The organism is Methylorubrum sp. GM97, from assembly GCF_024347855.1.
Taxonomy (GTDB): domain Bacteria; phylum Pseudomonadota; class Alphaproteobacteria; order Rhizobiales; family Beijerinckiaceae; genus Methylobacterium; species Methylobacterium extorquens.
Map to the genome: position 1 here is coordinate 5333571 of NZ_AP025942.1, position 56913 is coordinate 5390483.

General features: G+C 68.7%; 49 protein-coding genes and 2 pseudogenes (2 of these 51 running past the window's edge). 24 read left to right on the forward strand and 27 right to left on the reverse strand.

The window, feature by feature from the left end:
- Window positions 1-1802, reverse strand: partial view of a bifunctional acetate--CoA ligase family protein/GNAT family N-acetyltransferase gene (locus tag MSPGM_RS24700; RefSeq protein ID WP_015857638.1) — the 5' portion only. 901 nt of this gene lie to the left of the window's left edge; 1802 of the gene's 2703 nt are visible here — the first part of the coding sequence; it begins with the start codon at window positions 1800-1802; its stop codon lies off the left edge, out of view.
- A 343-nt stretch (window positions 1803-2145) separates the two neighbouring features.
- Here MSPGM_RS24700 and MSPGM_RS24705 point away from each other — a divergent pair.
- The 3 genes and pseudogenes from MSPGM_RS24705 (at window position 2146) to MSPGM_RS24715 (ending at window position 4918) form a co-directional block, all read left to right on the forward strand.
- Window positions 2146-2795, forward strand: a pseudogene (locus MSPGM_RS24705) (class II aldolase/adducin family protein).
- 593 nt (window positions 2796-3388) lie between these two features.
- Entirely contained in the window at window positions 3389-3916 is a 528-nt protein-coding gene (locus MSPGM_RS24710) for a MucR family transcriptional regulator (protein WP_003606370.1), read from the forward strand.
- 219 nt (window positions 3917-4135) lie between these two features.
- Window positions 4136-4918 (forward strand): restriction endonuclease, encoded by a 783-nt coding sequence (locus MSPGM_RS24715; protein WP_043767053.1) that lies wholly within the window; start codon window positions 4136-4138, stop codon window positions 4916-4918.
- A 2-nt stretch (window positions 4919-4920) separates the two neighbouring features.
- Here MSPGM_RS24715 and MSPGM_RS24720 read toward each other — a convergent pair whose 3' ends face one another.
- A complete protein-coding gene (locus MSPGM_RS24720; RefSeq protein ID WP_015857640.1) occupies window positions 4921-6222 on the reverse strand; it encodes a PepSY-associated TM helix domain-containing protein in 1302 nt (433 codons plus the stop codon).
- A 478-nt stretch (window positions 6223-6700) separates the two neighbouring features.
- Here MSPGM_RS24720 and MSPGM_RS24725 point away from each other — a divergent pair, with 478 nt between their 5' ends.
- Entirely contained in the window at window positions 6701-8884 is a 2184-nt protein-coding gene (locus tag MSPGM_RS24725; protein ID WP_209688150.1) for a transglycosylase domain-containing protein, read from the forward strand.
- 294 nt (window positions 8885-9178) lie between these two features.
- Entirely contained in the window at window positions 9179-10246 is a 1068-nt protein-coding gene (locus MSPGM_RS24730; protein WP_043767055.1) for an adenylate/guanylate cyclase domain-containing protein, read from the forward strand.
- Between the two features lie 18 nt (window positions 10247-10264).
- On the opposite strand, the gene MSPGM_RS24735 is transcribed toward MSPGM_RS24730, so the two are convergent.
- Window positions 10265-10663 carry an MAPEG family protein gene (locus MSPGM_RS24735; protein ID WP_003603794.1) on the reverse strand — a complete coding sequence of 133 codons (399 nt, stop codon included), beginning with the start codon at window positions 10661-10663 and terminating at the stop codon, window positions 10265-10267.
- Between the two features lie 296 nt (window positions 10664-10959).
- Between MSPGM_RS24735 and MSPGM_RS24740 the strand changes: the two genes are divergently transcribed.
- Window positions 10960-11865: a ParA family protein gene (locus tag MSPGM_RS24740; RefSeq protein WP_015824790.1), complete on the forward strand. Its 906-nt coding sequence runs from the start codon at window positions 10960-10962 to the stop codon at window positions 11863-11865.
- Window positions 11855-12379: a hypothetical protein gene (locus MSPGM_RS24745; RefSeq protein ID WP_003603797.1), complete on the forward strand. Its 525-nt coding sequence runs from the start codon at window positions 11855-11857 to the stop codon at window positions 12377-12379. Before MSPGM_RS24740 ends, MSPGM_RS24745 begins: the two co-directional genes overlap by 11 nt.
- 24 nt (window positions 12380-12403) lie before the next feature.
- Here MSPGM_RS24745 and MSPGM_RS24750 read toward each other — a convergent pair whose 3' ends face one another.
- From MSPGM_RS24750 to groES, 3 genes are all read right to left on the reverse strand, one after another.
- The gene (locus tag MSPGM_RS24750; RefSeq protein ID WP_244426823.1) at window positions 12404-12613 is read right to left on the reverse strand and encodes a hypothetical protein; all 210 of its coding nucleotides are present in this window, start codon (window positions 12611-12613) and stop codon (window positions 12404-12406) included.
- A gap of 271 nt (window positions 12614-12884) precedes the next feature.
- Window positions 12885-14525: a chaperonin GroEL gene (groL, locus tag MSPGM_RS24755; protein WP_003603799.1), complete on the reverse strand. Its 1641-nt coding sequence runs from the start codon at window positions 14523-14525 to the stop codon at window positions 12885-12887.
- 92 nt (window positions 14526-14617) lie between these two features.
- Window positions 14618-14908 (reverse strand): co-chaperone GroES, encoded by a 291-nt coding sequence (groES, locus tag MSPGM_RS24760; protein WP_003603800.1) that lies wholly within the window; start codon window positions 14906-14908, stop codon window positions 14618-14620.
- A gap of 214 nt (window positions 14909-15122) precedes the next feature.
- On the opposite strand from groES, the gene MSPGM_RS24765 reads away from it, so the two are divergent.
- Complete coding sequence (locus tag MSPGM_RS24765; protein WP_003603801.1) at window positions 15123-16127, forward strand: magnesium transporter CorA family protein; 1005 nt, start codon at window positions 15123-15125, stop codon at window positions 16125-16127.
- A gap of 43 nt (window positions 16128-16170) precedes the next feature.
- Here MSPGM_RS24765 and MSPGM_RS24770 read toward each other — a convergent pair whose 3' ends face one another.
- Window positions 16171-16812: a MarC family protein gene (locus tag MSPGM_RS24770; RefSeq protein ID WP_003603802.1), complete on the reverse strand. Its 642-nt coding sequence runs from the start codon at window positions 16810-16812 to the stop codon at window positions 16171-16173.
- A gap of 176 nt (window positions 16813-16988) precedes the next feature.
- Here MSPGM_RS24770 and MSPGM_RS24775 point away from each other — a divergent pair, with 176 nt between their 5' ends.
- Together MSPGM_RS24775 and glcE are read left to right on the forward strand one after the other, a co-directional pair.
- Entirely contained in the window at window positions 16989-18449 is a 1461-nt protein-coding gene (locus tag MSPGM_RS24775; protein WP_003603803.1) for a lipopolysaccharide biosynthesis protein, read from the forward strand.
- Window positions 18450-18580: 131 nt separating this feature from the next.
- Window positions 18581-19771: a glycolate oxidase subunit GlcE gene (glcE, locus tag MSPGM_RS24780; protein WP_015857645.1), complete on the forward strand. Its 1191-nt coding sequence runs from the start codon at window positions 18581-18583 to the stop codon at window positions 19769-19771.
- A 13-nt stretch (window positions 19772-19784) separates the two neighbouring features.
- Here the strand turns inward: glcE and MSPGM_RS24785 are convergent, their stop codons facing one another.
- Window positions 19785-21425 carry an inorganic phosphate transporter gene (locus MSPGM_RS24785; RefSeq protein ID WP_261926039.1) on the reverse strand — a complete coding sequence of 547 codons (1641 nt, stop codon included), beginning with the start codon at window positions 21423-21425 and terminating at the stop codon, window positions 19785-19787.
- Between the two features lie 327 nt (window positions 21426-21752).
- On the opposite strand from MSPGM_RS24785, the gene MSPGM_RS24790 reads away from it, so the two are divergent.
- The 4 genes from MSPGM_RS24790 (at window position 21753) to glpD (ending at window position 24072) form a co-directional block, all read left to right on the forward strand.
- Window positions 21753-21962, forward strand: a complete 210-nt coding sequence (locus MSPGM_RS24790) for a hypothetical protein (protein ID WP_003600907.1) — start codon at window positions 21753-21755, stop codon at window positions 21960-21962.
- 99 nt (window positions 21963-22061) lie between these two features.
- Window positions 22062-22247, forward strand: coding sequence for a hypothetical protein (locus MSPGM_RS24795; protein ID WP_003600908.1), 186 nt, complete (start codon window positions 22062-22064; stop codon window positions 22245-22247).
- 8 nt (window positions 22248-22255) lie between these two features.
- Window positions 22256-22558, forward strand: coding sequence for a hypothetical protein (locus tag MSPGM_RS24800; RefSeq protein WP_003600909.1), 303 nt, complete (start codon window positions 22256-22258; stop codon window positions 22556-22558).
- Window positions 22555-24072 carry a glycerol-3-phosphate dehydrogenase gene (gene glpD, locus MSPGM_RS24805; RefSeq protein ID WP_003600910.1) on the forward strand — a complete coding sequence of 506 codons (1518 nt, stop codon included), beginning with the start codon at window positions 22555-22557 and terminating at the stop codon, window positions 24070-24072. The genes MSPGM_RS24800 and glpD overlap by 4 nt, the downstream gene beginning before the upstream one ends.
- Here glpD and MSPGM_RS24810 read toward each other — a convergent pair.
- The 3 genes from MSPGM_RS24810 to MSPGM_RS24820 form a co-directional block, all read right to left on the reverse strand.
- Window positions 24060-25493, reverse strand: a complete 1434-nt coding sequence (locus MSPGM_RS24810; protein WP_003600911.1) for a mannose-1-phosphate guanylyltransferase/mannose-6-phosphate isomerase — start codon at window positions 25491-25493, stop codon at window positions 24060-24062. The two genes, glpD and MSPGM_RS24810, sit on opposite strands and share 13 nt — an antisense overlap.
- A 193-nt stretch (window positions 25494-25686) precedes the next feature.
- The gene (gene scpA, locus MSPGM_RS24815) at window positions 25687-27852 is read right to left on the reverse strand and encodes a methylmalonyl-CoA mutase (RefSeq protein WP_003600912.1); all 2166 of its coding nucleotides are present in this window, start codon (window positions 27850-27852) and stop codon (window positions 25687-25689) included.
- Between the two features lie 105 nt (window positions 27853-27957).
- The gene (locus MSPGM_RS24820; RefSeq protein ID WP_244426824.1) at window positions 27958-28401 is read right to left on the reverse strand and encodes a hypothetical protein; all 444 of its coding nucleotides are present in this window, start codon (window positions 28399-28401) and stop codon (window positions 27958-27960) included.
- A gap of 172 nt (window positions 28402-28573) precedes the next feature.
- Here MSPGM_RS24820 and MSPGM_RS24825 point away from each other — a divergent pair, with 172 nt between their 5' ends.
- Entirely contained in the window at window positions 28574-29503 is a 930-nt protein-coding gene (locus MSPGM_RS24825; protein WP_015857647.1) for a DUF817 domain-containing protein, read from the forward strand.
- On the opposite strand, the gene MSPGM_RS24830 is transcribed toward MSPGM_RS24825, so the two are convergent.
- Complete coding sequence (locus MSPGM_RS24830) at window positions 29496-29711, reverse strand: hypothetical protein (RefSeq protein ID WP_003600916.1); 216 nt, start codon at window positions 29709-29711, stop codon at window positions 29496-29498. The genes MSPGM_RS24825 and MSPGM_RS24830 overlap by 8 nt on opposite strands.
- Window positions 29712-30226: 515 nt before the next feature.
- Here MSPGM_RS24830 and MSPGM_RS24835 point away from each other — a divergent pair.
- Together MSPGM_RS24835 and MSPGM_RS24840 are read left to right on the forward strand one after the other, a co-directional pair.
- On the forward strand, window positions 30227-31372 hold the full coding sequence (locus tag MSPGM_RS24835; RefSeq protein WP_003600917.1) for a S1C family serine protease: 1146 nt from the start codon (window positions 30227-30229) through the stop codon (window positions 31370-31372).
- 69 nt (window positions 31373-31441) lie between these two features.
- Window positions 31442-32137 (forward strand): J domain-containing protein, encoded by a 696-nt coding sequence (locus MSPGM_RS24840; protein ID WP_003600918.1) that lies wholly within the window; start codon window positions 31442-31444, stop codon window positions 32135-32137.
- A gap of 127 nt (window positions 32138-32264) precedes the next feature.
- On the opposite strand, the gene MSPGM_RS24845 is transcribed toward MSPGM_RS24840, so the two are convergent.
- Complete coding sequence (locus MSPGM_RS24845; protein WP_003600921.1) at window positions 32265-33749, reverse strand: D-alanyl-D-alanine carboxypeptidase; 1485 nt, start codon at window positions 33747-33749, stop codon at window positions 32265-32267.
- Window positions 33750-34182: 433 nt separating this feature from the next.
- On the opposite strand from MSPGM_RS24845, the gene clpS reads away from it, so the two are divergent.
- The 3 genes from clpS (at window position 34183) to MSPGM_RS24860 (ending at window position 37492) form a co-directional block, all read left to right on the forward strand.
- The gene (gene clpS / locus MSPGM_RS24850) at window positions 34183-34578 is read left to right on the forward strand and encodes an ATP-dependent Clp protease adapter ClpS (RefSeq protein WP_261926040.1); all 396 of its coding nucleotides are present in this window, start codon (window positions 34183-34185) and stop codon (window positions 34576-34578) included.
- Window positions 34579-34600: 22 nt separating this feature from the next.
- Window positions 34601-37084, forward strand: coding sequence for an ATP-dependent Clp protease ATP-binding subunit ClpA (gene clpA, locus MSPGM_RS24855; RefSeq protein WP_003600924.1), 2484 nt, complete (start codon window positions 34601-34603; stop codon window positions 37082-37084).
- A 135-nt stretch (window positions 37085-37219) separates the two neighbouring features.
- Window positions 37220-37492, forward strand: coding sequence for a hypothetical protein (locus tag MSPGM_RS24860; protein WP_003600926.1), 273 nt, complete (start codon window positions 37220-37222; stop codon window positions 37490-37492).
- 12 nt (window positions 37493-37504) lie between these two features.
- Here MSPGM_RS24860 and hemA read toward each other — a convergent pair whose 3' ends face one another.
- The 14 genes and pseudogenes from hemA to bchF all read right to left on the reverse strand — a co-directional run bounded on the left by hemA (window position 37505) and on the right by bchF (window position 53147).
- Window positions 37505-38722 (reverse strand): 5-aminolevulinate synthase, encoded by a 1218-nt coding sequence (hemA, locus tag MSPGM_RS24865; protein WP_261926041.1) that lies wholly within the window; start codon window positions 38720-38722, stop codon window positions 37505-37507.
- A 55-nt stretch (window positions 38723-38777) separates the two neighbouring features.
- Window positions 38778-39586, reverse strand: a pseudogene (gene puhE / locus MSPGM_RS24870) (putative photosynthetic complex assembly protein PuhE).
- Between the two features lies 1 nt (window position 39587).
- Window positions 39588-40682: a magnesium-protoporphyrin IX monomethyl ester (oxidative) cyclase gene (acsF, locus tag MSPGM_RS24875; protein ID WP_003600929.1), complete on the reverse strand. Its 1095-nt coding sequence runs from the start codon at window positions 40680-40682 to the stop codon at window positions 39588-39590.
- Entirely contained in the window at window positions 40679-41005 is a 327-nt protein-coding gene (locus tag MSPGM_RS24880; protein WP_261926042.1) for a hypothetical protein, read from the reverse strand. The genes acsF and MSPGM_RS24880 overlap by 4 nt, the downstream gene beginning before the upstream one ends.
- Window positions 41005-41475 carry a photosynthetic complex assembly protein PuhC gene (gene puhC, locus MSPGM_RS24885; protein WP_003600931.1) on the reverse strand — a complete coding sequence of 157 codons (471 nt, stop codon included), beginning with the start codon at window positions 41473-41475 and terminating at the stop codon, window positions 41005-41007. Before puhC ends, MSPGM_RS24880 begins: the two co-directional genes overlap by 1 nt.
- A 15-nt stretch (window positions 41476-41490) precedes the next feature.
- Window positions 41491-42207, reverse strand: a complete 717-nt coding sequence (gene puhB, locus MSPGM_RS24890) for a photosynthetic complex putative assembly protein PuhB (RefSeq protein ID WP_015857648.1) — start codon at window positions 42205-42207, stop codon at window positions 41491-41493.
- A gap of 11 nt (window positions 42208-42218) precedes the next feature.
- Complete coding sequence (puhA, locus tag MSPGM_RS24895) at window positions 42219-42992, reverse strand: photosynthetic reaction center subunit H (RefSeq protein ID WP_003607116.1); 774 nt, start codon at window positions 42990-42992, stop codon at window positions 42219-42221.
- A 14-nt stretch (window positions 42993-43006) separates the two neighbouring features.
- Entirely contained in the window at window positions 43007-44452 is a 1446-nt protein-coding gene (locus MSPGM_RS24900) for a BCD family MFS transporter (protein WP_003607117.1), read from the reverse strand.
- Window positions 44449-45180, reverse strand: coding sequence for a magnesium protoporphyrin IX methyltransferase (gene bchM / locus MSPGM_RS24905; protein WP_015857649.1), 732 nt, complete (start codon window positions 45178-45180; stop codon window positions 44449-44451). The genes MSPGM_RS24900 and bchM overlap by 4 nt, the downstream gene beginning before the upstream one ends.
- A 16-nt stretch (window positions 45181-45196) precedes the next feature.
- Window positions 45197-46090, reverse strand: a complete 894-nt coding sequence (bchL, locus tag MSPGM_RS24910) for a ferredoxin:protochlorophyllide reductase (ATP-dependent) iron-sulfur ATP-binding protein (RefSeq protein WP_209688147.1) — start codon at window positions 46088-46090, stop codon at window positions 45197-45199.
- Window positions 46087-49803, reverse strand: a complete 3717-nt coding sequence (locus MSPGM_RS24915; RefSeq protein WP_015857651.1) for a magnesium chelatase subunit H — start codon at window positions 49801-49803, stop codon at window positions 46087-46089. The genes bchL and MSPGM_RS24915 overlap by 4 nt, the downstream gene beginning before the upstream one ends.
- Window positions 49778-51373, reverse strand: coding sequence for a ferredoxin:protochlorophyllide reductase (ATP-dependent) subunit B (gene bchB, locus MSPGM_RS24920; protein WP_015857652.1), 1596 nt, complete (start codon window positions 51371-51373; stop codon window positions 49778-49780). The genes MSPGM_RS24915 and bchB overlap by 26 nt, the downstream gene beginning before the upstream one ends.
- A 5-nt stretch (window positions 51374-51378) precedes the next feature.
- Window positions 51379-52647, reverse strand: a complete 1269-nt coding sequence (locus MSPGM_RS24925; RefSeq protein ID WP_003603758.1) for a ferredoxin:protochlorophyllide reductase (ATP-dependent) subunit N — start codon at window positions 52645-52647, stop codon at window positions 51379-51381.
- The gene (gene bchF, locus MSPGM_RS24930) at window positions 52644-53147 is read right to left on the reverse strand and encodes a 2-vinyl bacteriochlorophyllide hydratase (protein ID WP_003603760.1); all 504 of its coding nucleotides are present in this window, start codon (window positions 53145-53147) and stop codon (window positions 52644-52646) included. The genes MSPGM_RS24925 and bchF overlap by 4 nt, the downstream gene beginning before the upstream one ends.
- 256 nt (window positions 53148-53403) lie before the next feature.
- Between bchF and MSPGM_RS24935 the strand changes: the two genes are divergently transcribed.
- The 4 genes from MSPGM_RS24935 to MSPGM_RS24950 all read left to right on the forward strand — a co-directional run.
- Entirely contained in the window at window positions 53404-54291 is an 888-nt protein-coding gene (locus MSPGM_RS24935; RefSeq protein ID WP_003603761.1) for a B12-binding domain-containing protein, read from the forward strand.
- A 27-nt stretch (window positions 54292-54318) separates the two neighbouring features.
- The gene (gene ppsR / locus MSPGM_RS24940; RefSeq protein WP_015857653.1) at window positions 54319-55779 is read left to right on the forward strand and encodes a transcriptional regulator PpsR; all 1461 of its coding nucleotides are present in this window, start codon (window positions 54319-54321) and stop codon (window positions 55777-55779) included.
- Between the two features lie 122 nt (window positions 55780-55901).
- On the forward strand, window positions 55902-56789 hold the full coding sequence (gene chlG, locus MSPGM_RS24945) for a chlorophyll synthase ChlG (RefSeq protein ID WP_003603763.1): 888 nt from the start codon (window positions 55902-55904) through the stop codon (window positions 56787-56789).
- Window positions 56786-56913: the 5' portion of a BCD family MFS transporter gene (locus tag MSPGM_RS24950; RefSeq protein WP_015857655.1), read on the forward strand. It continues 1249 nt past the right edge of the window; only the first 128 of its 1377 coding nucleotides appear in the window; it begins with the start codon at window positions 56786-56788; its stop codon lies beyond the right edge, outside the window. Before chlG ends, MSPGM_RS24950 begins: the two co-directional genes overlap by 4 nt.

Sequence of the window (56913 nt, forward strand, 5' to 3'; positions counted from 1 at the left end):
TCGGCGAGGCCCGCGATCAGCTCCCGCCCCTGCGGCCGGCGCAGCATCGGCTGCACGGCAAAGCCCGCCACCCGCGCGTCGGGGCGGAGTTCCCGGACGCGCGCGATCATGGCGTGAGCTGCCTCGCGCACGTCCGCCTCCGAGGTGAGGCCGAGGCGCACCCCGCCGACCTCGGATTTGTGCACCACGTCCGGTGAGACGAGCTTCAGCACCACCGTGCCGCCGCCCGCGATCAGTGGCCACGCCGCCGCCGCGGCCCCATCGGGATCGGGCGCCAAGGTGACGGGCACCGAGACGATCCGGTAGGCGGTCAACAGCTCGGTCACCGCGTAGGGGTCGAGCCAGGTGCGGCCTTCGGCCAGCGCCTCGTCCACGATGCGGCGCGCGGCGGCGACGTCCGGCGTGAACTCGCGCGGCAGGGCATCCGGCGTGCGCATCAGGTCGTTCTGCGCCTCGCGGTAGCGCACGAGGTGCAGGAAGCCCTCCACCGCGTCGGCATCGGTGGCAAAGAGCGGGATCTTGGCGTCGGCATAGATCGCGCGGATCGCCTCGTCCTCGCCGATCGAGACCGCGAAGACCGGTTTGCGGCGTCCCGCCGAACGCGCCTTGGCGACGGCGCCGGCCACGGTCTCGGCGACCTCACGGCTGCCCGCCCGCGCGGTCGGCACATGGATCGAGACGATCGCGTCGCTGTCGCGTCCGGCGAGAAGCGGTTCCAGGGCACCGACGTAATCGCCCGGCACCGCGTCGATGCCGAGATCGAGCGGGTTGGCCTGCCGGCCGTGCCGCACCGGGGCCAGGCAGTCCTGCGTTGCCGGTGCGGGCTCCGCCAGCGTGCCGCCGAGGTCGGCCAGCCGGTCGGCGGCGAGCGCGCCGATGCCGCGCCCGTTGGAGACGATCATCAGCCGGTTGCCGGGGAAGGGCCGCTGGCGCCCCAGGGTCTCGACGGCGGAGAACATGGCATCGAGCCCGTCCACCGCGAGCAGGCCGGCGCGTCGGAAGGCGGCCTCGTAGACGGCGCCGGGCCGGGCGAGCGCGCCGGTATGCGTCTCCGGCCGGCGGCCGGGCGCATCGTGGCGCCCGGTGCGCAGCACCACGACCGGCTTGGCGCGGGCCGCCGCCCGGGCTGCGGTGAGGAATTTCCGCGCATCCGTGATGTGGTGCAGGGACAGGATGATCGCGCGGGTGTGGAAATCCTCGGCGAAGTGGTCGAGGCAGTCGGCGATGTCGATGTCGGCGGAGCGGCCCAGCGTCATCACCGCGGAGAAGCCGACCCCGTGCCGCCATCCCCATTCGGCGATGGCCGAGGCGACGGTGCCGGATTGCGAGATGAGGGCGAGATCGCCGGGCTTCGGCGGACGCGCGAGCAAGCTCGCGTTAAGGCCGCGTGCCGGGACGCTGAGGCCGACGCTGTCGGGCCCGATCAGCCGCAATCCGTGCCGCCGTGCCGCCGCGTGAGCGGCGCCGGCCGGGGCCGCCTCGCCGACGCCGAGATGGGCGGACAGGATCACCGCCGCGGCGGCGCCGATCTGCCCCGCCTCCTCGACGATGCCCGGCACCGCCGCCGGGGGTGTTGCGATCATCACGAGGTCGGGCGCCTGGGGGATGTCGGCAAGGCGCGGGCTGCACGCCAATCCATCGACGCTGGTCTCGCGCGGATGGACCGGGACGATGTCGCCGGTAAATCCGCCTGCGCGCAGGCCGTCGATGATCGCCCGGCCGACGGAGCCGGGTCGGTCGCCCGCTCCGACCACGGCGATGCGGCGCGGGGCGAGCAGAGCCTCGAATCGATAGGTGCTCATGGGCCGCCTATATCATTTCAAGGCCCGAGGCCGAGCGTCAAACCGCCGTCTGATGGAGCAGATCGACCGCAATCGGCGCGACGGAGCCGCATATGAAGCGCGTAGAGCGAGTACACCTCTGTCCAATACGCGTGTTCGGCGAGCGTTCCTGCCGCCTCAGGCGGCGGGCTTCATCAGCCGCCAACCCCGGTCCGGCTCCCCCTGGCGCGGTTTCACCCGGCCGCTCCTGCGGATAGTGTCACGGATCGGTTCCGGCGATTGCCGGTGCAATCGCGCCCGACAAAGCCCGTTCCCTGCGCGTGCCCCGCATCGCAGGATCGATCCGCCCTCAGAGGAGTTGCCCGTGCCGACTTTCGCGACCCGTCAAGCGATGGTCGAGGCGATGCGCAGGATGCTCGATCTCGGCCTCAGCCAGGGAACCTCGGGCAACCTCTCCGTCCGAACCGGAAGCGGCTTCCTCGTGACGCCCTCCGGGATTCCGGCGGAGCAGCTCAGCCCCGATGACCTCGTTCCCATGGATTTCGACGGGCATTGGGACCATCCGCTGGCCCCCTCCTCCGAGTGGCGCTTCCATCGGGACATCCTGGCGGCCCGGCCCGAGATCGGCGCCGTCGTCCACGCCCATCCCCCTACGCGACCGGTTTCGCGATCTGCGGCCGGGAGATCCCGGCGGTGCATTACATGATCGCGATGGCCGGCGGCCCGACCATCCGTTGCGCCCCCTACGCGCCCTACGGCACGCAGCGCCTCTCGGATTTCGCCCTCGACGCCCTCGAAGGCCGCAGCGCCTGCCTGCTTGCCAACCACGGCATGATCGCCACGGGTCCGAACCTGTCGAAGGCGATGTGGCTCGCCGTCGAAGTCGAGGCCCTGTGCCGCCAATATGCGATCGCGCTGCAGGTCGGCGCCCCGGTGGTGCTGTCCGATGCCGAAGTCGCCGAGACGGTCGAGCGATTCAAGTCTTATGGCCCTCGTGAGAAATCTGGGCATTGAGTTTTTGCATACAGCGGTTTCGATTGGCCTCGATGCAGAATGGTTTGAATTTTGTTTGATGAAATGAGGTTTGATTATAATGATGGTATCAAAATAGCCTTCGGTAATACATAGTAAATTTCAATCTGAGATATAATAACTGAAATTTCTACCGAGAAGCGCGGAAATAGAGTATTTTTTGGATTTTCAAACTCGTGTTTTCCTTCATGTTGTCAGATATATATTTCAAATGTCGGTGGTTTGAGCGTTTTTGAGCTTGGCTTTTTGCAATCGCCGCCGAATCTGGCGCGACGCTCCCGAACGGTACTCTCCCACCGGTCTGCGTAATGATCCCGTCTTGCATTTCGGAATTATACCGTATGTCGGGGTTTTCATGGAGTTCGTAATACGACTTTTATCGCAATAGCCGTGTCAAACGGGCGAAAGATCAATTGATTTTTGGAAGACGCTCAAATTCCATCTTGCAGCCGGACCCATCAAAGGTTAAGTCCTGGATCATTCAGCGCAGTCGCACCGTGCTCGGCAATGATGGCGTCTTCGTTATGGCGCTCGTTGCAGTTCGTCGTTTGCAGATATCGGAAGGGATATTGAGGATGTCGCTTGAGGATGGCTCCGCTGGCGATCACGTGGCCTTGGTTGTCGATATCGTGTCGGCCTATGTCGGGAATAACTCCCTGGCGGTCGGGGAACTGCCCGGGCTGATCACGTCGGTTCATGGTGCGCTGGCACACTTATCGAATAAGCCGAGTGAGCCTGAAGAACCGGCCCCGACGCCGGCTGTCTCGATCCGGCGTTCGATCCAGCAGGATTTCCTCATTTGCCTCGAAGACGGCAAAAAGTTCAAATCGCTCAAGCGGCATCTGCGGACGCGCTACAATCTCTCGCCCGACGAGTACCGCGCGCGCTGGAACCTGCCGGACGACTATCCCATGGTCGCACCGAGCTACGCCGCGACCCGGTCGGAACTGGCCCGGACCATGGGCCTCGGCCAGCAGCGCCGCAAATGGCCCTCCAAGGCGGCACCGGAGACAGTCGCCGAACTGGCCGCCGAACCCGCTAATGAGACCAGCGCCTCGGCGCCGCGTCGCCGTGGCCGGGCCCGCTCCGCGGACGCGGTCTGAGCGCATCGCGCCGATCGACCTTGTCGAAAGCCGGGCCGCCAGCGATCGCCCGGCCTCCGAGCCGTGGGTTTGCGCCGGAGCCGCTTATCCACACGCGATGCGGCTACACTCCGCCAGCGAGGCCAGGATCAGGCCTCGGCGTTAGAAGTCGGGCAACCGCTCGGCAGGAACAGTTCCTGTGTAGTCCGGGCATCGTCCCGGTCTCTCGCGGGAGACATGATGTCCGGCCGGTCGACCATCGCCACGCGCCTGTTCTGGACCGTCGTCCTCGGGGGTGGCGCTGCCATCCGTTATGGAGCACCGGCTCTCGCCGCCACGGGAGCGGCCTGCCTCGCGATCCTCCTCCATCGCCTCGATCGGCCGCGCCGCTTCCGCGCGCTCGTGCGTCGCATCTCCCGGCGCCACGCCGCGACACTAGCCCTGCGACGGCGGCAGGAGCGTTTCCTCGACGCCTACGGCAATACGATCGAGGACGGGTGGCTGCGCGAGCGCGAGTATTTCGTCGAGCGCACCGTCCTGCCGCTCGTCGAAGAGCGCGGCTTTTCCGATTACGCCGAGCCGCGCTTCGAAGAGATGGTGGAGATCGTCGAGCGGGTGGCCTGTGCGCACGAACTGCCTGACGAAATGGAGACGCCGGAAGACGGGATCGCCTACGAGCGATACTGCGCCGAGCTTCTGGGCGAGGCGGGCTGGGATGCCCGGCCCACGGGGGCGAGCGGCGACCAGGGTTGCGACGTGATCGCCGAGAAGGCGGGCCTGCGCCTGATCGTACAGTGCAAGCGCTACGGCCGCCCGGTCGGCAATGCAGCGGTGCAGGAGGTTGCGGCCGCGACCCTGCACTGGTCGGGCGACATGGCGGCCGTGGTCTCGAATGCCGGCTTCACGCCCGCCGCCCGCAAGCTCGCCGGCACCACCGGCGTCCTGCTGCTCCACCACGACGATCTCTCGACACTGGCGCCGGCCCGCCGGGCCGGCCGCCGTGTGCTGGCGGCCGGGCGCTGAGCTTACTCCGCCGGCACAGGCCGGCTGACGGGCCGGTCGGGCAGCGCGACGGCCTTGCGCCGAACCGACAGACGCGCCGCGCGCTTGCGCCACCAGATCACCACGCCGGTAACCGACAGCATCGCGACGACGAGCCCCATGAACGAGATCAGGATGCGGCCGGGCAGGCCGAGGATGCGGCCCGAATGCACCGGGAACTGCGCCTGCACGAAGATGTCGGCGGCGGTGCCGACCCAGGGTTGGCGGTCGCCGATCACCCGGCCGTCCCCGCCATCGAAATAAATCGCCGCCGGGCCGACGCCCGCGGCGCCGTGATCGTCGCCGGGCTCGAAGAAGCGGGCGGTGTAGAAGCCCTGCATCGGCGCGTAGGCGAGCGCGCCGACCGGTTCCTTCCAGCCCCGGCGCTGCCCCTCCGCCTGTGCCGCTTCCAGGATGCGGGCATAATCCACCCCCGGCTCGATCGGCTTGAGCGGCGAGACGAAGGGGCGGGTGTTCGACGGGTCCGGCGTCACCTGCGAGACGCTCGACATCAGCGGCAGGAACACCTCGCGGTAGAGGTTGAGCGAGAACGCAGTAAAGGCGAGCACGAACAGCAGCGCGAAGGTCCAGAGGCTGAAGGCACGGTGCAGATCGAAGGTCACGCGGTAGGGGCTGCCGGCGGTCTTCACCTTCCAGGCCGGCTTCCAGCGCGACCACCATCCTCGGCCGAGCTGCCGCTCGACCGCCGCCGGGCGCTCCGGGTTGGCGGGTTTGCGCACCGGCAGCGTCAGGTAGAAGCCGACGAAGGAATCGAGCATCCAGACGACGGCGACGATCCCGAGCAGCCAGATGCCCCAGCGCTCCTCGCCCCACATCTCCGGCAGATGCAGGGAGTAGTGCAGCTTGTACAAGAACGAGATCAGCGTCTCGCGGGTGATCGGCCAGACCTGACCCCATTCCCGCCGGCCGAGTTCGGCCCCGGTGACGGGATCGAGGAAGACCTGATTGTAGCCGAGCTTGTGCAGGCCGCCGGTCGCCGCATCGACCCGCGGCATCACGAACAGGGACAGCGACTCGCCGGCCTCAGCTGCGAGCGGGAGATAGGCGACGCGGGCGCGTGGATCCCGGGCCTCGAATTGCCGCGCGAGGTCGAGGGTGGGGATCGCCGCACCGCGGCTCTCGACCGTGTGCAGATGCGGGTTCAGCCAATCGTCGAGTTCGTGGTCCCAGGAGATCACCGCGCCGGTGAGCCCCGCCACGAGCAGGAAGGCCGCGATCGTCAGACCGGCCCAGCGGTGAAGAAGGACGAAAACGGAGCGCGCCATCAACCCTCGAGCCTCTTTCCGCGACGGAGCGACCGTCGTCGGAGAAGGAAAGGCGATCCGGCCCTCGGACGAACGAGCCCCGGTCCGGTCAGTGCCTTGTGCGGGCCCTCATGCCTGCGCGGTGAGGGCGAACCCGTCGATAACGGTTGCCACCTCGATGCGCCACCCCTTGGGCGCCCCTTGGCCAACCCTTTGGCCGCCCCTTGAATCGTGCGTGACACGATCACGCGTAAAGATCCGGTAAAGGCCAGCCGGGCGTGCTTCGGCTGGTTTAACAACCCTTAAACCCGCCGCATTTACTGTCTCTGACGCAAGGGGGCGACCCGCCGTGCCGCAGGGCCAGCCGGCGCGTCCGAGGGGATCGATTCGGCGGAATACCGACGCGCGGATCCCGAGCAGGGGAGCACGGTCGCGGGAGGCAAGATCCTTCGAGGACAAGACTCCTTCGAGGATCGGCAGCCCCGGACGCATGGAACGCATGGCGCAGTCTCGCGGACGCAAACCACGCAGCGAACCCACCTTCGATATCCCGGAAGGGAGCGAGCCGGGCCGCCTCGACGTGCGCCTGTCGCGCAACGACCGGTCGGCGGGTGGGCAGCGGGCTTCGGCCGGCCGCCCCGCCTCGGCGCCGAAAGCGCGTGCGCGCAAGGCCTCCGGCGGCGGCAGCGGCCGGCGCCCGCCGCGGCGGCGCTCCTGGCTCGGCCGTCTCGTCTATGCCGGTGTCGTCCTGGGCATCTGGGTAGCGATCGGGCTGGCCGGCCTCATCGCCTATCACGCCTCGCAATTGCCGCCGATCGACCAGCTCGCGGTTCCGAAGCGCCCGCCCAACATCGCGATTCTCGCCAGCGACGGCAGCCTGCTCGCCAACCGCGGCGAGACCGGCGGCCGCGTCGTCTCGATCAAGGAATTGCCGCCCTACCTGCCGCGCGCCTTCGTCGCGATCGAGGACCGGCGGTTCTACGACCATTTCGGCATCGATCCCGTGGGCATCGCCCGCGCGATCACGCAGAACCTGACCCGGCGCGGGGTGGCGCAGGGCGGCTCGACGCTGACCCAGCAGCTTGCCAAGAACCTGTTCCTCACCCCGGAGCGGTCGGCTTCGCGAAAAATCCAGGAGGCGATCCTGGCGCTGTGGCTCGAGCACAAATACTCGAAGGACGAGATCCTCGAACTCTACCTCAACCGGGTCTATTTCGGTGCCGGCGCCTACGGCGTCGAGGCGGCGGCGCAGCGCTATTTCGGAAAGCCCGCCAAGAACGTGACCCTGGCGGAAGCCGCCATGCTCGGCGGCCTCGTGCAGGCGCCCTCGCGGCTTGCCCCCAACCGCAACCTGAAGGCGGCGCAGGCTCGCGCGGCTCAGGTGCTCGCGGCGATGGATGAGCTGGGCTTTGCCAAGAGCGCCGACGCGAAGGTCGCGCTGGCCCAGCCGGCCCGGCCCGCCTCGACCCGCGGCGGCGGCTCGCCGAACTACGTCGCCGACCTCGTGATGGACGTGCTCGACGACTTCCTGCCGAAGTTCGACGAAGACATCGTCGTCGCCACCACCGTCGATGCGAGCATGCAGACGGCCGGCGAGAAGGCGCTCACCGACGAACTCAACGCCAAGGGTGGCCGCTACAACGTCGCCCAGGGCGCTCTCGTCTCGATGCGGCCGGACGGGGCGATCCGCGCCCTCGTCGGCGGGCGCGACTACGCGCAGAGCCAGTTCAACCGCGCCACCACCGCCAAGCGCCAGCCGGGCTCGGCCTTCAAGCCCTTCGTCTACCTCGCGGCGGTCGAGCGCGGCCTGACCCCCGACACGATGCGCGAGGACGCGCCCGTGCGGATCGGCAACTGGGCGCCGGAGAACTACTCGCACAATTATCGCGGCGCGGTTTCCTTACGCGAGGCTCTGGCGCTCTCGCTCAACACCGTGGCGGTGAAGCTCGGCCAGGAGGTCGGCCCGAAGGCGGTGGTGCAGACCGCCCAGCGGCTCGGCATCTCGTCCTCGCTCCAGGCCAACGGTTCGATCGCGCTCGGCACCTCGGAGGTGACGCCGCTCGAACTGGTGGGCGCCTATTGCGCCTTCGCCAATGGCGGCACCGGCGTGATTCCCTACGTCATCGCCTCCATCAAGAGCGCCACCGGCAAGGTGCTTTACAAGCGCGGCGAGGGCGGGCTCGGCCGCGTCATCGACCCCAACGCCGTCGGCATGATGAACGCCATGATGCACGACGTCTTCACCATGGGCACGGCGAAGAAGGCCGAGATCCCCGGCTGGGAGCTGGCCGGCAAGACCGGCACCAGCCAGGAGTTCCGCGACGCATGGTTCGTCGGCTACTCCGCCACGCTGGTGACCGGGGTCTGGCTCGGCAACGACGACGGCGAGCCGACCAAGCGCGCCTCGGGCGGCAGCCTGCCGGTGGAGATCTGGAAGGCCTACATGACCACGGCGCTCAAGGGCGAGAAGCCGGTGGGCCTGCCGGGCATGAACCGCTGGCGGGCGCCGCGGCCCGAGGCGCAGCCTGAGCGGGATTCCGGCCCCGGCGGCCTGATCGGCGCGCTGCTCGGCGAGCCTGAGCAGACGGCCTCCGCCCTGCCCCCACGCTCGGTTCCGCGGGGGCGCGGTCCGAGTCGGGACGATCGCAACTTCCTCGAGAAGCTGTTCGGGGTCGGCGAGTAGCCGCTGCCTGATTCACCCGATGGGAGCGGGTAATCCCTCCCGTCGGGCGGCGGCTGACGAAAAATCGGGTGCGGCCTGACCCGAGCATGCGGCCGTGCGCCACATTCGCGCCACGTTGCAGGCATGACCCTCCGACAGTCGGGAGAGGACCGCGGCCTTCGCCCGCACCTCCTGATTGCCGACGGAAGGAGCCTCCGTGTCGACCCGCCTGCCCGACCGTTGCCCGCATGGCCCTATGGCCTCCGCGAACGGGCCGGGCGCATCATTCTCCGCCGGCCGCCGGAGCCCGATCTGATGCTGCCGCACCATCGCTGGTTCTGGCTTCTCATCCTGCTCGCCGCGGGCGGCGCCGGGCTGCTCTACAACGTCATTTTCGCCGGTGGTGCGAGCCCGGCGGCCGGCTTCACCTACGGCCTGTGTGTCGGTGTCTCGGCGCTGGCCTTCGACCGGGGCGTGCTGCTGGCGGGCGTTCAATCGCGCATCCGGCGCCTGCCCGCCGGGCTCTACGTCGTCGCTGCGGAACTCTCCTACGTGGCGATGATCGTCGTCGGCAACGCGCTCGGCGGCTTCGTCGTCTGGCTGCTCGGCCTGACCGGCGACAGCCTGGAGGAGGCGGTGCGCACCACGCCGCGGGTGCTCGCCTACGCGCTGGCCGTCTCGGCCCTGCTCGTCTTCGTGATCCGCATGCGCGACCTGATCGGCGGCGAGGTCTTCATCAACTTCCTCGTCGGGCGCTACCATCGCCCGGTGGAGGAGGAGCGCATCTTCCTGTTCCTCGACGTGGTCGGATCGACCGCCTTCGCCGAGACCCACGGCGACCTGCGGGCGCAGGAATATCTCAGCGCCGTCTTCGCGACCCTCGCCGAGCCGGTGCGCCGGTTCTACGGCTCGACCGACGATTATATCGGCGATCTGGCCATGATCACTTGGCCGATGGAGCGCGGCCTGAAGGATGCGCGCTGCGTCGAGTGCCTGTTCGCGGTGCGCGAGCGCATCGAGGCGGAGGCGGAGGGCTGGGAAGCGCGCTTCGGCACCGTGCCGCGCCTGCGGGCGGGCCTGCATGGCGGCCCGGTGGTGACGGCCGAAGTCGGCGTCGACCGGCACAAGATCGCCTATTTCGGCGACGCCGTGAATGTCGTCGCCCGCGTCGAGGCTTTGTGCCGCCCGCTCGGCGTCGATACCTTGATCTCCGAGGATCTGCTGAAGCGGCTGCCGCGGCTGCCCGAGGGTGTCGTGGTGAGACCGCTCGGCACCCACGCCCTGCGCGGGCGCGGGCAGCCCCTCGCCGTCGCGACCCTCGAACGCAACGGAACCGCCGCATTGGCCGAGGAGACGGCGCCGCGGATCGCCGCTGCGCCGTAGGACGGGCGAACCCGCCGGTCAGCCGACCTGCAGCAGCAGCAGGATCGACGCGATCGTCATGACCGCGAACGTCGCGAGAATGCCGCCGCCCCGGCAGGCGAACTGGCGCGGCGAGTTCGTAGGGGCGAACATCCCGATCGGATGCAGGATGCGCGCGATCACCAGCACGATCAGCAGGCCCTGAACCCAGCCATGGGAGCCGCCGCCCGCCTCGTAGAGCGCGATCAGCAGCAGGGTCAGCGGCACGTATTCCTGGAAGTTGCCGTGCGAGCGGATGCGCCGCTGGAGCGCGTCCTGCCCGCCATCGCCGAACAGGACGTTGCCGGTGACCCGGCCGCCGATCACCCATCCGGTCAGTCCGGCATAGATCAGGCCCAGAATCGCGGCGTAGAAGGCCGTGGTGGTCGGAAAAATCACAGGGAAAAACCTCGGATCGGAGGGCGACCCGCCATGGGGCGGATGTCGTTGGCGCTTCGCAAGATAGGATTATCAGCGCCGTGTTCCGCCCATACGGGCGATCACGAAGGCGTATGCCCGGCGCGGCACTCGCCGACGGGCTCTGCACGCTACTCGGCGCTGCGGGCGATGGGATGACATTAAGCATTCTACCGAAAGGTGTCGTCGGCCTTCTGCGAGAGGTGATGCACTAGGGTAGCGCCAGGCGACTCGGCCGGTCCGCGGAGCAGTGCCGGGCGAGAGGGCCGTTCAGGAGGATGTCGGTGGGCGGCAAGCTGATCGCGGTGGCGAACATGAAGGGCGGGGTCGGCAAGACCACCACCGTGGTCATGCTCGCCGAGGCGCTGGCCGCCGACGGGGCGCGGGTGCTCGTGGTCGATCTCGACCCGCAGGCGAGCGTGTCAGTCTGCCTCGCGGGCGATACGTTGCTCGGCGAGATGATCGTCCGCGGGCGCACGCTGGAGGCCTATCTCGCCCTCAAGCTCATCACCCGCCACAAGCCCGACCTCTCCGCCCGCATCCAGCCCGGCGTGAGCCTGACCACCCACAAGAATGCGCCGCTCGCGCTCTCGCTGCTGCCGTCCGGCCCGCATCTGCGGCTCGTGGAGCGTGAGATCCTCTACGAGCTGACCGAGCGGAAATTCTCGATGCACGCCATCGACGAGAAGCTGTGGAAGGTCTTTCACGACGACTTCGTGCCGCTGGCGCGGCATTACGACTACGTCTTCTTCGATTGCGCGCCGGGTATCTCGCCGATCACAGAGGTGGCGGTGCGCGCGGCCGATCTCGTGCTCGTCACCTCGATCCCGGACTTTCTCTCGACCTACGGGCTCAACGCCTTCGTCGAGACGATCTGGCGGCGCTCCAGCCGGCAGGCGAGCCATATCGCCCCGAAGAGCGCACCCTACGTCCTCGTCACCCGCTTCCAGGCCCAGGTGCGCCAGCATCAGCGAACCCTGGCCCGACTCCAGGCGGAGGCACGGGCCGAGGATGCCGGCTTCCATTTGCTCGAAACCCGCATTCCTCAGGCGGCGGCGCTCGCCGACGCGCTGGTCCCGGCCGACGGGGCTCCGCCGACCTTCTCCGCCAAGTACGGCGCCCATGTCCCCAACGTGCTGATCCCGCTGGTCGCGGAAGTGAAGGAAATCCTCCATGGCCCTTGATGTCGATGGCTATGCCGTGTTGCAGGCGATGGCCTCCGCGCCGGAAGCGTTTCCCGACATCCGCACCGAGATTCCCAAAGCCGCCCGTGCCCTCGTCGTGAAGCAGCTCAAGGCCCGGGCCTTGCGCGTGGCGTCGCTGCGCCTGATTCGCGAGGTGCTGGGCAGCGAGAGCTTCGCCCTGATCGCCGACGGGATGTCCGAGGCCGAGGTGAAGGGGGTGGTGACCCGCCTCGACCCGCACCACCCCTCGCTGAAGACCGCAACGCCGGGCTGGCACCGCCACCGCTTCAGCGCTCTGGCGGCCGGCGACGCGCCGTTCCGCAAGGGCGAGACCCGCGCCGAAGACAGTCCGGCGAAGCTGCGTTCAGGTGAGACGCCCCCGGAGCGCGCCCTTGCCAGTCGTCCCTTCTCCGCGGTGTGGGACGGCAAGGACCACGACGCGCCGCCCGCGAAGGAAGGCCGGGAGAAGAAAGACAAGGAGAAGGATCGGAAGGGCAAGAAGAAGAAGGGCTGAAGCCCTTCCGCTCAAAACGGCTGCCTATATATCCGGAAACAGCACCGCGTACCGCGCTTCGACGGCGGCGAGCCGGCCCTGCCCTTCCAGGACCGCGACCCGGTGCTGCCGCGTGACGTCGAGCAGCCCGTCGGCCATCTCGGCCTCACCGCAGAGCCGGGCGCGCTCGGAGATCTGAGAAAGCTGATCGGCCATCAGGCTATCGATCCGTATTCCCTCGACCAGCGCCTGCATCAGACTCAGCATCGTCTCGCGGGCATGGACATCAGGGGGCGATGGGGCGGGTATACGGTCCGTCACGGTACTCGCAAACGTCAGGTCGACAACGCTCCGACGCTGCCCGAGGCTCGGCGCCTCCGGCCACTGCATAGGATAAACCCTGGGCGCTTTTCACGGGGAAGCATCCGCGCACGTCCGCTCATCGCCGGGGAACCGCGGTGCCAGCGACGAAAAAGGGGCCGCCTTTCGGCGACCCCTCTTCCGTTCTTCGACCGGGTGCGTGGACTTAGAAGTCCATGCCGCCCATGCCGCCGCCGCCCGGCATCGCCGGGGCGCCGCTGTCCTTCTTCGGCGCGTCGGCGACCATGGCTTCCGTGGTCACCAGCAGGCCGGCGACCGAGGCCGCGTCCTGAAGGGCGGTGCGCACGACCTTGGCCGGGTCGACGATGCCGGCCTGGATCATGTCGACATACTCTTCGGTCTGGGCGTTGAAGCCGAAGGTCTCGCCGCCGTTGTCGGTGATCTTGCCGACAACGATGGAGCCCTCGACACCCGCGTTGCTGGCGATCTGACGGATCGGAGCTTCGAGCGCCTTGAGGACGATCTTGATGCCGGCCTGGACGTCCGGGATGTCGGACTTCAGCTCGGCGACCGCCTTCTTGGCCAGGAGCAGCGCGACGCCGCCGCCGGGGACGATGCCCTCTTCCACCGCAGCGCGGGTGGCGTTGAGCGCGTCGTCCACGCGATCCTTCTTCTCCTTGACCTCGACCTCGGTCGCGCCGCCGACGCGGATCACCGCGACGCCGCCCGCGAGCTTGGCCAGACGCTCCTGGAGCTTCTCACGGTCGTAGTCCGAGGTGGTCTCCTCGATCTGCGCCTTGATCTGGCCGACGCGGGCCTCGATGTCGGCCTTCTCGCCGAGACCGTCGATGATCGTGGTGGTCTCCTTCTCGATGCGGACGCGCTTGGCGCGGCCGAGCATCGGCAGGGCGACGTTCTCGAGCTTGATGCCGAGATCCTCGGAGATGGTCTGGCCCTTGGTGAGGATCGCGATGTCCTCGAGCATCGCCTTGCGGCGATCACCGAAGCCCGGAGCCTTCACGGCCGCGACCTTGAGGCCGCCGCGCAGCTTGTTCACGACGAGCGTGGCGAGCGCCTCACCCTCGATGTCCTCGGCGATGATGACGAGCGGCTTGCCGGTCTGCACCACGGCCTCGAGCACCGGCAGCATCGGCTGCAGCGAGGAGAGCTTCTTCTCGTGGATGAGGATGTAGGGATCCTCGAGCTCGGCGACCATCTTCTCGGCGTTGGTCACGAAGTACGGCGAGAGGTAGCCGCGGTCGAACTGCATGCCCTCGACGACGTCGAGTTCGGTCTCGGCGGTCTTGGCCTCCTCGACGGTGATGACGCCCTCGTTGCCCACCTTCTGCATGGCGTGGGCGATCATCTCGCCGATCTCCTTGTCGCCATTGGCGGAGATCGTGCCGACCTGGGCGACCTCTTCGGAGGAGGCGACCTTCTTGGCGCGGGCGGTGATGTCCTTCACCGCGGCGGCCGTGGCGAGGTCGATGCCGCGTTTCAGGTCCATCGGGTTGATGCCGGCGGCGACGTACTTGGCGCCTTCGCGGACGATCGCCTGGGCCAGCACGGTCGCGGTGGTCGTGCCGTCACCGGCGATATCGTTGGTCTTCGAGGCCACTTCGCGCACCATCTGTGCGCCCATGTTCTCGAAGCGGTCGGCGAGCTCGATCTCCTTGGCGACGGTGACGCCGTCCTTGGTGATGCGCGGGGCGCCGAAGCTCTTCTCGATCACGACGTTGCGGCCCTTGGGGCCCAGCGTCACCTTGACGGCATCCGCGAGGATGTCGACGCCGCGCAGCATCTTGTCGCGAGCATCGGCGGAGAAACGTACGTCTTTCGCTGCCATGTGAGTTTACCTCGAATGATGGAAGGGGCCCTGAAGCCGGCCGAGGGCAAAAGCCCTGGCGGCCTCGAAGGGCGGTGGAGGGGTTGCGCGCCTTAGAGGGCGACGACGCCCATGATGTCGGATTCCTTCATGATGAGGAGATCCTGGCCGTCGATCTTGACCTCGGTGCCGGACCACTTGCCGAACAGCACGCGGTCACCGACCTTCACGTCGAGGGCGTTGACGCGGCCCTGCTCGTCGCGAGCGCCAGGGCCGACGGCGACGATCTCGCCCTCTTGCGGCTTCTCCTTGGCGGTATCCGGGATGATGATGCCGCCTTTCGTCTTCTCTTCGCTCTCGATGCGACGGACGACGACGCGGTCGTGCAGCGGACGGAACTTCATGAGCTGCCCTCTTGCTTCGGAATGGCGGTTGGTCTTCATGCGGCCGGGACGACCGCGCTCCACCTGATTGTTAGCACTCCAAGCAAGTGAGTGCTAACGACGCTGGCGAGATAGGCGCGTGGCGTTTTTGAGTCAAGGCGCAGCTTCTTCCCGGCTGCGGCGGTTTCACGCGAATTTCTCGCGCGCCTGGGACGGACGGGGACACATTCTCCCGATGATGAGCCTTCATGGGGCCAACGGCGCGGTCGAGCACGGCGGCGCGGGAGGCGGCGCGAGCCTGCCCGATCACGCGGTCTGGATCGATCTGAACGATCCGACGGCCGAGGAGGCCGCGCAGGTCGAACGGAAGACGGGCATCCGCGTGCCTTCGCGTGCGGCGCTGAGCGAGGTCGAGTCGTCGAGCCGCCTGCGCCGCAACCGCGACGGCCTCTCCCTCTCGACGCCGATGGTGACCTTCGACCGCTCCGATTTCAGCCTGAAGCCGCTGGGCTTCCTGCTCAACGCGGACCACCTCGTCACCGTGCGCTTCCACGACATGCGCGCCATTGCGGCGGTCCGGAAGCGTGTGGACGAGCGTGACGGCGACGGCAGCACCAGCACGGGCATGTTCCTGCTCGTGGTCGAGGAACTGGTCGACAACCTCGCCGACCTTCTGGAGGAGATGTCGGGTGATCTCGACGCGCTCTCCACCCGCATCTTCGATTTCGATTCCGGCGCCCGGCCCGGCGCCCGCAAGGGTGACACGACCGCGCCGAAGCGGCGCGACCTTGCCCTGCGCCGCCTGCTCCGTTCGGTCGGGCGCCACGGCAAGTCGCTGTCGAAGGTCCGCGCCAGCCTGCTCGGGCTCGGGCGCATCATCGCCTTCGCCAAGAGCGAGTGCGGCCAGACCCTCAAGGAGGGCGACGCGCCACGCTTCGACACGCTGGCACAGGACATCGCCTCGCTGGACGAGTTCGAGACGCGGCTGTCCGAGACCGTCCAGTTCCTGCTCGACGCGACGCTCGGGCTTATCAATATCGAGCAGAACAACGCCTTCCGGGTTCTCACCGTCGTATCCGTGGTCGGCGTGCCGCCGACCCTGGTGGCCTCGCTCTACGGCATGAACTTCAAGCACATGCCCGAACTCGACTGGGCCTACGGCTACCCCTACGGCCTCGCCCTGATCGCGATCTCGGCGATCGTGCCGCTGCTCTATTTCAAGGCGAAGGGCTGGCTGTAACGCGGCGTCGAGAAGCGCCGCCGTCTGGAGCGCTCTCTGCGGCTCAATGGCTGAGGCCGGGGAACAGGTTGCGCAGGCTCGTCACGATCATCTCCATCGCAACCGCGGCCAGGATCATGCCCATCAGGCGGCGCGTGATCGCAGTGGCCGTGGCGGACAGACGGTGGCCGAGCCAGGGGGCGGAGAGCAGCGCGACCGTCAGAAGCGTGAGAAAGGCGCCGACACCGAGCGCGAGTTCCGGCCATTTGGCCTGCGCCTTGGCGGTTTGGCCGAACACGATGAGCGTCGCGATCGTCCCCGGACCGACGAGCAGGGGGATGGTCAGTGGGTAGATGGCGACGCTGTCCGCATCGATCTGGTCTTCCTTCTCCTTGGGGCTACGGCCATGCGTCTGGCTCGACGAGCCCTGAAGCATGGAGAGCGCGATCGTCAGGACGATGAGCCCGCCCGCCAGACGGAAGTCGTCGACGCTGAGTCCGAAGGCATCCAGGATGGCCTGCCCGGCCACGATCGAGACGAGGCAGCCGATCGTGGTCCCGACAGCGGCCTTGACCGCAACGTGCCGCCGCACGGCGTCGGACGCGCCATCGGTGAGGGAAAGGAACACCGGCACATTCGCGATCGGGTTCATGATGGCGAACAAAGCGGCGAAGACCTTCGTGACGAAGGACAGATCGACAGACATCGCGAATCCCGGTTTCGAGTCTCGGACCCATAGCATGGCTTCGGCTTCGGCCCGGCGCCGGGCCCGCAGGCAGCGAAGGGCGGTCATGCCGGCGCCCCACAATTCAGGCTTTGTTGGCGGCTAGCTGCGAGTCTCGTCCTCAGGCTCCAGGCTGAGCGAGCAGCGCACCCCGTCCCATGGCCGTCATCGCCGCCTTCGTCCTCAATGCCGGGCTGAACTTCATCCTCGGCATCGCCATCGCCCGAATGCTGGGGCCGGCCGATTTCGGCCGGTTCGCCCTGGCGACGGCCGGCGCGGTCGTGCTCAACACGATCCTGTTCGAGTGGCTGCGGCTCTCGGCGACGCGGTTCTACTCGGCGCGGGTGCGCGAGGCCGAGCCGTGGATCCGCCAGGGGCTCGACCGGGCTTACTGGGTCATCGCGCTGGCGCTGTTTGCCACGGCCGCCCTCTGCGCCGGACTCGGGATCGCGGTCAATCCGACCCCCGAGGGACGTCTGGTCATGACCGCCGGCACGATGGTCGCGGCGATCGGCATCGGGCTGTTCGACTATCATGCGGCGCTCGCCCGCGCCCGCTTCATCGGCAGCGCCTATCTCCGGCTCGTGGTGTGGAAGAACGTCCTGGCCTTCGTGCTGATGGCTGGCACGGCATGGCTGTTTCCGCAGCCGGTCTGGGTGCTGATCGCAGGGGGCTTGAGCCAGTTCCTGGCGGTGCTGCCGATGCGCAAGATCCTGGGCGACGGCCTCTTGGGGCACGCGCCCGCCCTGCCCCATGGCCGAGCCTGCGAAACTCTGCGCCTGTTCGCGGCCTACGGGCTGCCCTTGATCGCGGCCAACGCCGTCTATCAGATCATGCCCTTCCTCAACCGCGCCGCCATCGCCGGCACCGCCGGCTTTGCCGAGGCCGGCTATTTCGCGCTCGCCGCCGATCTCGGCTCGCGGGCCTTCTCGACGCTCGGGGCCGCGCTCGATCTACTGCTGTTCCAGATCGCCGTGCAGGCCGAGGAGCATCATGGCCGCGAGGCCGCCGAGACGCAGGTCGCGCGCAACATCGCCATCGTGGTGGCGCTGCTCCTGCCCTGCGCCGCCGGCTACTGGGCCGTGACGCCGGCCCTCCAGGCGCTGATCGTGCCGGAGGAGTTTCGCGGGCCATTCGCGGACTATACCGACCTCCTGATCCCGGGCCTGTTCTGCCTCTCGATCATGAACTTCGCCCTCAATCCCATCTTCCAGATCCGACGCCGGACGAGCCCGGTGGTCGCCGCCGCGCTCATCGGGCTGACCGTCAACGCCGTCGGCCTCCTCCTGCTGCCGCGGATGATGGGACCGCAGGGCGTTGCCGTCGCGCAGACCCTCGGCCTCGTCGCGGCGGTCGCCGTGCTCGGCCTGCGGGCGCTGACGGGGATCGAGCGCCTGCGCCTGCCGGGCCGCGACCTCGCCCTCACCGCCGCCGCCTGTCTCGCCATGGTTCTGGCCGTGCTGCCGTTCCGCGGCCTGGAGCCGGCACTCGCCCTGCCGGCCTGCATCGCGGCCGGAATGCTCGTCTACGGGGCCCTTGTCTGGTTTCTCGACATCGCCGGCCTGCGCAGCGCCGTGCGCCAGCGTTTCCCGAAGCGGCTGCCGGCCGCCGCGCGGTAGGCGCGGGCTTGGCCCAAGGTCGGCTTGGCCCAAGGTCAGTTAGCGCAGTCTCGGCTTGCCACCTCCGGCCAAACGGGGTTTGAGTCCGGGAGCTTCTCAAAGCTCCAGAAAAATCCCACGGGACGGAAACGATGACCTCATACGCGCCGGCGAGCGAGCAGGAGGCGGCTGCCATCGTGGCGCAGGCCGCCGGCCGATCGGAACCGCTGCGTCTCGTCGGCGGCGGCACCAAGGCGGCGCTCGGCCGCCCACCGCAGGATGAGGCGACGCTCGCCGCCACGGGGCTCACCGGCATCACCCTCTACGAGCCGGCCGAGATGGTGGTCGCCGCGCGGGCCGGCACGCCGCTCGCCGAAGTCGAGGCGCTGCTGGCCGGCCGCGGGCAGATGCTGCCGTTCGAGCCGATGGATCACCGCCCGCTCCTCGGCTCCACCGGCGAGCCGACCTTCGGCGCGGTGGCGGCGGCCAACAATTCCGGCCCCCGCCGCATCAATGCGGGCGCGGCCCGCGACAGCCTGATCGGCGTGCGCTTCGTCAACGGACGCGGCCAGCCGATCAAGTCCGGCGGGCGGGTGATGAAGAACGTCACCGGCCTCGACCTCGTGAAGCTGATGGCCGGCTCCTGGGGCACGCTCGGCCTGCTGACGGAGGTCACCTTCAAGGTGCTGCCGGTGCAAGAGCAGGTCGCGACCCTCGTGCTGCCGGGCCTTTCCGACGCTGCCGCGGTCGAGGCGCTCGCCACCGCGCTCGGCTCGCCGTTCGAGCTGACGGGAGCCGCCCACTGGCCTGCCGGTGTCGGCGGCCCGGAGCCGCGCACGCTGATGCGCGTCGAAGGCTTTGCCAAATCGGTCGATTACCGCCTCGGCGAGCTGCGCCGCCTGCTGCGCCGCTACGGCGCGGCGCAAGTCGTCGAGGGTGACGAGAGCGCCGCGCTCTGGCGCGCCGTGCGCGACGCGACCCCGCTCGCCGAGCCGCGCGAGGCCGCGATCTGGCGCATCTCCACCGCTCCGACCCGCGGGCCGGCGGTCACCGCGGCGATCGCGGCCGAGTGTGCCGCGCGCTGGTTCTACGATTGGGGCGGCGGCCTGATCTGGCTCGCCACCGATGCGTCCGACGATGCCGGAGCCGCGGTGATCCGCGCTGCGGTGAAAGCCGCCGGCAGCGGGCACGCGACCCTGGTGCGCGCGCCCGAGACCCTGCGCGCCGCCGTCCCCGTCTTCGAGCCGCTGCCCGAGCCGCTGGTGCGCATCACCGCCGGCATCAAGGCCGCGCATGATCCGGCCGGCATCTTCAACCCCGGCCGGATGTACGCAGGCGTTTGACCCTCGTTTCGCCTCAGAACACGAACCGCAGGCCGGCATAGAGCAGCCCGGCCAGGGTGATCGCCGCCGGCAGGGTCAGCAGCCACGCGGCGGCGAGGTTGCGCACGGTGGCCCATTGCAGGCCTGAGCCGTTGGCGGCCATGGTGCCGGCGACGCCGCTCGACAGGATGTGAGTGGTCGAAACCGGCAGGCCGTAGGCCTCCGCGAGGCCGATCGTCCCCGCGGCCGTGATCTCGGCGGACGCCCCTTGCGCGTAGGTCAGGTGCTTCTTGCCGATGCGGCTGCCGACCGTGACGACGATGCGTTTCCAGCCCACCATCGTGCCGAGGCCGAGGGCCAGGGCGACCGAGACCTTCACCCAGGTCGGGATGTAGCGGGTGCCGTCGTTCAGGCTCGTCTCGTAAGCCTTCAACGTCTCGGCCTCCTCGCCGACGAAGAGCCCCTCGTGCTTCTTCAGGCTGTGGATCGCGTCCGAGGCGAGGTACATGTCGTTGCGCAGGTTCGGCGTCGCCTCTGCCGGAACGTGGCGGATCGCGCCGTACTCCTTCACCTTCGTGGCGATGTCGTCCGAGAGGGCGGCCAGCGCCGCATAGGTCTCCGGCCGGTCGAGGTCCTTCTTCCCCAGCGCCTCGGTGATCTGCACGCGCCCCTCGGCCGGGCTCGGCATCGGGGCTTGGTCCGCCCGGCTCTGGAACACCGTCCGGGCGCGCTCCGAGACTTGCACGAAATGCGGTGTTGCCAATTCCGACATCGTCCGGTTGAGCGCGTAGGCGGTGGGCGCGGCGCCGATCAGGATCAGCATGATCAGGCCCATGCCCTTCTGCCCGTCATTGCCGCCATGGGCGAAGGAGACGCCGCCGCAGGTCAGAATCAGCAGGGCGCGGATCCAGAGCGGGGGCGGCGTGTCACCCTCCGGCTCCTGGTAGAGGGTGCGGTTGCGGATCACGAACCGCATCGTCAGCAGCAGCAGGGCCGCCATGACGAAGCCGACGAGGGGGCTGAATAGCAGGGCCCGCAGCACGCTCCACGCCTGATTCCACTGGACACCGGAGGTGCCTGAGCCTTCGGCGGCAAGGAGCTGGTTGGCAAGGCCCACGCCGAGAACCGATCCGATCAGCGCGTGCGAGGACGAGTTCGGCAGGCCGAGCGCCCATGTCCCCAGGTTCCAGATGATCGCGGCGATGAGCAGCGCGAAGATCATCGCGTAGCCGGCGGACGAACCGGACTTCAGCACCAGTTCCACGGGCAGCAAGGTGACGACGCTGTAGGCGACGGCACCGGTCGAGACGAGGACGCCGAGAAAGTTGAAGACGCCGGAATAGACCACGGCGACGACCGGAGGCAGGCTGTGGGTGTAGATCACCGTCGCGACGGCGTTGGCGGTGTCGTGGAAGCCGTTCACGAACTCGAAGCCGAGAGCGATGAGCAGCGCGAGGCCGAGCAGCGCGAAGGCGCCGATCGCCAGCGGCGGCTGGCCGGCGGCCTGCATATCCGTGATCAGGTTGAAGAGCGCGTAGCCAAGCCCTCCCACCAGGACGAGCAGGAAGAGGCCGGTTCCGGCCGGATGCATCCGGCCGTCGAGATTGGGGCCCCGTGGCGAGCGGGCTTCGGTCGGTGCCGAACCCCCGTCCTGCAGGCTGAGCGCGTCTGACATTGAACCTCGAAGGAATCGACTGCGGACTTCGCTGATGCCGGGCGCGGGGCCGTACGGTCTCGGACCTTGCTGCGGCGGGTTGCGCAGCGGCGTCCCACCCATCGACCGACCCAACGCCAGGCTTACAAATGCTGCTCAGTGGAGAGGTTCAGTGAAGTTTCGATGACATGAGGAAAAAGCAGATTTGGTCCGCGTCTCATCCGATCATCCATGTCTCTGCACTTTGATGGTCGGGTCTGGACTGTTGACAGGCGCTGCCCATGGCGAGTTTCCCGGTCGCATCAAGCTAGGGGACGCCGGGGTTCGGATCGTCGTAGAAGGACGCTCATGCTGACGCTCGCGCTCTCGCTCGCCCTCCTCGTCGTGGTGATCCTCATCATCGTCCGGCGGCGCCACCTCACCCTTCTCATGGGGCTGGGCAGCCTGATCGCGGCCCTGCTCGCCATGCTCTGGCTTCAGGATCTCGGGCTCCTGCCCGGCTCACAGGGGCCGTTGACTCACACCCGGCCTCTGACGCTGGATGACAGCCATCGATGACGGCGCTGCGGAGGGCGGCCAGGGAACTCTCCCGGCCTTCGCGCGTCTGCCGCGATGAACCGGCCTCCGCTCCGAGGTCCGTCGGATTGGAGACGTCCCGTGCGTAACCTTCTCCTGCTTCTGATCGTGCTCGCAGGCGGCTTCGTGCTGACGGCCATGTATGTCGCGCCGAACCAGCCCGAATTGCGGGGCTGGTACCAGACCAATGCCTGCCCGCATCTCGACCGGATCAGCCCGAAGATCTGCGCGCCGATCCGGGCCGCCCGAGGCACGAGCGCGATCTGAGGCCCCGCTTGCGCCGGGTCTTCGACTGGTTCTTCCGCGACCGGCGCAGCGGCGCCGTCGTGATCGGCCAATGGCCGAACCTACCGCTCTGGATCTTCGCCGCGGCCTCGGCCTTGGAATGGCTGCTCGAGGCGGCGACGCCCGGCCTGCCGGCTCCGGTCTTCGCGGGCCTTCGCGTCGTTGCACTTCTGAGCCTCACCGTCTGGGCGCTCGATGAGATCATCCGCGGGGTCAATCCGTGGCGCCGCTGCCTCGGGGCCATCGTGCTGATCGGGATCGTCGTCAGTGTCAGCGGACTGGTCCGCCTGTGAGCGACCCGTTCGACCTCCTCGTCATCGGCGGCGGCATCAACGGCGCCGGCATCGCCCGTGATGCGGCCGGCCGAGGGTTGCGCGTCCTGCTGTGCGAGCGCGGCGATCTGGCCGAACACACTTCGTCGGCCTCGACCAAACTGATCCATGGCGGCCTGCGCTACCTCGAACAGTACGAGTTCCGGCTCGTGCGCGAGGCGCTGGCCGAGCGTGAGCGGCTGATGCGGTTGGCACCCCACATCGTCTGGCCCCTGCGCTTCGTCCTGCCGTACGATGCAGGGCTACGGCCGGCCTGGATGCTGCGGCTCGGGCTCTTCCTCTACGATCATCTCACGCGCCTCAAGACGCTGCCGGGTTCGACATCGCTGCGCCTCGATCGCGATGCGGCCGGTGCGCCGCTTCAGAAGCGGCTGACGCGGGGCTTCGCCTATTCCGATTGCTGGGTCGAGGACAGCCGCCTCGTCGTGCTGAACGCGCTCGACGCCGCCGAGCGCGGTGCGCAGATCCGCACCCGGACCACCGTGGAATCCGCCCGTCGCGACGAAGGCGCCTGGACCGTCACCCTCTACGATTCCGACAAACGGCGGCGGGAGAGCGTGCGGGCGCGGGTCGTCGTCAACGCCGCCGGACCGTGGGTCGGCGAGACCTTGTTGCGAACACTCTCCGTCGAAGCCCGGCCGAAGGTGCGCCTCGTCAAGGGGAGCCACATCGTCGTTCGGCGGCTCTACGAGGGCGATCAGGCCTACATCCTGCAGCAGCCCGACCGGCGCATCGTCTTCGCCATCCCCTACGAGCGCGACTTCACCCTGATCGGCACCACCGATGTGGCGCATGAGGGCGGCCCTGGCCCGGTCGTCATCTCGGCCCAGGAGACACGCTATCTCTGCGCCTGCATCAACCGCTCGTTCGAGCGGCAGATCGGCCCGGACGACGTGGTCTGGAGCTTTTCGGGGCTGAGACCGCTCTACGATGACGACGCGGCGGCGAACGCCTCGGCGGTCACCCGCGATTACGTGCTCGAACTCGACACCGACGGTCCTCCGGTCCTCTCCGTGTTCGGGGGCAAGATCACGACCTATCGCCGGCTCGCCGAGCACGCCCTCGACCGGCTGGGACCGCACCTGCCCGGCCTGAAACCGGCCTGGACCGGAACCGCCCCCCTGCCTGGCGGCGACATGGACGGAGCGGATTTCGAGAGGTTCCTGGCGAGGCTCGTAGCCGAGCGTCCCTTCCTCCCGGCGGCGACCGCCCGGCGGCTCGCCCGCGCCTACGGCACCCGCTTGGAGCATCTGCTCGGCGATGCGCGGGCGCTGTCCGATCTCGGCGAGACCTTCGGCGGCGATCTCAGCGCGCGCGAGGTCGATTACCTCGTGCGGCACGAATGGGCGCGCACCCCCGACGACATCCTGTGGCGGCGCTCGAAGCTCGGGCTCAGGAGCGGCCGGGCGGATGTCGCGCGGCTCGGGCGTGCCCTCGCCAACCCATCGGCCGATCCCGGCGCTCAGCGCCCGTAGACGTCCTCGACCCGGATGATATCGTCCTCGCCGGTATAGGAGCCGACCTGCACCTCGATCAGTTCGAGCGGGATCTTCCCGGGATTGGTCAGCCGGTGCATCGAGCCGATTGGCAGGTAGACCGCCTCGTTCTCGTGCACGAGCACGATCGAATCGTTCAGCGTCACCTCGGCTGTACCCTTCACCACCACCCAGTGTTCGGCCCGGTGGAAATGCTTCTGCAGCGAGAGCCGCCCGCCCGGCGTCACCATGATCCGCTTCACCTGGAAGCGCTCGCCGATATCAATGCGCTGATACCAGCCCCAGGGGCGGTACATCCGGCGGTGGGCATCCGCCTCCGGATGCGCCTTCTCGCGTAGGACGGTCACGAGATCCTTGACCTTGCCCGACTTCGCCTTGGAGGCGACCAGCACCGCGTCGGGGGTCGCGACCACCACGACGTCGTCGAGTCCGACCACCGTGGTGAGCCCGTCGCCCTCGCTATGGACGAGGCTGCCCGTGGTCTCCACCAGTTCGACGCGGCCGCGCACGGCGTTGCCCTGGGCGTCGCGCTCCAGCACCTGCCACACCGCGTCCCAGGTGCCGACATCCGACCACGCGAAGGAGACGGCGAGCACACCGGCCCGCGTCGTACGCTCCATCACCGCGTAATCGATCGAGGTTTTCGGCGCCCGCGCGAAGGCTTCGGCCTGGAGCCGGACGAAGTCGAGATCGGTGGCAGCGTTCGCGAGCGCGCCGCGGGCGGCTTCCAGCACGTCGGGTGCGTGCGCTTCCAGCTCGGTGATCATCACGTCGGCGCGGAACAGGAAGTAGCCCGAGTTCCACAGGGCGCCCTCCCCGATCAGGCGCTCGGCGCCGGCCGCGTCCGGCTTCTCGACGAAGCGCTCGACCCGGTGCAGGCCCGGCGCGTCGGGGAGTGCGCCGCCGGTGCGGATATAGCCGTACTCGGTCGCGGGCCGGGTCGGGGTGATGCCCAGTGTCATGATCTGGCCGAGCCGGGCGCCCAAGGCTGCCTCCTGCGCGGCGCGCGCGAAGGCGGTAGCGTCCTCAATCACGTGGTCGGCGGCCATCACCAGCACCACCGTCTCCGGCCCGCGCCGTGCGCCGTGGAGCGCGGCCACCGCGACGGCGGCGGCGGAGTCGCGCCGCTCGGGTTCGAGCAGGATGTCGGCAGCGATGCCCGCCTGCGCGAGCTGCTCGGCGACGATGAAGCGGGACTCGGCCGAGGCGATGACCGTCGGCCTCGCGAACACGGCCTCGTCGGCGACGCGGCGGACGGTGGCTTGGAAGCTCGAGGTCGCGGGATCGACCAGCGGCGTGAACTGCTTCGGCATGCTCTCGCGCGAAGCCGGCCACAGCCGCGTGCCCGAGCCGCCGCACAAGATCACGGGCAGGATCTTTTCGTGGTCTGCCTCGGCCATTGCCCAGTCCGTCGCGTATCGGGAGGCGCCAGCCGGTTGGCCACGGATGCGGGAGCGGCGGGCGCGAAAAATGACCCTGCCGTCTTAGCCGATCCCATGAGGCGGCACCACGCGAGGCATGGTGCCGCCTGGAATCCCGGTAAACTCAAATGAAAGGCGGGGGCATGGCCCCCGCCGAGACTGGAAAAGCGGACTACTCGGCCGCCTGCCGTTCGCCGTAGCCCAGGCGCGTGTTGAGTTCGCCCAGAAGCTTCACGGCCGCTTCCGCGATCACGGTGCCCGGCGGGAAGATCGCCGAGGCGCCCGCGGCGTAGAGCGCGTCGTAGTCGCCCGGCGGGATCACGCCGCCGACCACGATCATCACGTCGTCGCGGCCCTCCTGCTTCAGCGCGGCCTTGAGTTCCGGCACCAGCGTCAGGTGGCCCGCGGCCAGCGAGGAGACGCCGACGATGTGCACGTCGTTCTCCACCGCCTGCCGCGCGGCCTCGTCCGGCGTGGCGAAGAGCGGCCCGATATCCACGTCGAAGCCGAGATCGGCGAACGCCGAGGCGATCACCTTCTGGCCGCGGTCGTGCCCGTCCTGGCCCATCTTGGCGACCAGGATGCGCGGGCGGCGCCCGTCATTCTCCTCGAAGGCCTCGACGAGGCCGCGGACCTTCTCCACCACCGGCGACATACCGCCCACCTCCCGCTTGTAGACGCCCGAGATCGAGCGGATCTGGGCGCGGTGACGGCCCCAGGCCTTCTCCAGCGCCTCCGAGATCTCGCCGACCGTGGCTTTGGCCCGCGCCGCGTTCACCGCCAGTTCGAGCAGGTTGCCCTCGCCATCCGCAGCCTTCGTCAGCGCGGCCAGAGCCGCATCGACGTCGGCCTGGTTGCGCTCGGCGCGCAGGCGCTTGAGCTTGTCGATCTGCTTGGCGCGCACGTCGGCGTTGTCGACGCGCAGCAGGTCGATCTTCATCTCGTCGTCGGGCTTGTACTTGTTGATGCCGACGATGGTCTGGCGCCCGGAATCGATCCGCGCCTGGGCGCGGGCCGCCGCCTCCTCGATGCGCAGCTTCGGGATGCCGGCCTCGATGGCCTTGGCCATGCCGCCGAGCGCCTCGACCTCGCGGATATGCTCCCAGGCGCGGGCGGCGATGTCCCGGGTCAGCCGCTCGACATAGTAGGAGCCGCCCCACGGATCGATGATCCGCGTGGTGCCGCTCTCCTGCTGCAGGAAGAGCTGGGTGTTGCGGGCGATGCGGGCCGAGAAGTCGGTCGGCAGCGCCAAAGCCTCGTCGAGCGCGTTGGTGTGGAGCGACTGGGTGCCGCCCTGCGTCGCCGCCATCGCCTCGATGCAGGTGCGGGTGACGTTGTTGAACACGTCCTGCGCGGTCAGCGACCAGCCGGACGTCTGGGAATGGGTGCGCAGCGGCAGCGACTTGTCGCTCTTCGGCTCGAACTCTTTGACGAGCTTGGCCCAGATCAGGCGTGCGGCCCGCATCTTGGCGATCTCCATGAAGAAGTTCATCCCGATCGCCCAGAAGAACGACAGGCGCGGCGCGAACTGGTCGATGGTGAGGCCCGCCGCGAGGCCTGCCTTGATGTACTCGACGCCGTCCGCGAGGGTGTAGGCGAGCTCCAGATCCTGCGTCGCCCCGGCCTCCTGCATGTGGTAGCCGGAGATCGAGATCGAGTTGAACTTCGGCATGTTCTTCGAGGTGTAGCCGAAGATGTCCGAGATGATCCGCATCGATCCCTTGGGGGGATAGATGTAGGTGTTGCGGACCATGAACTCCTTGAGGATGTCGTTCTGGATCGTGCCGGCGAGCTTTTCGGGCGGCACGCCCTGCTCCTCGGCCGCGACGATGTAGAGCGCGAGCACCGGCAGCACCGCGCCGTTCATCGTCATCGACACCGTCATCTCATCGAGCGGAATGCCGGAGAACAGCGTGCGCATGTCGTAGATCGAGTCGATCGCGACACCCGCCATGCCGACATCACCCGAGACGCGCGGGTGGTCCGAATCGTAGCCGCGGTGGGTCGCGAGATCGAAGGCGACCGAGAGGCCTTTCTGGCCCGCGGCGAGGTTGCGCCGATAGAAGGCGTTCGAATCCTCGGCCGTCGAGAAGCCGGCATATTGCCGGATCGTCCAGGGCTGGGTGACGTACATCGCCGGATAGGGGCCGCGCAGGTAGGGCGGCAGGCCGGGGAACGAGTCGATCCCCTCGCAGCCCTCGCGGTCCTCGGGGCCGTAGAAGCCCTTCACCGGAATGCCCTCGGGCGTCATCCACGGCTCCCCGGCCGGCGGGGGCGGCGCCTTGAAGCCGTCGGCCGCGTAGGCGACGGAGGCGAAATCGGGGATGCGGGAGCTCATCGTGCGTCTGTTCCTGGCGTCAGTCTCGGCATCGGCGGAGACGATGATTTTTTTTGAGCATTATAGGCAAGCCACCAAACGCGGCTACTGTCCATAAGGCCGGACTCACCGGCCGCGCTTGCGCTGGCTGCCTGTCAGGTGACGGCGCCCGCGCGCATCCCACCGCACGCTCGGCGCCGGCCCCGACGGCGCAGCGAGCCACGCCCGGCGTTGCGCGATCAGCGCCTTGAGCCGTTCGGCCCGCTTCTCCTTGCCTGCGCAGTCGGAGGTGCAACCGACGTCGAAGCCGTGGGGGCCGCCTTCGCCGGAAAACAGGCTGACCACCGCCAACACGATCCCAACGACGCCGATCACGCCGATCACCAAGGCTGGCCACGCGAAGCCGAGGCCGACGAGGACGGCGATGGCGGCCTTGCCGGCCAACGTTCCGACCACCTTCACTTTCAGGAGAGCGCCGAAGGTTGCCGCGGCGCCGGCCGAGCCGCGCAGCGCCCTCAGGCTCCGCCTGCGGAAACGCTTGCGCGCAACGAGCGCTTCGAGCCGGCGCAATTCGCGCTCCGTCCGCCGCCGGGCGTGAGCCCGATCCTCCACCGCGTTCGCCCGCACGCCCCCTCCCCGCTGTGCTTGCCGCGCCGAATGTGCGGCGAGGCGAGCGTGACCGTCAAACCGCCGCTTTCCGCGGCTCGGGTCGTGCGGAGCGCGGGGCGGAAGGTTGGACGGAATGGCGACAGGGCGGGGGACGCCGAGTGCGGCGCGGAACTGGCCGTTCCTGGCGGGCTTCGTCGCGGTTGAGCGCCGGCTCGGCGAGCGCGCCCAGGCCGCGGGCCGGCTGCCGGCCTTCGCCTACGAGTTTCTGAGGTTCGGGGTGAAGCAGGGCTGGGCCTGCCTGTTCGGCGGCCTCATCTGCGCGCTGCTCATCGGCACGCACCTGTTCTACCCGGCCGACGCGCCGCTCTCGCGCTACGATTTTCTGACGCTCGCCGCGATCCTGATCCAGGTCGCGCTGCTGGCTTTGGGCATGGAGACCTGGGAGGAGGCCAAGGTCATCGCGCTCTATCACGTCGTCGGGACGGCGATGGAGATCTTCAAGACCGGCGTCGGCTCGTGGATCTACCCGGAGGCGAGCCTGCTGCGGATCATGGGCGTGCCGCTGTTCACCGGCTTTATGTATGCCAGCATCGGCTCCTACATCGCCCGCGTCTGGCGCCTGTTCGACTTCCGCTTCACCCGACATCCGCCGCTGATGTTCACGCTCCCGCTGGCGGGTGCGATCTACCTCAACTTCTTCAGCCACCATTACGTGGCCGACATGCGGGCGATGCTGTTTATCGCGACCGGCGTGCTGTTCGGCGGCACGGTCGTGCACTTCAAGGTCTGGCACGTGTACCGGCAGATGCCGCTGCTGCTCGGCTTCGTCCTCGTAGCCGGGTTCATCTGGCTGGCCGAGAACATCGGCACGGCGAGCCGGGTCTGGCTCTACCCGAACCAGGCGGCCGGCTGGTCGCCGGTCTCGGCGGCCAAGCTCGGCTCGTGGTTCCTGCTGATGATCGTGTCCTACGTGCTCGTCACGCTGGTGAGCCGGCCGGAGCCATGCCCCGAGGCGGTACCCACGCGGCCTGCCGATCCGGGCGCTGAGGCCGCGATCAGTTGACGTAGGTGCGGATCCAGTTCGGGGAGAGGATTTCGCCCTCCTCGGTGATGATCCAGGGCTGCTTCGAGGGGTCGCCGAGGGCGCCCTTGGCGGCAAGCAGCGCCTCGCGCAGGGTGTCGTAGCGCTCCGGCTGGGCCAGGGGAGACGAGGCCGGCAGGGTGCGCCAGATCGTCAGGTCGGCAGGACGTTCGAGAGCTTCCGTTTCCATCTCATGCGCTTCCTGTTCGAACCGGGCCCGTTCGCGAATGGATCGCGGCGACGACTGACGTCGCTGGGCCGGTATGTACAAAGTTCTAGGGCGATCGAAGCATCTCTGGGGCGGCTTTGCGATCAATTCGAGTGCTCGATAGCCGTTCGATCACCGTTTCGTCGCAGTTCCTCGCCCGAACCTTGCCTTGGTTTCGCCAAGAATTGGTCCGGACCCACCCACCGATGCCTTTTCATCTGTAGGACGACACTGCGTATGAAACAGTATGCAATTGGTTACTCTTCGTAGGGGCATCCCTCGGTGCGGTGCCGCACCCAGCTTCCCTGTGTAGGAAAGCGGGGATTTGTTGACTGGACGCCACACCGGACACAGCTAAGTCTCAATTGCCGGACGCGCGCTTTACGGCGCGACGGACCTGACTCTCAGGAGTTTGGTGGAGAGAACCTGAACGTAGCCCGTACCGCCGACGCGGCGCGGGTCGCGCGGTTCATGGCTGGGCAGGGCTGAGGTTGTCGGTGCCGGATCGCTTCGTGCGCGTCGCCTTGGGCGTGACGCTGGGCCTGCTGATTGCCTTCGTGGCGCAGCCCTACATCCTCGCCTTCCTCTACTCGGCGAACGCGCCCCGCTCGGTCGCGGCGCGCGGCGATCTCTCGGCGGCGGAGAAGACCACCGTCGATCTGTTCGCCAGCGCCTCGCCCTCCGTTGTCCACGTCTTCGCCCAGGCGGCGGCGCAAGGGCGCGCGCTGATGGAGCCGGACGACGAGTTCGGCCAGGGAGAACAGCAGCAGGGCTCCGGCACGCAGACCGGCACCGGTTTCGTCTGGGACGCGGCGGGCCACGTCGTCACCAACAACCACGTCGTCGAGGCCGCGACGAAGGGTGGCGGCTCGATCTCCGTGCGGCTCGCCTCGGGCGAAGTGATCGGCGCGCGGGTCGTCGGCACGGCGCCGAGCTACGATCTCGCCGTGCTCCAGCTCGGCCGCGTGGCCAAGATGCCCCCTCCTCTAGCTGTGGGGACCTCGGCCGACCTCAAGGTCGGGCAGTCGGCGTTTGCCATCGGCAACCCGTTCGGCCTCGATCACACCCTGACGACCGGAGTCATCAGCGCACTCCAGCGCCGCCTGCCGACGCAGGAGGGCCGGGAGCTGTCGGGCGTCATCCAGACCGATGCGGCGATCAATCCGGGTAATTCGGGCGGGCCCCTGCTCGATTCCGCCGGGCGCCTGATCGGCGTCAACACCGCGATCTTCTCGCCTTCGGGCGCCAGCGCCGGCATCGGCTTTGCGGTGCCGGTCGATGTCGTGAACCGGGTGGTGCCGGACCTCATCAAGAACGGGCGCGTGCGCAATCCCGGCATCGGCATCATCGCCGGCCAGGAGGCGACCGCCGCCCGGCTCGGCATCGACGGTGTCGTGGTGCTGCGGGTGCTGCCCGGTTCGCCAGCGGCGCAGGCCGGTTTGCGTGGCGTCGATCCCCGCACCGGCACGATCGGCGACGTCATCGTCGGCGCCAATGGCCGCCCGGTTCACCGCCTGTCGGACCTGACCGCCGCGGTCGAGGAAGCGGGGCTCGACCGCCCGGTGAGCCTGCTGGTGGAGCGCGACGGCCGGGTGCGGACGGTGCGGGTGAATACCGCCGACGTGGCGCAGACGCGGTTGTAATCCCGCTCCCCGTGGGCGTGCACCGGATGAGCGCTTTACCCGCGCACCGAACCGGCCGATGACCGCGGGATGCTCATCGCCCTCGGCCTTCTGGCGCTCATCGGATTCTGGTGGCTCGGCCGCCGCAACGGGCGCCTGCCCTTCGGCCTGACGCCGCGCCTGCTCGCCGGCTACGTCCTTATGGCGACGGCCTTCGTGCTGTCGCTGCGCGGCAGCTTCCTCCTGGCCCTTCTGCTCGGCGCAGGAGGCGTCTGGCTCTCGGAGGGCGAGGCGGGCGTGATCCGGCGGGTCCGCGCATGGCGCGGATACCGGGAGCCCCGGCAAGTGCGGACGGCCGCCCTCGAATTCGACCTCGGCACCGACGGGGAGCCGATGGACGGGACCGTGCTCGTCGGGCCCTTCGCCGGCCGCCGCCTCTCGGCGGTGCCGTCGGAGGCGCTCATCGAGCTGGCCGCCCTGCTGAGCGCCAACGATCCCGAGGGCGCCCGCGGGCTAGAGGCGTATCTCGACCGCCGGCAGCCCGGCTGGCGTGTAGACGCTGATGTCGACGGAGACCCGCGGACGGGCGGACCGGCGAAGCCAGGGTCGATGACGGAGCAGGAGGCCTATCAGGTCCTGGGGCTTGAGCGCGGGGCGTCCCTGGAGGACGTCCGCGCGGCTCATCGGACGCTGATGAAGCGGCTGCATCCCGACCAGGGCGGCAGCGTCGAGGGAGCGGCGCGCGTGAACGCGGCGCGTGACAGACTGGTGAACCGACATCGCTAGAACTCCACGCGCGTTGTCAGGGTCGATATGTCGAAGGTCGTCGAAGCCGCTTGATGCGGCTCCTGTCATCGGGCGGTCGCCGGCCGAACGCGCCGGCAGCCGCACCGAGGATGGCTGTTGGAGGCGATCAGCTCCGGGTCGCGAAGCAGTTGAAGCCGTTCTTCTTCAGCGCGGCGCAGGCATCCTGCGCGGTGCTCTGTTCGGCAAATCCCGAGAAGCGGGCGCGGAACAGCGTGGTGCCGCCATGGGTCACGCGCACCGTGTAGGGCGCGGCCTTGGACAGCATGCCGGTGCGGCTGCGGGCGTCGGCGAGGATCGACTTCGCCTTGTCCTCGTCGTCCATGGCGCCGAGCTGGATCACCCAGGGGCTCGGCGTGACGGGCTTGGCGCTGTCGCCGCGGGCATCCTTCGGCGGGCCCTCGGCCCGGGAGGCGACGCCCTCGACGGCGGGCAGGCGGGCGGTCGACTTGCCGGCCGTGCCGGGGAAAGGCGCCTGACCCGCCGAGCCTGCATAGGCCTGGGCAGCCCCCGGCAGCGCCTGGAGGGTGGTGCGGCGCGATCCCGGCGTGGTGGTGGCCGGCCGGATGTCGAGCGGAGCGTTGCTGGTGGAGCTCGTCGTCTCGATGTCTTCGTCGTCCGCCGAGGCGAGAACCGTCCGGGTGCGGGAATCGGCCTCGGCGACGACTGCCGGGCGACCGCGCTCGGCCACCTCGACCACAGGCGCCGTTTGACGGCTGCCTGCAAAGGCGCGGGGCAGATTGGCGCGGACGAGGTCGGCCATGATCCGGTCGCGGCTCGCGCCCGATTTGCCGCCGAGCACGATCGCCACGATCTGCCGGTCGCCGAGCTTGGCTGCGGTCATCAGGTTGAAGCCGGAATCGCGGGTGTAGCCGGTCTTGATGCCGTCCACGCCCTCCACATTGCCGAGCAGGCGGTTGTGGTTGCCGATGGTCCGGCCGCGGAAGGCGAAGGAGCGGGTCTGGAAGTAGCGGTAGTAGCGCGGGAAGCGATCCTGGATCGCACGGGCCAGCAGAGTGAGGTCGTGGGCCGTGGTGATCTGGTCGGGGTCGGGCAGGCCCGAAGCGTTGGCGTAGTGGGTGCGGCTCATGCCGAGCGCCTTGGCCTTGCGCGTCATCATCTCGGCGAAGCGCGGCTCGGAGCCGGCGATGTTCTCGCCGATGGCGCAGGCCACGTCGTTGGCCGACTTGGTGACGAGCGCCTTGATCGCCTCCTCGACCGTGACGGTCGAGCCGGGGCGCAACCCCAGCTTCGACGGCGCCTGGGCGGCGGCGTTGGCCGAGATCGAGAGCGGCGAGTCGAGGTCGTAGCGGCCCTTCTCCAGCTGCTCGAAGAGCATGTAGAGGGTCATGACCTTGGTGATCGAGGCCGGGTGGCGTAGCGCGTCCTCGTTGACCGCGTGCAGCGTGCGGCCCGATTTCACGTCCACGACCATGGCGGCGTAGGGCGGGTTGTACCCGCTCACCGCCTTGCGGGCGTGGCCTCGGCGTTTTGCCTCGGCCGGGTCGGCCACTGCGACGAGAAAACTCGTCGCCAGGAGCAGCACGGCGACAGCGCGGGACCCCGTGGTGGGCCGGCCTTCTACGCGACGCATCTCGAAACCTTCGCCTCGACAGTCGGACGTTCAAGCCCGGCTGGCACCCTTCACGAACGCCGCCATCGGGTCCGCAATCTCTGTCGAAGACGGTAGGATGAACGCGGTTACGCGGCCGTTAATGCCGGACGATGCGGGTGCGAGATCGTCCTTTCGCCACAGGGGTTAAGCCGATCTTGACGAGACCCGCTTGGGAAGGCCGGCGTTGCCCGCGTCGGGTCCGCCGTGCGGCGTTTCGTCATCGGATCCAAAGACGGCCGCGCCGCATTTCGCGCGTGGGCGCAGGGCTGGCCGCGCGTTCATTCAGTACGGACAGTTTCACGCACCTCACTGGCGCAGGCGCCGATCGGCCTATAGATTGCCTGTTGAGCGCCGCGCCCCTCACCGGGACGCTGGCGCCGAAGGCTGCCAGACCAAGGTCGCTTCGATTCAGATGTCTTCCAACCTCATTCAGGACAACGTGCAGGAGGCGGGTCGGGGACGAGTTCCGGTGCGTGCGGCCTCAACCCCGCGCAGCCCCGGCGACGACGACCGTTCGGGCACCGCGATCATCACCCGCACCAAGCCGCGGGCGAAGCGACCGAGCCTGTACCGCGTGCTGCTGCTCAACGACGATTACACGCCGATGGAATTCGTCGTGCATGTCGTGGAGCGGTTCTTCAACAAGAGCCACGACGACGCCTACCAGATCATGATGCACGTCCACCACAATGGTGTGGGGGAGTGTGGCGTGTTCACCTACGAGGTCGCGGAAACGAAAGTGACGCAGGTGATGGATTTCGCCCGCAAGCACCAACATCCGCTTCAGTGCGTTATGGAAAAGAAATAGGCATCCAGCGAAGGCCAGAGCATTGCCCAGCTTCTCACGTAGCCTCGAGCAAGCCCTCCACCGCGCCCTGGCCTTGGCCGGAGAGCGCCGCCACGAATACGCGACCCTCGAACACCTCCTGCTCGCTCTCGTCGATGATCAGGATGCTGCCGCGGTGATGCGAGCCTGTAACGTCGAGACCGACGTACTGCGCCGCAATCTCGTCGAATACGTCGACACCGAACTCTCGAATCTGACGGGCGATGGGCGTCAGGACGCCAAGCCGACCGCCGGCTTCCAGCGCGTGATCCAGCGTGCGGTGATCCATGTCCAGTCCTCGGGCCGCGAGGAGGTGACCGGGGCCAACGTGCTCGTCGCGATCTTCGCCGAGCGCGAGAGCCACGCCGCCTACTTCCTGCAAGAGCAGGACATGACCCGCTACGATGCGGTGAACTACATCAGCCACGGCATCGCCAAGCGGCCCGGCGCGTCCGAGGCCAAGCCTGTGCGCGGCGCCGAGGAGGAGGCCGCGTCCGAGCGTCCCGGCAGCGAAGAGACCGAGGCGCGGCCCAAGAAGAAGGGCGATGCGCTCGACGCCTACTGCGTCAACCTCAACAAGAAGGCGCGCGACGGTAAGATCGACCCGCTGATCGGCCGCCATTCCGAGGTCGAGCGCACGATTCAGGTGCTCTGCCGCCGCCAGAAGAACAATCCGCTGCTGGTGGGCGACCCCGGCGTCGGCAAGACGGCGATCGCCGAAGGGCTCGCGCGTAAGATCATCCAGCACGAGGTGCCGGAAGTTCTTGCCGACGCGACGGTGTTCTCCCTCGACATGGGCACGCTGCTGGCCGGCACCCGCTACCGCGGCGACTTCGAGGAGCGCCTCAAGCAGGTGATGAAGGAGATCGAGGCGCACCCCAACGCCATCATGTTCATCGACGAGATTCACACCGTGATCGGTGCGGGTGCGACCTCGGGCGGTGCGATGGACGCCTCGAACCTCTTGAAGCCCGCTCTGGCCTCGGGTGCCCTGCGCTGCATCGGCTCGACCACCTACAAGGAGTACCGCCAGTACTTCGAGAAGGATCGCGCCCTGGTGCGCCGCTTCCAGAAGATCGACGTCAACGAGCCGTCGATCCCGGACACGATCGAGATCCTCAAGGGGCTGAAGCCGTATTTCGAGGAGTTCCACAAGCTCAAATACACCACCGAGGCGGTGAAGGCGGCGGTGGAGCTGTCGGCGCGCTACATCAACGACCGCAAGCTGCCCGACAAGGCGATCGACGTGATCGACGAGACCGGCGCCTCGCAGATGCTGGTGCCGGAGGCGCGCCGCAAGCGCACCATCGGCGTCAAGGAGATCGAGACCACCATCGCGACGATGGCGCGCATCCCGCCGAAAACCGTGTCGAAGGACGACGCGGTGGTTCTCAAGAACCTCACCGAGAACCTGAAGCGGGTCGTCTATGGCCAGACCAACGCCATCGAGGCGCTGACCTCGGCGATCAAGCTCGCCCGTGCGGGCCTGCGCGATCCCGACAAGCCGATCGGCTCCTACCTGTTCGCCGGCCCGACCGGCGTCGGCAAAACCGAAGCGGCCAAGCAACTCGCGGCCTCGCTCGGCGTCGAGATGCTGCGGTTCGACATGTCGGAATACATGGAGCGCCACACGGTCTCGCGGCTGATCGGTGCCCCGCCCGGCTATGTCGGCTTCGATCAGGGCGGACTGCTCACCGACGGGATCGACCAGCACCCGCACTGCGTGCTCCTGCTCGACGAGATTGAGAAGGCGCATCCGGACCTGTTCAACATCCTGTTGCAGGTCATGGATCACGGCAAGCTGACCGACCACAACGGCAAGCAGGTCGATTTCCGCAACGTCATCATCATCATGACGTCGAATGCGGGCGCCTCGGATCTGGCGAAGTCGGCCTACGGCTTCACGCAGTCGAAGCGCACGGGCGACGACGTCGAGGCGATCAACCGGCTGTTCGCGCCGGAATTCCGCAACCGCCTCGACGCGATCATCTCGTTCGGCCACTTGCCGAAGGAGGTCGTGGCCAAGGTCGTCGACAAGTTCGTGCTCCAGCTCGAAGCGCAGCTCGCCGACCGCAACGTCACGATCGAGCTGTCGGACGAGGCCCGCGAATGGCTCGTGGAGAACGGCTACGACGACGCGATGGGCGCGCGCCCCATGGCCCGTCTGATCCAATCCACGATCAAGACGCCGCTCGCCGACGAGGTGCTGTTCGGCCGCCTCAAGGACGGCGGGGCCGTCAAGGTGGTGCTGAAGAAGCCGGAGGCCGAGGACGGCAAGGGCAAGGCGGAACTCGGTTTCGAATTCCCCGCCGGACCGGTGACCCCGAAGCCGGAGACGGACGTCGCCAACGCGGCCAAGCGCAAGCGCTCGAAGCCACGTTCGGCGCCGCGCAAGAAGGCGGCCAAGCGTGATGGTGGTCCGTCCGGCGGTGGATCCTCCGGTGGCGGCTCCGTCCGCACCGTGCCGAAGGTGCCGCTGAAAGTCTGAGAGTGCGTGGTCGCTCATTCGCAAGAGTGAGCGGCCTTCGAGGCCGTCGCGGGTTGCGTTCCTGCGCCGGCTCCCGGATATGGGCGGCGCCGCGCTCTGCCAGAGGGGCCGGCATCGGCCAGCAATGGGGGTAGCATGACGAGCGACGCGCAGGAGGAGCCCCTGACGCCTGTCGCGCCACAGCCGGCTCCGGCGCGGCCGAAGCCGCTAACGTCCCGCGAGAGACGCCGTCGCCGCCGCAAGTCGCGTCATCGCGGCGAGGAGATTCTCGGCTGGATCCTGGTGCCGGTGATCTTGTTCGGCCTCTTCTGGGGCGTGAACGCGGTCCTCGAGGCGATGGGCACGAGCCCCGGCGTGGTGTGGGATCAGCTCCTGCAGGTGAAGGCCGCGCTTGAGAAGAAGATGTAGGGCGCGGACGCCCTACTCCGCCGCCGCCTTGCTCAGCCCGATCCGCCGCCAGATCGTGCTCAGCGCGTCCACCAAATGGTCGATGTCGGCATTCGAATGCAGCGGCGAGGGCGTGATCCGTAGGCGCTCCGTCCCACGCGGGACGGTCGGGTAGTTGATCGGCTGCACGTAGATGCCGAACTCGTCGAGCAGGGTATCGCTGATCGCCTTGCACAGCACGGGGTCGCAAACCATCACTGGCACGATGTGGCTGCGGTTGGCCAAAGTCGGGATGCCCGCCGCATCCAGTGCCTGCCGGACCCGCGCCACCCGCTCCTGATGCCGCGCCCGCTCGACACTGCTCGCCTTGAGGTGGCGGATGCTGGCCGCGGCGCCGGCCGCGACCGCCGGCGGCAGCGAGGTCGTGAAGATGAAGCCCGAGGCGAAGCTACGCACGAAGTCGCAGAGCTGCGTCGAACCGGTGATGTAGCCGCCATGGACGGCAAACGCCTTGCCGAGCGTTCCTTCGATCACGTCGAGCCGGTGGGCGAGCCCCATCCGCTCCGAGATGCCGCCGCCCCGCGCGCCGTAGAGGCCGACCGCGTGCACCTCGTCGAGATAGGTGAGCGCCCCGTGCGCCTCGGCCACGTCGCAGATCTCGTCGATCGGGGCGATGTCGCCATCCATCGAATAGACCGACTCGAATGCGACGAGCTTGGCCCGGCCGGGCTCGATCAGCCCGAGCTTGCGATCCAGATCCTCTGGATCGTTGTGGCGGAAGATCTGGCGTTCGGCCCGGCTCGAACGGATGCCCTCGATCATTGAGGCGTGGTTGCCCTCGTCGGAGAAGACGACGCAGCCCGGAAGCTTCGAGGCGAGCGTGCCGAGCGCCGCCCAGTTCGAGACGTAGCCGGAGGAGAAGATCAGCGCCGCTTCCTTTCCGTGGAGGTCGGCGAGTTCCTGCTCCAAGAGCACGTGATAATGGTTGGTGCCGGAGATGTTGCGGGTGCCGCCCGCGCCGGCTCCGCATCGGTCGGTCGCCTCGTGCATCGCTTGCAGCACCGACGGGTGCTGGCCCATGCCGAGATAGTCGTTGGAGCACCAGACGGTGACCTCGCGCTCACCGCCGGGGCTGTGATGCGTGGCGTAGGGAAACCGCCCCGCCTGCCGCTCCAGATCGGTGAAGACGCGGTAGCGCCCCTCCCGGTGGAGGCCGGTGATCGCATTGCCGAAGAACGCTTCGTAATCCATGCCGTCCTCCCCGAAGAAGATGATGCCGGTGGGCAGATCTTGCGTCTGCCTCGCTTCATTCGCGGTGCACTGCCCGGGTTTCGGGCATCTCGGCCGCTCTGGGTGCGGCGCGGCCCGGAAGGCTCCAGTTCCACAGCGCCGCCGAGGGCAGCGGCAGCATCAGGAACCAATGCTCCAGGGTGGCAAGCGCGGCGAGCGTCGCGAGCAGGGCAAAGCCCGTTACCGTCTGCGGCGCGGCGGCATCCCCGAGCGCGCCGCGGGCGAGCAGGACCGATGCGGCGGTGCCCAGCGTCACCGAGAGCGGAAACAGCGGGTTCATCGGCCGCCGGCTGAGGTAGCAGGCGAGATAGCCGAGATGCGGCGGCAGGAACTCGGCGTGAAGGTTGCGCACGCCGAGGAACAGGTTGAGCCGCGCTGAGGCGTTCATCAGTGTGAGCAGGCCGTAGGTCCAGAGCGCGACTCGGTTCCCCTCCCCCAAGTCAGGCAGAGGATGGCGAGCCCTCCGATCAAGATCGCGAATTCGTGCCACAGGCTGGTGGCGAGCGCCGCGAAGAAGCGGTCGAACCCGCGCAGGTTCGGCGCGCAGGCGGCGGGCTTCGGGCCGGAGATGAAGCCCATATAGTAGCTCATCTCCTGCCAGCCCCAGACGATGATCGCGGCGGTGAAGCCGAGATAGGCGCCGGTCTCCGTGTCGTCGTCCGCGACCGCGCGGATGGTCCAGAGCGCGCCGGCCAGGACGGCGCTCGCCGCGACCATGCTGCGGGCATGCGTCCGCCGCGGCAGGTGCTGGAGCACCAGCACCAGTCCGGTGGCCGACCACCACAGCAGGACGGCGTAGAGCGCCGGAACGGCGTAGACGCCCATGCTACCAGACCGGATCGAGGCGGATGTCGGCCGGCATCGCGTTCTGCTTGACCGGGAGAAGGTAGAGCCGCGCGAAGGTCGCCGCCGCGACCAGGGTCTGGGCGCCGTGCTTGAGCTTGCCCGACAGGCCGCCTTCCGCCTTGGCGGCGGCGATCTTGTCGGCGCAGACCAGCAGCCGGTCGAGCCCCGCCTTGAAGCGCGGATCGTCGAGATCGAGGGTGATCGGGAAGGTCTGTTTCGAGATCTCGGAGGTGATCCGGAAGACCTTGAAATCGTAATCGGTCGGATCGACCCCGAGCGCCTTGTGGAAGGCCGGGCGGCAATGGTCGCGGACATACATCGTCGCGAACACCGCCAGCAGGAAGAAGCGGATCCAGTAGCGGTTGACCCCCGTCGTCAGCTTTGGGTTGGCCCGCATGAGCAGCGCGAACGCCTCGCCGTGGCGGAACTCGTCGTTGCACCACTTCTCGAACCACTTGAAGATCGGGTGGATGCGCCGCTCCGGATGCCGCTCCAACTCGCGGTAGATCGTGATGTAGCGGGCGTAGCCGATCTTCTCCGATAGGTAGGTCGCGTAGAAGATGAACTTCGGCTTGAAGAACGTGTACTTCTTCGCCTTGGTCAGGAAGCCGAGATCGACGCCGACGCCGAAGTCCTTCAGCGTGTCGTTGATGAAGCCGGCATGGCGCGCCTCGTCGCGGCTCATGAAGCCGAACAGCTCCTTGATGTCCTTGTTCTTGGCGCGCTTGCGCATTTCCGCGTAGAGCACGCAGCCCGAGAACTCGGCGGTGATCGAGGAGACGAGGAAGTCGAGGAATTCCTTGCGCAGCTCCGGGTCCATCTCGGCGAGGTCGCAGTCGAACTCCTCGTTGCGCACGAAGTGGCGCTTGTTCGGGTCCGAGCGCAGCTCCTCGATCAGGATGTCCCATTCGCGGCGCACGGGCTCGACATCGGTGCGGTCGAGTTCGTCGAAATCGGTGGTGTAGAAGCGCGGGCTCAGAAACGTCGTCTGCTGCGCGCTCTTGGTCGAGTCGTTGAGCGGCTGGCGCGGGAACGGAACTCCCGTCGCCGGTTGGGGCTGGACGTTGGCGTTCACAGCTTCCTCCGTTCGGAAAAGCTCACCTCGTAGAGCTCGGTCAGCTCGAGATGGGCGATCAGCTTGGTCCAGGCCCGCTCCAGCCGGCCTGCGCGGGTGACGGTGGCGGTGCGGCGTACGGTGAGGCGCTCGCCGTAGGGCACCTCGGTCGGCGCATCGTGGACCTGGACCTCGTCGCCGGGCTCGATCTCGAACCCGCCGTCGAGCGTCACATGCGCGTGCAGGCTCTCCGGCGTCTGCTCGATCTCGACGGTGCAGGGCACCTCGACGACCGTCTTGCCGATCCAGGCAATGTCCGCCCCCCTTCTATCTGCTGCGGCCATCACCGCAGCTCCGTGCCGGGCAACAGGCGGGCGAAGGCCTTCGCGTTCGAAGGGCCGAAGGCCAGCAGCGGCACGTTCCGCCCGGTGGCGCCATCCTCCAACGACAACGTGCCGTTGTCGAATCGCGTGAGGGTGAACGGAGGCTCGCGGCTCAGGCCTTCCCGCTGCCGAGCCTGGGCGAGCCCGCGCAGCGTGCCGCGGATGAAGCCGTCCTGTCCCGGCTCGATCCGGGCGACCAGTTTCCCGTCGCTGGCCTCGCGCAGGTCGATGGCGCCGTCCGGCTGGTCTTCGGCGTGGAACGCCAGCGTCTGAACCGGGTGGGCGACCGGTATCTGCTGCTCCGTCTCCTGGCCGCGGCCGACGGCGACGGCAACAATCGCTACCGCGAGCAGGGCCGCGACGGCCAGAAGCGCCGGCCGCTGGGATTGCGGCTTCTGCGGCGGGCGGCGGAAGTTCAGCTCGACAGGCATGGATCTCACCCTCCGCTATCGGGCCCCGGCGGTCGCGAGGTGGCCGGGGGCAGCGCTCGCACGCCCGGTCACGGCGGGTTCCACGGCGCGCGCCGGACCTTTGGCAAGATCTTTGGCAGGTCCTTCAGCGATCCCCTCGGCCGAACCTTCGGCCTGCGCCGCGAGCGCCGGGGCGAGCAGGGCCACCACGCTCCGGGCCTCGGGCACCGAGCGCAGCATCGGCTCCGGCCGGCTCACCCGCCAGGGCCGGGCATGCGGCCAGAGATGCAGGTAGGCGACCCGCTCGCCCGGCGGCAGGCGCAGGGGGATGTCGCCGGTGCCGTCGGAAAACAGGCGCAGGTCCGCCGACTCGATCCGGGTGAGTGGCAGGTTGAGGGTGATCGGCAGGGCGATGCCGACATGCAGCACCATGCGCCGGTCGGTGAGCGTGTAGACGGTGGTGCGGTGGACGAGCCAGGCGAGGAAGCTCAGCAGTCCAAGCGCCGCGAGGCCGATCAGCAAGGTCGGGCCCGCGACGGCGAGCGCCCGCGCCGGCCCCCCGCTCGCGGCGGCGCCGATCGCCAGCACCGTGGCGGTGCCGGCGAACCACACCATGACGAGCCGGGCGTGGAAGGCGCGCAGCAACACGCCGGACAGGCTCGGGGCGCCGCGCCACAGGATGCGCTCGCCCGGCGGCAACGGGCCGGGCAGCCCCCGCAGCGTCCCTTCGGGTAGGAAGTCGGAATCGCTCATAGGATCGCCCCTCAGAGAATGGGTTCTTGACGGGCCGGCGAGGCGTAGAGGGTGCCGGCGCCGAAATACGCCATGATCCGCTCCTCCTCCCGCAGGGTGACGGAATCCGGATCCTTGATGCCGGGGATGTCGGCGAACTGCTCGGCCAGCAGCGCCTCGGTCTTCACCGTGCGGGAGAAGCGGCCGGTGGTGCAGAAGGTCACTGGCATCAGCACCCGGCGCCCGCCCGCACCGAGTTCGACCTCGTAGTAGCGCACGAAGGATTCGCCGCGATCGAGCCAGAGATCGACGACGGTGCCGGCGACCTGCCGGTCGGCGCCGAAGACCGCCATGCCGATCGGGTTCGGTCCGTCCTCGTGGACCACGAACGCGTCGGCGACGCGTAAGGGGACGATCCGGTACTCGTTGTCCCAGGTCCGGTCGTGCTCGTCGTGGCGCGGAACCCAGGAGCCGGGGCCAACGCCGGCCTGCAGCGACGTGTCGGTACGGAAGTAGGGCGCGCCGGGGAAGACCTCGCGGCGGGCGCTCGGCACATGGGTGTCGTAGGCGATGTTCGTCTGCGGCGCGTACATCGTGTGGCCGCTCGACAGGTGGAAGGCCTTCGGCGTCGGGATGAGAATCGGGTCGGGGCTCTTCAGCCGGCCGGCCGCCTCGTTCTCCAGCGGATAGCCCTCGCGGCGATCTTCCCGGCGCAGGTAGAAGACCAGGCCTGCGAAGAAGATCCAGAACGCGTAGAGCGTGACCTGCGCGACATCGATGTAACCGGTGATCTCGCCTCTGGGCATGGCAGGCCTCCCGATCAGGTGGGACGATTGACGAGGGGGTCGAACGGACCGGAACGCCGCTCGTCCGGACGGATGGAACCGGCGGCGTCCGCGCGCACGAGCGGGCCGAGCGCGACCAGCGTGGCGAACAGCAGCGCAATCTCGACGTGGTAGACGATGAGGTAGCCGATGGCCGGCTCGTTCATGCCCTCGCCGAGCGCCCCCGATTGCGCCACGGCGGCGCCGAGATCGCGCAGGATGCCGCTGGCGGCGATGGCGAGCCCGGCGGCGGTGGCCTGCGCCGCGCCCCAGGCGCCCAGCGCAAGGCCGGTATCCTCGGGCCCGGCCTTGGCCATGGAGGCGGTGAGCGTGCCGTGGGCGAACAAGCCGCCGCCGATGCCGATCAGCGTGACGCCCGCCGCAAACAGCCGGGCCGAGGCGAGCGGTGCAGCGAAGATCACCGCCGAGAAGGCGGCGATGCCGATCACCGCGCCCGTTGCCGCCACACGGTAGGGGTCGCCGCCGCGGTTGAGCCAGCGCGCCGCCGCGATCAGCCCGAGACCGCCGCCGGCGGCGAGCATCGCGGTCAGCGCCGTGGTCTGCGCCACCGTGAGGCCGAGGATCTGGCCGCCATAGGGTTCGAGCAGGATGTCCTGCATCGAGAACGCCGCGGTGCCGAGCGCGATCGCCGCGAGCCGCCGCCGTGCGGTGCCCTCCCCGGCATAGCCGCGCCAGGATTGGGAAAAGCTCGGCCGCGGCGCCGCCCGGTCGGTGCGGTGCGGATCGCGCGGTTCCTGCTTCCACAGGGCGACGCCGTTGAGCACGATCGTGATCAGCGCCGCGCCCTGGATCACCTGGATCAGGCGGACCGCCGAGAAATTCGCCAATGCCAGCCCGAACAGAACGGCGCTGCCCATCATGCCGGCCAGCAGCATGGCGCAGAGGAGCGCCACCACCTTCGGGCGGGCATGCGCAGGGGCGAGATCGGTGGCCAGCGCCAGCCCGACGGTCTGCGTGGTGTGGAGCCCCGCGCCGACGAGCAGGAAGGCGAGCGCGGCCGCGACATGGCCGACCCAGAGCGGGCCGGTGGTGTCGCCCGACAGGATCAGCAGGGCGAACGGCATGATCGCCAGCCCGCCGAATTGCAGCAGCGTGCCGAACCAGATGTAGGGCACCCGCCGCCAGCCGAGCACCGAGCGGTGCGTGTCCGAGCGGAAGCCGACCAGCGCCCGCAAGGGGGCGAACAGGAGCGGCAGCGACAGCATCACCGCCACGATCCAGGCCGGCACCGACAGCTCGACGATCATCACCCGGTTGAGCGTGCCGATCAGCAGCACGGCGGCCATGCCGACAGTGACCTGGAACAGCGCGAGCCGCATCAGGCGCCCGAGCGGCAGCTCCTTTGTCGCCGCATCGGCGAACGGAAGGATCGCCGGGCCGAGGCGGAGCAGCGCCTGGGTGATGGCGAGGCCGGATTTCATCGAGCGGCCCCGGTCTCGATCGCGGGCGATGCCGTCTTGCGCAGCTCGATCGCGTTCGAGAGGTAGAACCCGCTGTTCACCCGCTGCGTCCGCGCGACGGCGAAACGTGCCAGTGCCCGCTCCCCGGCGATGCGCCGCCGCAGGCCGCTCTCCGTGATCGGCACGATGGCCGGAGCCCGGTCGCCCTTCGGGAACAGCTTGCCGGCCGCGTGCATCAGCGTCAGCAGCGCGGTGCGCGGGGCGACGGTGAACAGCAGGCTTCCATCGGTGCGCAGCGAGAGTTCGGCGAGCGCACGGACGATGTCCGGCGCCTGATAATGGATCAGTGAATCCATCGCGACGACATGGTCGAAGCGGCCGAGCCAGGGGTCGAGCATGTCGCCGACCCGGAACTCGACCGAGCCGGGGCCGGGGATCGCGGGCAGGCGCTCGCGGGCGAGCCCGATCAGCGTCGGCGAGACGTCGATCGCCACCACCGCCGCACCCCGGCGCGCGGCCTCGACCGCGAGCGCCCCGGTGCCGCAGCCGGCATCCAGCAGGCGCAGGCCGGTCAGATCCGCCGGGAGCCAGCCGAGCAGGTTCGCGCGCATGGTGTCACGCCCGGCCCGCACCGTGGCGCGGATCTTCGAGACCGGCGCGTCGGAGGTGAGGCGCGACCACGCCTCGACCGCGGTGCGGTCGAAGTAGGTCTCCAACTGGGAGCGGCGGGTGAGATAGGGCGTGCTCATCAATCGCGTCCCGAGATCAATCGAAGCCGAGGAATTCGAACAGGTCGCGGTCCTTCATCGGCACCGCCTCGCAGGGGTCGGCGCCGGCCCAGAGCGTCTCGGCGAGTTGCATGTACTCGTCGGTGACGGCCTTCAGCTCCGGCGTCGGCTCCATCTCGAACAGCGTCGATTTCTTCAGGCGCGAGCGCCGCACCACGTCGAGATCGGGGAAATGCGCGAGGCGGCGCAGGCCCACCGCCGCGTTGAAGCGGTCGATCTCGTCGGTCCCCGCCGAGCGGTTGGCGATGACGCCGCCGAGCCGCACGCCGTAATTCTTCGACTTGGTGTGAATGGCCGCGACGATGCGGTTCATCGCGAAGATTGAGTCGAAGTCGTTGGCGGTGACGATCAGCGCCCGGTCGGCGTGCTGGAGCGGCGAGGCGAAGCCGCCGCAGACCACGTCGCCCAGCACGTCGAACACGACGACGTCGGTATCCTCCAGAAGGTGATGCTCCTTGAGGAGCTTGACCGTCTGCCCGACGACGTAGCCGCCGCAGCCGGTGCCGGCGGGCGGTCCGCCGGCCTCGACGCATTTCACGCCGTTATAGCCCTCGACCACGAAATCCTCGGCCCGCAGCTCCTCGGAGTGGAAGTTCACGGCCTCCAAGGCGTCGATGACGGTCGGCGCAAGACGCTTGGTCAGCGTGAAGGTCGAGTCGTGCTTCGGATCACAACCGATCTGGAGGACGCGCTTGCCCAGCTTCGAGAAGGCGACCGAGAGGTTCGAGGAGGTGGTCGACTTGCCGATGCCGCCCTTTCCGTAGACGGCGAAGACCTTGGCGGTCTCGATCCGGTCGTTCGGGTCGAGCCCGACCTGAAGACTGCCCTCCTCGCGGCGGACGGGGACCGGATTTCGGATGGCGATGTTCATGCCGCGACTCCTGCGATGATGCCGGGTGTCACGCCCTCCAGCCGGTCCTCCAGTTCCTCCTCGGCACGGTCGAGCGCGTCGCGCATCGCCGGGTCGGGAGTCCAGAAGCCGCGGCGGTGAGCCTCGATCAGGCGGCTGGCGACCTTGGCGCAGGCCGTGGGGTTGAGCGTCGCCATCCGGTCGCGCATGGCGTCGTCGAGCACGAAGGTCTCGGTGATGCGCTCGTAGATCCAGGGCTGCACCGCGCCGGCGGTGGCGGACCAGCCGACGGTGTTGGTCAGGGTCGCCTCGATCTGGCGCACGCCCTCATAGCCGTGGCCGAGCAGGCCCTCGTACCATTTCGGGTTGAGCATGCGGGTGCGGGTTTCCAGCGCCACCTGCTCGTCGAGCGAGCGCACGCGCCCCTCTCCGCGGGTCTGGTCGCTGATGTAGATCGGCACCGCCTCGCCGCGGGCGCGGGCCACCGCCCGGCCCATGCCGCCGAGCCCGTCGAAGTAGTGGTCAACGCTCGTGACACCGAGTTCGACCGAATCGAGGTTCTGGTAGGCGAGATCGACCCGGGCCAGCACCGCCTTCATCAGGTCGCGCTGCGGCGCGGGGCGACCGGTGCGGCCGTAGGCGAAGCTCTTCCGACGCGAAAAGGTCTCGCAGAGTTCGTCCTCGTCGTCCCAGCGGCCGGACTCGACGAGGTGGTTGACGTTGGCGCCGTAGGCCCCCTCCGCATTGGAGAAGACCCGCAGGGCCGCCGTCTCGAAATCGCAGCCCTGCTCGGCCTGGATTGCCAGGGCATGCTTGCGCACGAAGTTCCGCTCGATCGGCTCCTCGGCGCTGGCAGCGAGAAAGCTCGCTTCCGCGAGCAGCTTGGTCTGCAACGGCAGAAGATCGCGAAAAATGCCGGAGAGCGTGACCACCGCGTCGATGCGCGGGCGGCCGAGTTGTTCGAGCGGGATCAGCTCGGCCCCGGCGAGGCGACCGTAGCCGTCGAAGCGGGGCGCCGCACCGATCAGCGCCAGCGCCTGAGCGATGGGGCCGCCCTCGCTCTTCAGGTTGTCAGTGCCCCATAGGACGAGCGCGACGCTCTCCGGCAGGGCCCGGCCTTCCTCAAGGTAACGCTTGAGCACTCGCGCCACTTGGCGGGTGCCGTCGGCCAGAGCGAAGGCCGTGGGCAGGCGGTAGGGATCGAAGCCGTGCAGGTTGCGCCCCGTGGGCAGGATACCGGGATTGCGCAGCAGGTCGCCGCCCGCGACCGGGGCCACGAAGCGCCCGTCGAGGGCCCGCATCAGCGCGGGCAGCTCGCTGTCGCGGGCGAGGTCGGCATCGATCCGGGCGAGGTCGGCGAAGGCGGCCCGGTGGGTCTCGTCGGCGGGCAGACCCGCGGCGGCGAGCGCCTCGTTGAGGGATGCGCCCTCGATCAGGAGCTCGATCCCGGTGCGGGCGGGCTTCAGCCCGTGCGAGGCCTCCGCCAGGGCGAGCAGCAGATCGACACGTTCCTCGCAGACCATTCCCTCGCCGATCACGTGCAGGCCGTGCGGGATCAGCGTCTGCTCGAGTTCGAACAAAGCGGCGGCGAGTGCGGCGATGTGCGGGGCGGGATTGCCCTCCCAGGCGGGCTCGGCCGGGACCAGATCGACGGCTGCGCCCTGCGCCTGGATGACCACGGCGAGCGCCGTCCGCTCGGCCGTCGCTTCCGGTTCCAGACCGCGCCAGCGCTCGACCGAGGCCTTGAGGTCGCTCAGGCCGCGGTAGAGCCCGGCGGCGGCGAGGCTCGGCGTGAGGTAGCTCACGAGCGTCGCGGCGGAGCGGCGCTTGGCCAGCGTGCCCTCGGACGGGTTGTTGGCGGCGTAGAGGTAGATGTTGGGCAGCGCACCGATCAGCCGCTCGGGCCAGCAGGCTTCCGACAATCCGGCCTGCTTGCCGGGCATGAATTCGAGCGCGCCGTGGGTGCCGAAATGCAGCACGGCGTCGGCCGAGAAATCTTCGCGCAGCCAGCGGTAGAAGGCGCTGAAGGCGTGGGTCGGCGCGAAGCCCTGCTCGAACAGCAGCCGCATCGGGTCGCCCTCGTAGCCGAAGGCGGGCTGCACCCCGACGAAGACGTTGCCGAACTGCGCGCCGAGCACGAGGATGTCGGCCCCGTTGCTCTGGTGGCGGCCCGGCGCCGGGCCCCACTGCGCCTCGATCTCGGGCAAGTAAGTTTCGCGACGGACGTGATCCTCGGCCGAAACGCGGGCGTGGACATTGGCCGGCGTGCCGTAGCGGGTGGCGTTGCCGCCGAGAATCTTCTCGCGCAACGCATCGACGCTGTCGGGCACGGCGACGTCGTAGCCCTCGGCCTTGAGGCCGCGCAGGGTGTTCAGCAGCGAGGCGTAGACCGAGAGGAAGGCGGCCGTGCCGGTGGCGCCGGCATTGGGCGGGAAGTTGAACAGAATGACGGCCAAGCGCCGCTCCCGCTTCGGCCGACGACGCAGGGCAACGAGCCGTTCGATCCGGGCGGCGAGCCGCTCGGCGCGCTCGGGATGCACGCGCATGTCGCGGGCGTTGCCGGGGCCGGATGCCGAGGAACGGCCGCCGAACACCATCGGTGCGGTGGCGCCATCGAGTTCGGGGATCGCGACCATCATGGTCGCCTCGACCGGCGACAGGCCGCGGCTGCCCGCCTCCCATTGCTCGATCGTCTGGAATTCCAGCGCGTGGGCGGCGAGATAAGGCACGTCGAGCCGCGCCAGCGTCGCCTCGGCCGCCGCCGCGTCGTTGTAGGCCGGCCCACCGACCAGCGAGAACCCGGTGAGCGAGACCAGAGCGTCGATCGCCGGCCGGCCGTTCACCGTGAAATAGGCGTCCACCGCGGGGCGGTTGTCGAGCCCGGCGGCGAAGGCCGGCACCACGCAGAGGCCCTTTGCCTCCAGGGCGGCGATGACGCCATCGTAATGCGCCGTGTTGCCGGCCAGAACGTAGGAGCGCATCAGCAGCAGACCGACGCGGCCGCGGGCGCCCGGCACGGTCGGCAGGGCGGACAGGCTCTCGCCGACGCGGTCGGCCATGCGCGGATGGTAGAGGCCGGTCTCGGGATAATGCTGGGGTGCAGGTGCCGCGGCGATCTCACGCCACACGGTGCGGGGCCCGGCGGCGTAGCGCTGCACGAGGAAGCGCACGAGGCTCGCCACGTTCTCGTCCGAGCCCGCGAGCCAGTATTGCAGGGTGAGGAAATAGGCGCGCACGTCCTGCGCCGAGCCGGGGATGAAGCGCAGGATCTTCGGAAGCTTGCGCACCAGCGCCATCTGCCGGGCGGCGTTGCCCTCCGCGCCCGGCTTGCCGCGCAGCCGCTTCAGGAAGTCGAGGGCCGAGCGCTTGGTCCCGCTCATGTCGAAGCGGTTGAGCTTGGTCGTGCGCACGATCTCGGAGGCCGAGAGGCAGCCGATCATCGCGTCGCAGCTCGCGCGGCGTGCCTGGATCGCCGGCAGGATCGCCCGGACGTGCTCGTCGAGGAACAGCATCGCCGAGAGGACGATGTCGGCCCGCGCGATCTCCGCCTCGCAGGCCCGGAGCGCGGCCTTGTCGGTCTCCCACTCCGCGGCGGCGTGAAAGCTCAGGGCGAGCCCCGGCATCTCTGCCGCGAGCCGCAGGCGCGCCCGTTCCACCGCGCTCGCCAAGTGATTGTCGAGCGTGACGATGGCGACGCGGATGGTGGGCCTATCGGCCGAAATGCGCCTTGGCATCGTAAAGGGTCTCGAGAGTGATGAGCGGGAGCTGCCGCTCTCGGGCGAATCGCTCGGTGTTGGCGCGGGCCTTCCCGCGCACGAAGAACGGGATCTTCTTCAGCTCCTTCTCGGCATCGGGCGCCCACGGCGCGGTGCGGACCGCGTCGGAACCCTGGATCTGGATGGGGGGTGGAACGGGCGCCGACGCGAGGGGGGGAGTCTTCGGCGCCCGTTCCACGGCGTCCGCCGTCCCGCTCGGCCCGCGGCCGAGATGAGACGGGGCGGCGCCATCGTGGAATTCGGGATCTTCGCGGAACATCCCGAGGAGATGTTCCTCCAGCCCCATCATCAGGGGATGCACGAGGGTGTCGAACAGGACGTTGGCGCCCTCGAACCCCATCTGCGGCGAGTGGCGGGCGGGAAAGTCCTGGACATGGATCGGCGCCGAGATCACCGCGCAGGGGATGCCGAGCCGCTTGGCGATGTGGCGCTCCATCTGCGTGCCGAGCACGAGTTCGGGGGCCGCCGCCTGGATCGCCGCCTCGACGTCGAGGTAGTCGTCGGTGATCGTCGCCTCGATCCCGTGAAGGGCCGCTTCCGCCCGGACCTCGCGGGCGAATTCGCGGGTATAGGTGCCGAGCCCGACGAGTTTGAAGCCGAGTTCATGCGCGGCGACGCGGGCGAGAGCCAGCGCGTGGGTGGCGTCTCCGAACACGAAGACACGTTTGCCCGTGAGATAGGTCGAATCGACCGACCGGCTGTACCAGGGCAGGCGCGAGGGCGCGTCGGCGAGGACGGGGGCGGGATCGACGCCGGCAAGGGCCGCCACCGCTTCGACGAAGCGCGTCGTCGCCCCGACGCCGATCGGCACCACATCGACGAAGGGCTGCTGGAACGTCTTCTCGAGGTACTGCGCGGCGCTGCGCGCCACCTCGGGATAGAGCACGACGTTGAAATCGGCCTCGCCCAGCCGGGCGAGATCGGCAGGCGTCGCACCGAGCGGCGCAACCACGTTCACCGCGATCCCGAGACCGTCGAGGAGGCGTCGGACCTCGATCAGGTCGTCGCGGTGGCGGAAGCCGAGGGCGGTGGGGCCGAGGATGTTGCAGGCGGGACGTCGCCCGTCGCGGGGCGAACGCTCGGCCGGCGATCCTGCCAGGGCGCGGACCAGCCGGTAGAAGGTCTCGGAGGCGCCCCAGTTCTCCTTCTTCTGGTAGGCCGGCAGCTCCAGCGGGATCACCGGGATCGGCAGGGCGAGCGCCTTGGCCAACCCGCCCGGATCGTCCTGAATCAGCTCCGCCGTGCAGGAGGCGCCGACGATCATCGCCTGCGGCTGGAAGCGCGCGTAGGCGGCGGCGACCGCGTCCTTGAAGATCGCCGCGGTGTCGCGGCCGAGATCCTGGGCCTGAAAGGTCGTGTAGGTGACCGGCGGGCGCTTGGCGCGCCGCTCGATCATCGTGAAGAGCAGGTCGGCATAGGTGTCGCCCTGGGGGGCGTGCAGCACGTAGTGCAGCCCCTCCATCGCGGTGGCGACCCGCATGGCGCCGATATGCGGCGGTCCCTCATAGGTCCAGACGGTGAGCTGCATGGCCGCTACACCTCCAGCCGGGCGCGCCGGTCGAGCGGACGCGCAAACAATTCGGCGAGGTCGCCTGCCTGCTCGTAGCCCTGGATCGGCGTGAACAGCAGCTCGATCGACCACTTCGTGGTCAACCCCTCGGCTTCCAGCGGGTTGGCGAGGCCGAGGCCGCACACCGTCAGATCCGGCCGGGCCGCGCGGCAGCGGTCGAGCCCGTCGTCGAGGCTCTGGCCCTCCACCACAGCGGTGCCGCTGGGGAGCCATTCGAGTTCGGCGGCGAGGTGGCCGCGATGCAGATAGGGCGTGCCGACCTCGATCAGCTCGGCGCCCATCTCCCGCGACAGGAAGCGGGCGAGCGGCACTTCGAGCTGCGAATCGGGGAAGAAGAACACCCGCTTGCCGGCGAGCTTTTCGGCATACGCCGCCAGCGCCTGACGGGAACGGCGCAGGCCCGGCGCCGTCACCGCCTCGAAGCGGACGGGATCGACGCCGAAAGCTTCGGCCGCCGCGCGGAGCCACCCGGTCGTGCCTTCCGCACCCAGCGGAAACGGGGCGGCGATGCGCTGGCCCCCGCGCTCTTCCAAGGCACGCGCGGTGTCTGCGAGGAAGGGCTGGGCCAGGAGAAAGCGCGTGCCGCGTCCGATCGCGGGCATCTGGCCGGCGCGCCGCGCCGGCAGGAAGCGGGCGGCGATCCCGAGATCGCAGAACAGCCGTGCGAACTGGTCCTCGACCACGTCGGCGAGCGCGCCGACGACGAGGAGTTCATCCGTCGCCGTCGCCTCGGGCAGTTCCGGCACGAGCGAGGCGAGGCAGGCATCCTCGCCCTGCGTGAAGGTCGTCTCGATACCGGAGCCCGAATAGTTCAGCACCCGCACGTCCGGGGCGAGCCGCCGCGACAGCCGCTGGGCTGCCCTCGACAGGTCGAGCTTGATCACCTCCGAGGGGCAGGAGCCGACGAGGAACAGCAGCCGGATGTCGGGACGCCGCTCGATCAGCCGCGTCACCACCCGGTTGAGTTCCTCGTTCATGTCGGCAAGGCCGGCGAGATCGCGCTCGTCGATGATGGCGGTGGCAAAGCGCGGCTCGGCGAAGATCATCACGCCCGCTGCCGACTGGATCAGGTGGGCGCAGGTGCGGGAGCCGACGACGAGGAAGAACGCGTCCTGAATCTTGCGGTGGAGCCAGACGATTCCGGTGAGGCCGCAGAACACCGCCCGCTGGCCGTGCTCGGCGCGGACGGTGACGCCGCACTCGCTGGCGGGAAGGGGCGCGCGCGCATTCACCGGGCCGCCTCCCCGGCGAGGGTGAGGGAGGCCGGCGCTTCGAGCCGCGCCGCCCGCAGCTTCAGCAGGAACTGGCCGGCATTGATGAGGTAGGCGGCGTAGGCGGCGAGCGCGAGGACCAGCAACCCTTCCGTATCGAGCCAGCCGAGGCCGAGTGCGGCGAGATAGGCCGTGTGCAGCGCCAGCACGAGCATGCTGAACACGTCCTCCCAGTAGAAGGCCGGCGCGAACAGGTAGCGGCCGAACACGACCTTCTCCCAGATCGAGCCCGTGACCATGATCGCGTAGAGAACGAGGGTCTTGGCGACGACGGAGGCGTTGGCCGCCGCGGCTCCCTCACCTGTGGCGAGGGTACGCAGGACGAGACCGAGACTCACCGCGAAGACGAGAAACTGCAGCGGAGCCAGAACCCCCTGCACCAGCGTCCAGCGCGACGCGTCGCGTCGCTGACGCTGAGCGCTGGTGTAGAGCGGTTGTTGCCGGCCCTGGTGCTGACGCATGGCGTCCGCCCTCGCTCGCCCTTCGGCCCCGTCTTCGGACGCCTCGACGCCCTGAACCTAGGCCTGGCTGCCCAAAAGTGTCAACTCAAGTTGACGGTCATCGAAGATTACATTTCTGTCGGCGTCATTGGGGCCGGGGATTGCCAATCGTGAGCGGAAGCGTATCGTTGGGATACACGCGTCCGTTGCCCTGGTGCCGATCAGCGCATTAAATTGCACGCTGCATCCACCGAGCCGCATCCTCAGGGAGACGCCCATGGGCGACTGGAGGCATTTCGGCGAGCGTCTCGAGTTTCCTGCCGTGTCACCGGAATGCGGTGTCGTGGCCGAGCCGCTTGTCCCCTCGGCGTTCGAGCAGCAGCCCGACGGACACGGGATGCGACGACAGTTGGCTAGCGTGGTTGAGGCGGAGATTCTGCCCCGGCTGATGCTGGCTCACCGCGATCGGGCGACGCCGCGACCCCCTTCCGTTGGGCACCGGCCGACACCGGACGAGGTCCAGCGCTTGAGCGACCTGCTGCTCGCCCGCACCGACACCGATCTCGCGCCCCATCTCCTACGCATCCTCGACGAGGGGCTGACCCTAGAAGGGATGTTGGTCGATCTGCTAGCGCCGGTGGCGCGGCATCTCGGGTGGCTCTGGGAGGAGGATGCCTGCGATTTCGTTGACGTAACCGTGGCCCTCGGGCGCCTCCAGGCCGCGACGCGCGACTTGTGTGCGCGGTTCGAGAACGATGCGGTCGATCCTGCGGGGCGCAGCATCCTCCTGCTGCCCGGTCCGGGTGAGACGCATGTTTTCTGTCTATCGCTGGTCGCGACCATCTTCCGCGAATCGGGGTGGGATGTGACCACCACCGGTGCGCAATCGAACCTCGACGCGGTGGACCTCGTCCGCATGGAATGGTTCGACATCCTTGGGCTGACGCTGTCCTGCGACGTGTTCCTGCCCGCCCTCACGGATCGGATTCGTGCCCTGCGGGCCGCTTCGTGCAACACGCGGATCAAAGTCTTGGTCGGCGGCCCCTATTTCGCCCGGAATCCTGATCACGTCCGCCTTGTTGGCGCGGATGGCACAGCGGAAGATGGGCGTCTTGCACCGCTCATTGCGGAAAGCTTGCTTGAAATGCGGACGCGAGCCTGTTGATAAGGGCGCTTCCAGCGCCATCACAAAGTGTTGACCTTGAGCAGCTTGGCGAGCCCTTCTCCTCGGCGCCCCTCTTCGGCGCTGCAACAGGCAGCCGGTCTCCTCGATGGCGAGGCGGCCGGGCTGCTGATTGCTGCCACCTCCGATCTCTCCCTCGTGGTCGATCATCACGGTATCATCCGCGATACCATGGCCGGCCGGGCCGATCTTGAGGGGCAGGGCATCGAATCCTGGCTCGGAAAGCCCTGGATCGACACGGTGACCGTCGAGAGCCGGCCCAAGATCGATGCGCTGCTGCGCGATGCGGCGCCCGGTACGATGACCCGCTGGCGGCAGGTCAACCATCCCTCTCCCACCGGTACGGACCTGCCGATTCGCTACGCCACGCTCCGTCCGCAGAAGGATGGGCCGATCATCGTGGTCGGGCAGGATCTGCGGACGATCGCTGCGCTTCAGCGCCGTCTGGCGGAGACGCAGCAGGCGCTGGAGCGGGATTACGACCGCCTGCGCACCGCCGAGACCCGCTACAAGCTGCTGTTCCAGCTCTCCGGTGAGCCGGTTCTGGTGGTCGATGCCGGCACACGGCGGGTGACGGAGATCAACCCGGCGGCGATGCGGCTGCTCGGCCGGCCGCAGAAACGCGTGATCGGCCAGGATGCGGCGGACCTGTTCGACGCGGGCAGCCTGCGGGACCTGCAGAGCTTGTTTGCCGGCCTGCGCGTCACCGGGCAGGCGACGGATCTCGTCGCGCCGTTGGCCGGCGGCCGGGGCGACGTCCGAGTCTCCGCCTCCCTGTTCCGTGGCGAGGGCACGACCTCGGTGCTGTTGCGCCTCGCCACACTGGTTCCGGCGGCGCCGGAGCGCGTCGAGTTCGGACGTGGCGCGCTCGACATCATCCAGCGGATGCCGGAGGGCTTCGTCGTCACCGACGCCGCGCGCCGTATCCTCACCGCCAACACCGCCTTCCTCGATCTCACCCAGCACGCCACCGAGGAGCAGGTCCGCGGCCGGACCCTCGACACTTGGCTCGGCCGTGGGGAAACGGACGCGCTCGCGCTGTTCGCGATGCTGCGCGATCACGGCTCGGTGCGCCATTTCTCGACGGCGATGCGCGGCCAGTACGGCTCGATGGAGGAGGTGGAGGTCGCCGCCGTCTCCACCTCTCACGCCGATCAGCCCTGTTTCGGCTTCACCGTTCGCGCGACCCCGCGGCGGGCGGCCCCGGTTCATGCCGGCGGCGGGCACGACCTGCCGCGCTCGGTTGAGCAGATGACCGAACTCGTCGGGCGCGTCTCCATGAAGGCTCTGGTGCGCGAGACGACCGACCTCATCGAGAAGCTGTGCATCGAGGCGGCCTTGCGAATCACGCGCGACAACCGCGCCTCTGCGGCGGAGATGCTCGGCCTGAGCCGTCAGGGTCTCTACGCGAAGATGCGCCGCTACGGCATCGGCGACCTCGACGGCAACGACCCTGAGTTGACGTCTTAGGCCATTTCCCGGCGATCGGCGCTATAATGCATCGATCAAAAACGAGTGACATCGGCATCTTATTTGAGGTCGTGTGTAAAGCTTGATTGACACATGCGGCCCCGCGGCCGTAGCTTTCGAGCATGGCAACGCCCGCGCCGAGCGCCATCGTCGAGCTTCTCAAGCCCATCACGTGGTTCGCACCGATGTGGGCGTTTGGCTGCGGGGTCATCTCCTCCGGTCAGACTCCATCCGGGCAGTGGCTGGTCATCGCCGCGGGCGTGCTGCTCGCCGGACCGCTGGTTTGCGCCACGAGCCAGGCCGCCAACGACTGGTTCGATCGCCATGTCGATGCCATCAACGAGCCTGACCGGCCGATCCCTTCGGGACGCATTCCCGGCCGCTGGGGCCTTTATCTCGCCGCGGGCTGGACGGTCCTGTCGCTGGCCGTCGCCGCGATGCTCGGACCCTGGATCCTCGGTGCCGCCCTGTTCGGCCTCGTGCTCGCCTGGATCTACTCGGCGCCTCCGTTCCGGCTGAAGCAGAACGGCTGGTGGGGCAATTCGGCGGTGGCGCTCTGCTACGAGGGGCTGCCCTGGTTCACCGGCGCCGCGGTGATGGCCGCCTCAATGCCCGACCGGCGGGTGCTTCTCGTCGCCCTGCTCTACTCGGTCGGCGCGCACGGCATCATGACCCTCAACGACTTCAAGTCGGTGGAGGGGGACCGGGCCATGGGCCTGCGCTCGTTACCGGTGCAACTCGGCTCCGATCGCGCGGCGCGCTTCGCCTGCCTCGTCATGGCCCTGCCGCAGATGGTGGTGGTCGCGCTCCTCCTCCATTGGGAGCGTCCCTGGCATGCGGCGCTGATCGGCGCCCTGCTCGTGGGGCAGCTCGTCCTGATGACGCATTTTCTGAAGGCGCCCCGCGCCCGCGCCGCTTGGTACAACGGCACCGGCACGACGCTCTACGTCTTCGGCATGTTGGCCTCGGCTTTTGCCCTGCGCCCGCTCGTGCAAGGGCTGGCGCCATGACCGACATGCCCGCCGCCATCGCTCGGCCCTATCCTCGATCGTTCTCTTGGCTCCAGATCGTTCGGCTCGGTCTCGTCCAGACCGCGCTCGGGGCGGTCGTGGTTCTCATGACATCGACCATCAA

Bases quoted from the DNA above. Each gene is read 5' to 3' on its own strand.
- MSPGM_RS24710 (WP_003606370.1), top strand. From the start codon at position 3,389: ATGTCGCTTGAGGATGGCTCCGCTGGCGATCACGTGGCCTTGGTTGTC.
- MSPGM_RS24715 (WP_043767053.1), top strand. From the start codon at position 4,136: ATGTCCGGCCGGTCGACCATCGCCACGCGCCTGTTCTGGACCGTCGTC.
- MSPGM_RS24720 (WP_015857640.1), bottom strand. From the start codon at position 6,222: ATGGCGCGCTCCGTTTTCGTCCTTCTTCACCGCTGGGCCGGTCTGACG.
- MSPGM_RS24725 (WP_209688150.1), top strand. From the start codon at position 6,701: ATGGCGCAGTCTCGCGGACGCAAACCACGCAGCGAACCCACCTTCGAT.
- MSPGM_RS24730 (WP_043767055.1), top strand. From the start codon at position 9,179: ATGCTGCCGCACCATCGCTGGTTCTGGCTTCTCATCCTGCTCGCCGCG.
- MSPGM_RS24740 (WP_015824790.1), top strand. From the start codon at position 10,960: ATGTCGGTGGGCGGCAAGCTGATCGCGGTGGCGAACATGAAGGGCGGG.
- MSPGM_RS24745 (WP_003603797.1), top strand. From the start codon at position 11,855: ATGGCCCTTGATGTCGATGGCTATGCCGTGTTGCAGGCGATGGCCTCC.
- MSPGM_RS24750 (WP_244426823.1), bottom strand. From the start codon at position 12,613: ATGCAGGCGCTGGTCGAGGGAATACGGATCGATAGCCTGATGGCCGAT.
- groL (WP_003603799.1), bottom strand. From the start codon at position 14,525: ATGGCAGCGAAAGACGTACGTTTCTCCGCCGATGCTCGCGACAAGATG.
- groES (WP_003603800.1), bottom strand. From the start codon at position 14,908: ATGAAGTTCCGTCCGCTGCACGACCGCGTCGTCGTCCGTCGCATCGAG.
- MSPGM_RS24765 (WP_003603801.1), top strand. From the start codon at position 15,123: ATGATGAGCCTTCATGGGGCCAACGGCGCGGTCGAGCACGGCGGCGCG.
- MSPGM_RS24770 (WP_003603802.1), bottom strand. From the start codon at position 16,812: ATGTCTGTCGATCTGTCCTTCGTCACGAAGGTCTTCGCCGCTTTGTTC.
- MSPGM_RS24775 (WP_003603803.1), top strand. From the start codon at position 16,989: ATGGCCGTCATCGCCGCCTTCGTCCTCAATGCCGGGCTGAACTTCATC.
- glcE (WP_015857645.1), top strand. From the start codon at position 18,581: ATGACCTCATACGCGCCGGCGAGCGAGCAGGAGGCGGCTGCCATCGTG.
- MSPGM_RS24785 (WP_261926039.1), bottom strand. From the start codon at position 21,425: ATGTCAGACGCGCTCAGCCTGCAGGACGGGGGTTCGGCACCGACCGAA.
- MSPGM_RS24790 (WP_003600907.1), top strand. From the start codon at position 21,753: ATGCTGACGCTCGCGCTCTCGCTCGCCCTCCTCGTCGTGGTGATCCTC.
- MSPGM_RS24810 (WP_003600911.1), bottom strand. From the start codon at position 25,493: ATGGCCGAGGCAGACCACGAAAAGATCCTGCCCGTGATCTTGTGCGGC.
- scpA (WP_003600912.1), bottom strand. From the start codon at position 27,852: ATGAGCTCCCGCATCCCCGATTTCGCCTCCGTCGCCTACGCGGCCGAC.
- MSPGM_RS24825 (WP_015857647.1), top strand. From the start codon at position 28,574: ATGGCGACAGGGCGGGGGACGCCGAGTGCGGCGCGGAACTGGCCGTTC.
- MSPGM_RS24830 (WP_003600916.1), bottom strand. From the start codon at position 29,711: ATGGAAACGGAAGCTCTCGAACGTCCTGCCGACCTGACGATCTGGCGC.
- MSPGM_RS24840 (WP_003600918.1), top strand. From the start codon at position 31,442: ATGCTCATCGCCCTCGGCCTTCTGGCGCTCATCGGATTCTGGTGGCTC.
- MSPGM_RS24845 (WP_003600921.1), bottom strand. From the start codon at position 33,749: ATGCGTCGCGTAGAAGGCCGGCCCACCACGGGGTCCCGCGCTGTCGCC.
- clpS (WP_261926040.1), top strand. From the start codon at position 34,183: ATGTCTTCCAACCTCATTCAGGACAACGTGCAGGAGGCGGGTCGGGGA.
- MSPGM_RS24860 (WP_003600926.1), top strand. From the start codon at position 37,220: ATGACGAGCGACGCGCAGGAGGAGCCCCTGACGCCTGTCGCGCCACAG.
- hemA (WP_261926041.1), bottom strand. From the start codon at position 38,722: ATGGATTACGAAGCGTTCTTCGGCAATGCGATCACCGGCCTCCACCGG.
- MSPGM_RS24880 (WP_261926042.1), bottom strand. From the start codon at position 41,005: ATGGCCGCAGCAGATAGAAGGGGGGCGGACATTGCCTGGATCGGCAAG.
- puhC (WP_003600931.1), bottom strand. From the start codon at position 41,475: ATGCCTGTCGAGCTGAACTTCCGCCGCCCGCCGCAGAAGCCGCAATCC.
- puhB (WP_015857648.1), bottom strand. From the start codon at position 42,207: ATGAGCGATTCCGACTTCCTACCCGAAGGGACGCTGCGGGGGCTGCCC.
- puhA (WP_003607116.1), bottom strand. From the start codon at position 42,992: ATGCCCAGAGGCGAGATCACCGGTTACATCGATGTCGCGCAGGTCACG.
- MSPGM_RS24900 (WP_003607117.1), bottom strand. From the start codon at position 44,452: ATGAAATCCGGCCTCGCCATCACCCAGGCGCTGCTCCGCCTCGGCCCG.
- bchM (WP_015857649.1), bottom strand. From the start codon at position 45,180: ATGAGCACGCCCTATCTCACCCGCCGCTCCCAGTTGGAGACCTACTTC.
- bchL (WP_209688147.1), bottom strand. From the start codon at position 46,090: ATGAACATCGCCATCCGAAATCCGGTCCCCGTCCGCCGCGAGGAGGGC.
- MSPGM_RS24915 (WP_015857651.1), bottom strand. From the start codon at position 49,803: ATGCCAAGGCGCATTTCGGCCGATAGGCCCACCATCCGCGTCGCCATC.
- bchB (WP_015857652.1), bottom strand. From the start codon at position 51,373: ATGCAGCTCACCGTCTGGACCTATGAGGGACCGCCGCATATCGGCGCC.
- bchF (WP_003603760.1), bottom strand. From the start codon at position 53,147: ATGCGTCAGCACCAGGGCCGGCAACAACCGCTCTACACCAGCGCTCAG.
- MSPGM_RS24935 (WP_003603761.1), top strand. From the start codon at position 53,404: ATGGGCGACTGGAGGCATTTCGGCGAGCGTCTCGAGTTTCCTGCCGTG.
- chlG (WP_003603763.1), top strand. From the start codon at position 55,902: ATGGCAACGCCCGCGCCGAGCGCCATCGTCGAGCTTCTCAAGCCCATC.